Here is a 57,130-nt window from a genome sequence, read left to right on the forward strand (position 1 = left end):
CCTTGCCGCTCGCGAACTGGCGCAGCCCGATGCCGGCGCGTGTCAGCGCACGCTCGACCGCGCGGTCGATGCGGGGCCCGAGCGGACCCAAGATGATGACGCGATGGAGCACCAGGATGATCAAGAGCGTAATGCCCCAGGAAATCATGACATCGGAGGCGAAATGGCCGCCAAAGGCCATGCGGTTGATCGAAAGCGCCAGGATCACGACGCCGAGCGGCACGGCGAAGAAGGGGCGCAGCGTCTTCGGCGCCAGCAGGACCAATGATACCAGCCAGATCGCCGTCGCGGCCTCGCCGGAGATGAACGAGCAATTTTGCACGCATTGGCCGCCGAACTGCCAGGCGCGCATGAACATGTCGGGGCCGCCGAACAGATCGACCTGGATCGGCCGCGGCCGGCCGGAGAAATTCTTGAAGATCGCATTGACCACCAGCCCCGGCCCGAGCGCGAGGCCGGCGACGAGGAAGACGATCGAGCGCGGGCGCACGCCCATCGGCCTGAGCGGCCATAGGATCTTGGCGAGGATGGCCGCGAGCAGCACGATCAGCACGAAGCCGATCGTCTGCTCGCCGAAATGGCGCAGCGCCACCAGCGTGGCAATCCGGCTGGCCGGGAAGCCGGTCTGGTCATGGAAGAGGCCGGCAATGCCGGTATCGATGCCGGGGAAGATGGCGAAGAGGGCCGATACGGCGACGAGATAGACGAGCGTCGCGACGATCGGATCGCGCCAGCCGGGCCAGGCGAGACCGCGCTTCGGCGCCGCCGTCGCGCCGCCCATCGCTTCCTCCGCCGTCTCGTCCTTGCGCCGTTCCGCCATCAAATCCCTTGTCCCGCCCATCCCTGTTCCGCCGTCCGCACCCGGCGCCATCCGGCTGGCCGCGTCCCGCGCCTCGCACATTGTGGGCAAAGCGGGTAGCGGACGCCGCGCCCGCGCGCAACCCGTCGCATTGTCCCGCCCGGACACGCCTTTGCGAGCGGCGCTGCTCGGCACGGGCGGTGGCGCGGTGTGAGGATGATCCGGAGGCGATGGGCGCCGGCTCTGTTCCTGGTGCCGGGTCCGTTCTTCGCGCTGGATGTGGGCAGCATGAGCAGGTCGGCAAGGCCGTGCGTCGCTTGTCGCGCGGGTGCGGTCCCGCATTCCCGCGGCGGAACGCCCGGGTTGTGGCTGGCGTCCCAGAACGCCCGGTTTCCGGGCCGTGCGCCCGGCGATGGCCGGGGGGAGGCGGATGCGCGAGAAGCACCGCTTGGGGATAGTTCCGTATATGGCGCTCGTCGCGCATCCGCCGCGGCGGTTTCTGTCCTCCGATCGGCCCTGGCGGGAGGGAGACGGCTCGACGCGCGCTGCGCGAAGGCAACTCTGGCGCCCGGGCCGGCAGCGATCTTTCGTTTCGCTGCAGATATCCCCGGACTGATCCCTGTCCCTGGTGCGCGGCACGCTTTGCGCCGCTCACGACGGATCATAGTGTCCGCTGGCATGATCGCAGGCCTCGCGGAGACGAAGGACCGGTTTCCCCCGCCTGCACGCGCCGCTCCCTTTGGACGCATCAGGCAAGGACCGGATCCAGGCCCGCCCCCGGCGCGTCACGGGATGAGGGGAGCATGCCGGAAAGGGGAGGGACATGTCAAGGAAATTATTCCTATATCGAGGCCCATGCGCTGGCGGAGGCCAACTGGCTGGAGGTGGCCAATCGAAAGACGCCTCAGCCCTCTCCCGTACCGTCCTCCCCCTCCAGCGCCGTCATCCCCGCGAAAGCGGGGACCCATTCAGCCGGAGCATTGGGCGTGACGGGCAAGGATCGCTCAGGCTGCATGGGTCCCGGGTCTGCGCTTCGCTCCGCCCGGGATGACGGCTCAGATGCTGGATCACAAGCGTCACCCCAAGCTCGGTCCAAACCCTCCCCCTGAGGGAGGGTCAAAACCGCAAAGCGGTTTTGGGGAGGGGGCGCGTTGATCGGGCCGTCCTCTGTTCTTTCCGACATCCGCCGACACCAACCGCCAAGCACGCTTCGGCAAGGGCCGAAGCTACCCCCGCCCCGAAAACGCGATAGCCGCGTTTTCGACCCGCCCTCCAGGGGCGGGTTAAGCGGAGCCATGCTCCTCTGCCCTTTGCTTCACCGCAGGACGACCGGGAGCAAGACGTAGATGCCCGCAATGAATGAGGGCATGACGACCTGTGAGTTCGGAGCGCTGCAGACCGCCATGGGCTCGATCCAAACCCTCCCTCAGGGGGAGGGTCAAAACCGCAAAGCGGTTTTGGGGAGGGGGCACGCTCATCGGGCCGGACACCATCCTTTCCGACATCTGCCGACACCAACCGCCAAGCACGCTTCGGCGAGGGCCGAAGCTACCCCCGCCCCGAAAGTGCTGCGCACTTTCGACCCGCCCTCCAGGGGCGGGTTTGACGGCGCCTCATCCTACAAGAATCGACCGCTGGCTCGTGATCGCGCTTTACGACAACTTGTGCCTGTCGAATGATCGGCGTCAGAGACAGGTATTGGGGTCATCATGCCGCGACGCGAGGTCGAGCCGCGCTTGCGTGGTTTTGCGAAATCGATGCGCAAGGCCATGACGGAGGCGGAACTCCACCTCTGGATGCATCTGCGCCGTCAGAGACTGCGTGGCTTCAAGTTTCGCCGGCAGGTGCCGATCGGCCCTTTCATCGTCGATTTCTTCTGTGCGGAACTGCGATTGATCGTCGAGATCGATGGTGGCCAGCATTTCGACGACGAAGCCGTGGCCGCCGACGCGCGCCGCACGGCCTGGCTGCAGGCGCAAGGCTATCAGGTGCTTCGCTTCACCAATCGCGATGTCGTGCAGAACATGGACGGCGTCTGGGCCGTCCTAGCGGAGTTGGCCCGCCAGCGCCGGCCCAAACCCTCCCCCTGAGGGAGGGTCAAAACCGCGAGGCGGTTTTGGGGAGGGGGCGCGTTGATCGGGCCGTCCCCTGTCCTATCCGACATCCGCCGACACCAACCGCCAAGCACGCTTCGGCAAGGGCCGAAGCTACCCCCGCCCCGAAAGTGCTCTGCACTTTCGACCCGCCCTCCGGGGGCGGGTTTGACGGCGCTTAATTCTGCTGGAGGCCGTCGCGGATCGGCATCGTGTCCTCACTAACCATCCTCGCCTCAAACCCCGAACCGCTTCTCCACATATTCATCCACCAGCTTGCGGAAATCATCCGCAATGCTCGGGCCCTTGAGCGTCACGGCCTTCTTGCCGTCGATGAACACCGGCGCCGATGGCGTCTCGCCGGTTCCGGGCAGCGAGATGCCGATGTCGGCGTGCTTGGATTCGCCGGGGCCGTTGACGATGCAGCCCATGACGGCGACTTTCAGCGCCTCGACGCCGGGATAGCGTTTGCGCCAGAGCGGCATGGCGGTGCGGATATCTTCCTGGATGCGACTCGCCAGTTCCTGGAACACGGTCGAGGTGGTGCGGCCGCAGCCGGGGCAGGCGGCGACGATCGGCAGGAAGGCGCGGAAGCCCATGGTCTGCAACAGTTCCTGCGCCACCTGGACCTCGCGCGTGCGGTCGCCATTCGGCTCGGGCGTCAGCGAGACGCGGATCGTGTCGCCGATGCCTTCCTGCAGCAATATGCCCATGGCGGCGGAAGAGGCGACGATGCCCTTGGTGCCCATGCCGGCCTCGGTCAGGCCCAGATGCAGCGCATGGTTGGAGCGGCGCGAGAGATCGCGATAGACGGCGATCAGGTCCTGCACGCCGGAGACTTTTGCCGAGAGGATGATCTTTTCGCGCGCAAGGCCGATCTTCTCCGCGAGATCGGCGGAGAGCAGCGCCGACTGGCAGATCGCCTCGCGCATCACGGCATTGGCCGAGACGGGATTGGCCGAGACGGCGTTGGCGTCCATCAGCCGGGTCAACAGGTCTTGGTCGAGCGAGCCCCAGTTCACGCCGATGCGCACGGGCTTGTCATATTTGATCGCGAGCTCGATCAGCGTGCCGAACTGGCGGTCGCGCTTCTCGCCGAAGCCGACATTGCCGGGATTGATGCGGTATTTGTCGAGCGCCTCGGCGCAGGCCGGGTGATCGGTCAGAAGCTTGTGGCCGATATAGTGGAAATCGCCGATCAGCGGCACGTCGATGCGGCGGGCGAGCAGCTTTTCCTTGATGAAGGGCACGGCGCTCGCGCTCTCGTCGCGGTCGACGGTGATGCGCACCAGTTCCGAGCCGGCGCGGGCGAGTGCGGCGACCTGCGCGACGGTGCCGTCGATATCGGCCGTGTCGGTATTGGTCATGGATTGCACCACGACGGGCGCGTTGCCGCCGACCAGCACCTTGCCGACGCGCACGGCGACCGCAGAGCGCCGGGGGAGGGGGCCGGCGACGAATTCGGGCAGAGCGGGCACGGTCATTTCATTCATCGGGGATCACGCTGGCTGGGGGCCAAATCCCTCCCGCAGGGGGAGGCTCGGGGACGGAAACAGGCGCAGCAGGGCCATCATGTGGCCTGCTGGCAGCGGGCGCAGAGGCCACGGATCTCGATCACCGGCGCGCGCGGCGCGAAGCCGGCCGCATGCGTCACGGCGGCGAGCGCCTCGGTCAGCGCGGGCGAACTCGCCTCCGCCGCGGCGCCGCAGCGCTCGCAGAGCAGGAAGACGGTCGCCGCGCCATGGCCGGCCTCGCCGCGCGAGCAGGCGACATAGGCGTTGCGGCTCTCGATGCGGTGGGCGAAGCCGTTCTCGACCAGGAATTCGAGCGCGCGATAGACCGAGATCGGCGCCGGGCGCGGGCCCTCGGCGGCGAGGCGGTCGATCACCTCATAGGCGCTGGCGGGCACATGGCTGGTGGCGAGCGCGGTCAGCACCTTGCGGCGCTGGTCGGTGAAGCGCAGGCCCGTCGCGGCGGAGATCGCCTCGGCATGGGCGATCGCGTCGCGCGCGCAATGGTCGTGATCGTGATCGGAATGCTCGATCACGTTCTGCGCCTCGGTGCCGGCTGTCGCCGTGCTCATGCGTTCATTCCTCAACCTTGTCGCGGCCAGGCTTGCCAACCGGTCCGCATCGGGTTCTACCATGGATCGAACCGCCTTTGGACCCTGCGGCACGCCGCCGCCGCCACCTGTTCGTCGTCTTGCGCTGCAATATAATGATCGGGGACGCGCTTCTCACCCCAAAAACCCATATGGAGACGTTTTGATGTCGGCTGACGGTCATTTGAAGGACAAGACGGCGCTGGTCACGGGCTCGACCTCGGGCATCGGCCTCGGCATCGCCAAGGCGCTCGCAAGCGCCGGCGCCAATGTCGTGTTGAACGGCTTCGGCGACGCCACGGAAATCGAGAAGCTGCGCGCCGAGATCGCCGCCGAGCATGGCGTCGCCGTGCGCTATTACGGCGCCGACATGACGAAGGAAGACGAGATCGCCAAGATGATCGGCGATATCGAGAAGGAATTCGGCGCGATCGACATTCTCGTCAACAATGCCGGCGTGCAGTTCGTGGCGCCGATCGACGAATTCCCGGTCGACAAGTGGAACCTGATCATCGCGCTCAATCTCTCCGCCGCCTTCCATGCGATCCGCCTGGCGCTGCCGGCGATGCGGAAGAAGGGCTGGGGCCGCATCATCAATACGGCGTCGGCGCATGCCCTCGTCGCCTCGCCGTTCAAGGTCGCCTATGTCGCGGCCAAGCACGGCATTGCCGGCATCACCAAGACGGTGGCGCTCGAAGTGGCGCAGGAGGGGATCACCGTCAATGCGATCTGCCCGGGCTATGTCTGGACGCCGCTGGTCGAGAAGCAGATCCCCGATACCGCCAAGGCGCGCGGCATCACCGAGGAGCAGGTCAAGAAGGACGTGCTGCTCGCCGCCCAGCCGACCAAGGAATTCGTCACCGTCGAGGAGGTCGCGGGGCTCGCGCTGTTCCTGACGACGGATTCGGCGAAGAACATCACCGGCGCGCTGCAGTCGATCGACGGGGGTTGGACGGCCGAATGAAGATGCCCAACCCCTTCGCCCGGCGTCAGGCGGCGGTTGTCGTCGCGCCGGGGCAGAAGCGGATCAACCTGGCGCTCCAGGGCGGCGGCGCGCATGGCGCCTTCACCTGGGGCGTGGTCGATGAACTCCTCACCGATGGCCGTCTCGCCTTCGAGGGGATTTCGGGCACGAGCGCGGGGGCGATGAACGCCGCCGTGCTCGCCGACGGCTTCGTGCGGGCCGGCGCGCCCGGCGCACGCGAGCGGCTGGCGGAATTCTGGACCGGCGTCAGCCGCGCGTCGAATTCGATCGGCTCGACGCAGGACATGCTGCAGAGCTGGATGGGCTTCTGGAAGGTGCCGGCCTTCAAGCCGACGCAATGGCTCGACGTCGTCTCCAACATGACGTCGCCCTATGGCTTCAATCCGCACAACATCAATCCGCTGCGCGAATTGATCGTCGATCTGGTCGATTTCGAGATGGTGCGGGCCTGCGACAGCCTGAAACTGTTCATTTCCGCCACCAATGTCCGGAACGGCAAGATCAAGGTCTTCACCGATGGCGAGGTGACGGCCGATGCCGTCATGGCGTCGGCCTGCCTGCCCTATCTGTTCCAGACCGTGGTGATCGACGGCGAGCCCTATTGGGATGGCGGCTTCATGGGCAATCCCGCGCTCTATCCCTTCTTCACCGAGACCAAGGCCGAGGACATCCTGCTGGTGCAGATCAACCCGATCGAGCGCAACGAGATCCCCACCGGCACCAAGGAAATCCTCGAGCGGATGAGCGAGATCACCTTCAACGCCTCGCTCCTGCGCGAATTCCGCGCCATCGATTTCGTCAATCGCATGCTCGACGAGGGCCGGCTCGACCCGGCGCGCTACCGGCGCAACCGCGTGCACAGGATCGATGCCGGCAAGGCGCTGGAGCATTTCTCCGCCTCGACCAAGTTCGACACCTCGCTCTCCTTCTTCGGCGAACTGCACAAGGCCGGCCGCGAGGCCGCGCGCACCTGGCTCGACGCGCATTTCGACGATGTCGGCGTGCGCGAGACGGTCGATCTCAGGGCGCAGTTCCAGTGAGGATGGCGGGCATGACATTTTCCGACCTGCGGCAGAGGCCCGATTTCATCGATACGATCGGGGATCGCATGTGGCAGGCCTGGTGGCGCGATGCCGGCCAGCCTGTCGAGGCGGTCACGGGGCATTTGCGCGAATTCCTCGATGCGGCGACATTTCCGCTCGGCATCGTCGCGCATGAGGGTGATCGCTATGTCGGCTCGGTGCTGCTGATCGCGAACGATCTCGACGAGCGCGCGCATCTGACGCCTTGGGTGGCGGCGCTCTGGGTCGAGCCGGACGACCGGGCGCGGGGCGTCGGAGCCGCACTGGTCGAGCGCGCGGTTCAGGCCGCATTCGCGCTCGGCTATCCCAGCGTCCATCTCTGCGCCCAGCCGGCGAAGAGCGATTTCTATGCCCGCCGCGGCTGGAGCGAGATCGAGCGCGGCGTCGGCGCGCACGATCTGACCGTGTTCAGGCGGCACGCCGTGGAAAGCTGAGCGACAATGCCAGGGCGCTTCGGTCTTAAAGGACACGCGGGGGCCGTCGCTCCCTTTCAAGGGTGAGCTCCGTCATGGCCGGGCTTGTCCCGGCCACCCACGCCTTTCTTGTGAGCGCCATAAGCAAGTCGTGGATGGCCGCAACAAGTGCGGCCATGACGGCGCTAGGGATGGCAAGGCCCACTCCGATTCCAACGAAACAAGAAAGCCCTAAAACGCTGCCGCGTGCCCGTCCTTGCGCGGGTCCGATCCGGCGACATAGCCATCCGCAGTCTTGGCGATGATCTGCGCGCCGCCAAAGGCGAAGAACGCATCCGGCGCCTCGACGGTGATGCTGTGGCCCCTGGCGCGCAGGCCCTCGACCAGAGCCGGGTCCATGCTCGCCTCGACGGCGACCTCGCGACCGGCGCCGACGCGCCAGCGCGGGGCATCGGCGGCCGCCTGCGGGTTCTGGCCATAGCGCATGATGCGGAGCGCCATCTGCAGATGGCCCTGCGCCTGCATCGGACCGCCCATGACGCCGAAGGAGAGCAGCGGCTGGCCCGTGCCATCGAGCGCGAAGCCGGGAATGATCGTGTGGAAGGGGCGCTTCCGCGGTCCGACCTCGTTGGCGTGGCCGCGCTCCAGCGTGAAGCCGGTGCCCCGGTTCTGCAGGCTGATGCCCGTGCCCGGCACGACGATGCCCGAGCCGAAGCCCATATAATTGGACTGGATGAACGAGACCATCATGCCGGAGGCGTCGGCGGCGGTGAGATAGACCGTGCCGCCCGGCTTCGGCGCGCCGTGCCGGGGGTCTCTGGCGCGGGCGCGATCGATGAGGCGGGCGCGCTCGGCCGCATAGGCGGGATCGAGCAGGGCGCTCGGATCGATCGCCATGGCGTCGCGATCGGCGATGTAGCGGGCCGTATCGGCGAGCGCCAGCTTGGTCGCCTCGATCGCGAGGTGAACCGTCTCGACATCGTCGACGGGGCGGTCGCCAATGCCGGCCGCTTCCAGCAGGCCGAGCGCGATCAGCGTGGCGATGCCCTGGCCGTTCGGCGGGATCTCGTGCACGCTGCCGCCGGCAAAGGGCGTGGAGAGCGTGCCGACCCAATCGGCCTGGTGGGCCGCGAGATCGTCCTCGGTCATCGTAGCCTCGGGAATGGCGCTATGGGCGCGGGCATGGGCGGCCATCCTGGCCGCGAGATCGCCGCGATAGAAGGCCTCGCCCTCGGTCTCGACGATGCGCTCCAGCGTGGTGGCGTGATCCAGGAGGCGGATGCGCTCGCCGGCCTTTGGCGCGCGACCGCCCGGCAGGAAGGCTTCAGCGAAGCCCGGCTGGTCGCCGAGCAGCGCGCCGCCCTGCGCCCAGAGGCGGGCGATGATCGGCGAGACGGGAAAGCCCTCGCGCGCATAATGAATGGCCGGCGCGGCGATGGTCGCAAGCGGCAGGCTGCCGAAGCGGCGCCAGAGCGCGATCCAGGCCGAGACGGCGCCGGGCACGGTGACGGCATCCCAGCCGCGCTCGGGCATCTTCGTCAATCCGGCGAAGCGCTCCGGCGTCCAGCCGGCGGGCGAGCGGCCGGATGCGTTGAGGCCGTGCAGTTCCTTGCCGTCCCAGAGGATGGCGAAGCCGTCGCTGCCGATGCCGCAGCCGGTCGGCTCGACCACGGTCAGCGTCATGGCGGCGGCGATCGCCGCATCAACGGCATTGCCGCCGGCGAGCAGCATGCGCAGCCCCGCCTGCGCCGCGAGCGGCTGCGAGGTCGCGACGACGTTTTCGCCGAGCACGGGCGAGCGCGCGGCGGCGTAAGGCTGCGAAAAGTCCAAGGCGATCTCCGTTCGTGCGCGGCGCAATCTTCTCCATGCCCATAAAGGACAGGGCACCGCCGCCGATCAAGGGAATTGGGCGCTGGGCCTAGATCACTTCATCGTTTCACCGAAACGCTGAAGTGATCTATCTATTTGATCTGAAACGTTTCCTTCACGCGAACCGGTATCCACTTGCGCTCGGAAACGCTAGCCCTTCTTGCCGTAGGAGCGAGGCGGGGTGCCGCTGAAGAGCGACATATGGGTGTGGTTGGCGACCCAGGGCTCGTCGACGGATTTGCGCTCGAGACCGACGGTCGCGCGGCCGGAGCGCGGATAGGGGGTGCCGTCCTCATGGAAGCCGGTCGAATCGAAGATGCCGAGGCCCATGGCGAACAGCCGGTCGGGCGAGACGAAGGCGCGGACATCGTCGAGGCGGAACTGGAAATCCTCGATGAAGGTCCAGACATGGCGCCACTGGTTGCGCTCGGCCGACTCGCGGCCCGGCTCGAACGCCGCGACCGTGCCGAAGGCGAGGAAATCATCGAGGAAGAGCGGATAGGCGCCCTCGAAATCCTTGGCGCGGACCTGCGCCGTCAGCTTGGCGAACCAGTCGCGTACGGTTTCGAGGTCTGCCGCCTCGGCGCGAAGGCCCGGCTCGGTCGTCATCTTGGTCGGCTCCGTCTCTCTGGATACAGTATGGAATCCCAGCGGATGAATGTGTCCGCTACGGCGCCGATTTTGAAGAATCGGCCTGCACAAAGAATAGCCGCGGGCGAAGAAATTATCAGCATACTGATGGAACTGCGTACCGACGCGCGGAATGGCGATCCGCCCATGGTCCAGCCCCGCCCATCGCGGGGCCGGGGAGGGCGAGCGTGCCTGATCAACCTCAGTCGATCCTGGCTGACCGCAACCGCAGCGCATTGCCGATCACGCTGACCGAGGACAGCGCCATGGCGGCGGCGGCGACCACGGGCGAGAGCAGGACGCCGAAGACGGGATAGAGCAGGCCGGCGGCGAGCGGGATGCCGGCCGCGTTGTAGATGAAGGCGAAAAACAGGTTCTGGCGGATGTTCTTCATCGTCGCCTGCGAGAGATGCCGCGCCCGGACGATGCCGGTGAGATCGCCCTTGAGCAGCGTCACGCCGGCGCTTTCCATCGCGACATCCGTGCCCGTGCCCATGGCGATGCCGATATCGGCGGCCGCGAGCGCGGGGGCGTCGTTGACGCCGTCGCCGGCCATGGCGACGACACGGCCTTCGCGGCGGAGCCTTTCCACCACCGCGCTCTTCTGGTCGGGCAGCACATCGGCCTCGACCTGGTCGATGCCGAGCGCGCGTCCGACCGCCTCGGCGGTGATGCGATTGTCGCCCGTCAGCATGACGATGCGGATGCCGTCGCGCTTCAGGCCGGCGATCGCTTCCGGCGTCGTCGCCTTGACCGGATCGGCGATGGCGAGCAACCCCGCGACGGCGCCATCGATCGCCACGAACACGACGGTGGCGCCGTCGGCACGCCGTGCATTGGCCTTCGCCGCCAGCGCGTCGGTCGCAATGCCGGTTTCGCCGAGGAAGGCCGCATTGCCGATCGCAAGCCTGTGCGCCTCGACCGTGCCGGTGACGCCCTTGCCGATGGGCGAGTCGAAATCCCGGGGTTCGGCGAGGTCGAGATGGCGCGCCTCGGCCGCCTCGACGATGGCATCGGCGAGCGGATGCTCGCTCGCCCGCTCCAGGCTCGCGGCGAGGCGCAGGAGATCGTCCTCGCGCCAGTTGCCTGCCGTTTCGATCGCGGTCAGCCGCGGCCGTCCCTCCGTCAGCGTGCCTGTCTTGTCGACGACGAGGGTATCGACCTTTTCCATGCGCTCGAGCGCTTCGGCATTCTTGATCAGCACGCCCGAACGCGCCCCACGGCCGACGCCGACCATGATCGACATCGGCGTGGCGAGGCCGAGCGCGCAGGGGCAGGCGATGATCAGCACGGAAACCGCCGCGATCAGGCCGAAGGCGAGGCGCGGCTCGGGGCCCCAGATCGCCCAGGCGGCAAAGGCGAGCACGGCGATCGCGATCACCAGCGGCACGAACCAGCCGGCGATCTGGTCGGCGAGGCGCTGGATCGGCGCGCGCGAACGCTGCGCCTCCGCCACCATCTGCACGATCCGGGCGAGCATGGTGTCGCCGCCGACCTTTTCCGCGCGCATGACGAAGCCGCCGCTGCGGTTGAGCGTGCCGGAGATGACAGGCGAACCGGGCTCCTTGGTGACGGGCATGGATTCGCCGGTGACGAGGGATTCGTCGACCGAGCAGCGGCCTTCCAGCACGACGCCATCGACCGGGATCTTCTCGCCGGGGCGGACGCGCAGCCGGTCGCCGACCGCGATGAGTTCGAGGGCGACTTCCTCATCCGTGCCATCGTCGCGCAGCCGGCGGGCGCTCTTGGGCGCCAGCGCCAGCAACGCCTTGATCGCGCCGGAGGTCTGGTCGCGGGCGCGCAGTTCCAGCACCTGGCCGAGCAGGACCAGCACGGTGATGACGGCGGCGGCCTCGAAATAGACCCCGACCGCGCCATCCATGGTGCGGAAATCGTCCGGGAAGATCTGGGGAAAGAGTGTCGCCACGACGCTGAAGACATAGGCGACGCCGGTTCCAAGCGCGATCAGCGTGAACATGTTCAGGCTGCGATGCACCAGCGATTGCCAGCCGCGCACGAAGAACGGCCAGCCGGCCCAGAGCACGACGGGCGTGGCCAGCACCAGCTGGACGCCGTTGAGCAGCCCGCCGCTGATCCAGTGGTGCAGGTCGACGACATGCGAGCCCATCTCCAGCACGAAGACGGGAAGGGTGAGCGCGAGGCCGATCCAGAAGCGCCGGCTCATATCGGCGAGCTCGGGATTGGGGCCGCTTTCCGCCGTGACGGTCAGCGGCTCCAGCGCCATGCCGCAGATCGGGCAATGGCCCGGCCCGGGCATGCGGATCTGCGGATGCATCGGGCAGGTATAGATCGTGCCGGCCGGCGCTGGCGTCCCCGGACGGGCGGCATGGCCGCGATGATCATGAGCGGCATGATCATGCATCATGGCGGTGTGGTCAGCGTGGTCGTGGGCCGTGTGCTCGTGGGGCATGTCCTCGTGCGTCATGTGGTCGTGCGGATGGCCGGCATGCGGCGCGCCATCAGCCGCCTTCGGCGCCGCACCCATCCTCCTGCCGTCGTCATCCATGTCCGCCATGAGATCTCGCCGCCTCCATCCACGCTGCTCGCCATAACTTGCGGGCTTCCCAAGCGGGAAGGTCAAGCCCGGTGAGCGGCGAAGGTCGCTCCAATGCGGGGAATGTCATTCCCGGCAAGCGGGCTGGCCGGATATCGGTTTCTCTGTTCGCCGCGCAAGTTGGAATGGCATCGGGCGGCGGACACACTATTTCGGCTAGACTGGGACAACGGGCGTGGGCCGCGGTTCGCGGCGAAGGAGAAAACGAGTGGCGGACAGGAAGCAGTTGAAGCTCGGGGCCTTCATGCGGCCGATCAGCATCCACACCGGCGCATGGCGCTATCCGGGCGCCTGGCCCGATGCCAATTTCAATTTCGGCCATATCAAGCGGCTGGCCCAGACGCTGGAGCGCGGCAAGTTCGACGCCTTCTTCATGGCCGACCACCTCGCCGTGCTGAACATGCCGGTGCAGGCGCTGAAGCGCAGCCACACGGTGACCTCGTTCGAGCCGTTCACGCTGCTCTCCGCGCTTGCCGGCGCCACCGAGCATATCGGCCTCGTTGCCACGGCCTCGACCACCTATGACGCGCCCTATCACATTGCGCGCCGCTTCGCCTCGCTCGATCATATCTCCGGCGGCCGCGCCGGCTGGAACATCGTCACCACGGCCAACCCGGATTCGGCGTTGAACTTCAATCTCGACGAACATGTCGACTATGCCACCCGCTATCGTCGGGCGCGCGAATTCTACGATGTCGTCACCGGGCTCTGGGACAGCTTCGCCGACGACGCCTTCATCCGCGATGTCGAGAGCGGCATCTATTTCGATCCCGAGAAGATGCATGTGCTCGACCATAAGGGCGAGCAGCTCTCCGTGCGCGGCCCGCTCAACATCGCCCGGCCGGTCCAGGGCTGGCCGGTGATCGTGCAGGCCGGCGCCTCCGAGCCCGGCCGCCAGCTCGCGGCCGAGACGGCGGAGGTGGTCTTCGCCGCCTCCCATACGCTCGCCGACGGCAAGAGCTTCTATGCCGATGTGAAGGGGCGCATGGAAAAGCTCGGCCGCGCGCGGGATGAACTGAAGATCCTGCCCGGCGCCTTCGTCGTGGTCGGCGACACGCTGGAAGAGGCGCGGGCGACGCGCGAGCGGCTCGACAGCCTCGTCCATCCCGATAGCGGCCTCGCCTCGCTCTCGATCGCGCTCGGCACCGACGCGACGCATTTCGACCTCGACGCGCCGCTGCCCGATATTCCCGATACCAATGCCAGCAAGACCGGCCGCGCCAACACGATCGCGCTCGCCAAACGCGAAGGCTTGACCGTGCGCCAGCTCGCGCAGCGGCTCGGCGGCTATTCCGGCCTGCAATTCGTCGGCACGCCGCAGACGATCGCCGACGAGATGGAGCAATGGCTGGTCGAGGAAGGCTCGGACGGCTTCAACATCATGTTCCCCTATCTCCCCGGCGGCCTCGACGATTTCGTCGACAAGGTCATCCCGGAACTGCAACGGCGCGGCATCTTCCGCACCGAATATGAGGGCAAGACGCTGCGGGAAAATCTGGGCCTGAAGCGGCCGGCAAACCGGTTCTTTCCGGGGTGAGGCGCAGGCCGGCGCGCCGCCTATTCGTCGAACAGGTCGGCATGCGTGCCGGCGCGGACGAATATGACCGTGCCGGCCCCGCCGGCCTCGTCGAGGCGGTAGATCAGCAGAAAGTCGCCGCCTATATGGCATTCGCGGTGGCTTTCCCATGGCCCCTTGAGCGGGTGGCCGAGCCATTCCGGACCGAGCGGCGCATCATTGGCGATGAGAAGGAGCATGGCCTGCTTCAACCGGTTCATGTCGAACCGGCCGGAACGCGACAGACGCTCCCAATCCTTCAGGAAGGATCTCGTATAGTCAGACGCACGCGGCGGCGCCGCGCGCTTACTGGCCGCCGGCCTTTTCAAGGTCGTCCAGCAATGCGTCGGCCGTCGTGAAGCGTGCGCGCCGCGATTGGATCATCTCATCGGCTTCCGCCATCGCGTCCCGCGTCTCGCTGTTGGGCACCTTCAACTCCAGCGGAAACGCTTGGTCCGCGACGATACGGTGCAGGAGAATGCGCACCGCATCCGACACGGAGAGGCCCATCGCGTCGAGCGCGGCGGCGGCCTTTTCCTTGATCTCGTCGTTCACGCGGACATGCAGCATCGAGCTATGCGTCGCCATTATGCCGGCCTCCTTCGCAGGCACGTTATGTGTATCTCATATGAGATGCAATCAAGATCGATTTGCGCTCGCGCGCGAGATAGACCGCCACGCGGCGGCGCCGTTCCTGTATGATCTTCAACGACTTCGGATCAAGGTGGACATCGATATGGGCAAGCTTGACGGACGGCGGGCGGTTGTAACGGGCGGGGCGAGCGGGATCGGGCGCGGCATCGCCGAACTGTTCGCGCGCGAGGGCGCGGTCGTCGCGATCCTGGACCGCAACGAGGCGCAGGCCGAAGCGGTGGCGGAGGGTATTCGCGCGGCCGGCGGCGCGGCCTCGGCCTTTGCCTGCGACGTCTCGGACGAGAATGCGGTCGCGACCGCCTTCGCGCTGGTGAAGGCCGAGATCGGCGCGGTCGACATTCTCGTCAACAATGCCGGCATCCTGCGCGACGTGCCGTTCGAGGAGCTCTCGATCACCGAATGGGACCGGATGATCGCGACCAATCTGCGCAGCGTGTTCCTCTGCACGCGGCAGGTGATCGGCGGCATGCGGGCGCGAAAATGGGGCCGCATCATCAACACCGCCTCGCAACTCGGCCATAAGGGCTCGCCCATGCTGGTGCATTACGCCTCGGCCAAGGCCGGCGTCATCGGCTTCACCAAATCGCTTGGCCATGAGGTCGCGCGCGACGGCGTCACGGTCAACGCGATCGCGCCGGGCGTGATCGAAACCCCGATGGGCGCTGACATCACGCCGGCGGGCCGGGCGGCCAAGGAGGCGGAACTGCCGATCGGCCGGTTCGGCCGCGTCGATGAAGTGGTCGAAGCCGCCCTCCTGCTCGCCAGCGACGCCGGCTCCTATTTCATCGGCTCGACCGTCAACATGAATGGCGGCGACTACATGATCTGAGCAGGCCTGCAATGTTGCTCGGGCTGCGCCCTGTGGATGGGCTAGAGAAGGCCCACCCGTTCCAGCACCGCCTGTTGCAGCACGCTTCCCTTGTCCGCGATCGTCTCGATCACGGCGAAATGGTGAAGGCCGGCGACCTTGATTGTGGGGCAAATGCCGCCGGCCCCCTCCAGGGCAGCCGCGAAGGCCGCCTGTTGTCGTTTGAATTCGTCGGATTCCGCGCCGCCGACCACCAGCGTCAGCGGCGGCATTGCGTGTTTCACATGATGGATCGGGCTGTTGCGCCTTGCCATGGCCGCGTCGAGGCCGACCGTCTCGTTGAGATAGGAAAGGCGGATCGGCTCGAGGTCATAGAGGCCCGATATGGCGACGCCACCGGCCACGATCTCGGCCGGGAGTTCCGGGTCGAAGGCCGGCCAGTCCGTCGCGGCCGCGATGCCGGTCAGATGGCCGCCGGCGGAGTGGCCGGAAAGAAAGAGGCGGCTGCGATCGCCCGGTATGAGGCCGCCGGCATTCTTCCAGACGAAGGCGACCGCGGCGCGGACCTGGCGCACGATCTCGTCCATGTCGACATGCGGCGTCAGTGCGTAGTTGATCACGACCAGATTGACGCCTTCGTCGACGACGCCTTCGGCCACAAAGCGGAAATCGACCTTGTCCTTCCAGATCCAGTAGCCGCCATGGATGTAGATCAGGATCGGGCCGTTCGGGTCGCTTGACGGAAACACGTCGAGCTTTTCCGTCTCGGATGGGCCATAGGCGATATCGAGCGTGGCCGGGCGGCGCGCGGCGCTCTCGTCGCTGCGGCTGCGCCAGCGATCGAAGATCGCGTAGGAATCGGGCGCGACCAGCCGCTCATATTGCTGGTCGAGGCCCTGCTGATCGTAATCGCGATAGATCGCGCTCATGCCGCGCTCCGTTCCAGGCCGAAGAAGCCATGCGCCTCGTGCCAGTTCATCAGATGGTCGAAGGCCGCGTCGAGATCATGCGTGCCGGTCGGGCCGAATTCCTCGGTGAAGCGCGCGCCGGAGAGGATGCCGCCATCGCTGTCGCCGTAAAGATCGATCGGGCTGCCTTCGCCTTCACCGACCGAGATCGTGAATTGCGGGAAGTGTCCGGCGAGCCGTTCGCACCAGTCGCCGATCGACCAGACATAGGGCGTGCCGAGATTATAGATGCGGTGCTGGTGGGCGGGCGCGAGCAGCAGGGTCGAGAGGGCGGAGGCCGCGTCGCGCGAGAAATGCCAGTTGCTCCTGCCGGGGCGTGGCAATGTCGCCGCCGCGCCGTCAAAGGCGAGCGTATTGGCCTGGAACACCGGGTTCATCGTGTCGCGCAGGCCGGTGCGATACTCCCACGGGCCGAACACGCCGGCGAGCCGTCCCGCGACCCAGTCGAGCCCGGCCGAGGCGCCGAGCTTTTCCAGGATCATCTCGCCCGTCCATTTGGAGAGCGCATAGATGTTGCCGGGATTCTTCGGATAATCCTCGTGCAGCAGTTCGTAATCCGGCGTGCCGCCGCCGAAGATCGCATTGGACGAGACGAAGACGAAGCGTTCGACGCCGTGCTGCGCCGCGGCGCTCGCCACCGCCGTCAGGCCGCCGAGATTGACGCCGACCGTCTGGCTCGCCTGCGTGCGCTCGCGCGCCGCATTGGAGGTGATGGCCGCCGCATGAATGACGCGCGTGACGTTATGCTCCCCCATGATCCGGCGGATGCTGCTTTCCTGGCGGACATCGGCGACGATGCCGATGTAATGGCCGGGGAGGCCGGCAAATTCGAACCGGGCGATGGCGGGGAGATCGCGGTCGGCTATGCCGACCACGTTGCGTCCCTCTGCCAGGAGATGCTCGACGATGTTGAGGCCGACAAACCCGCTCGACCCCGTCACGAGAATGGTCACGACAGTTCTCCGATCGCCTGAAGGGCCGCGTGTCGTGCGGCTACGATATGGGCTGTGCTGAGCCGGGCGGCCTCGACGCCGTCGCCGGCCTTGAGCGCGGCGAGCAGGGCCTTGAGTTCACGCAGGCTTTCCGCGGGTCGTCCGGGCCGCGACATCGAGGTGGAGCGCAGATAGCTGACGCGACTGTGGAGCGAGCCGAGGATCTGCCCGAGCACGACATTGCCGGCGGCGGCGAAGATCTCGTCGTAGAAGCGGCCATTGCTGGCGCGTTGGGCGTTGCGGTCGCCCGATCGGGCCGAGGCCTCGATCGCCACCATGGATTCGTCGAGCGCGCGCATACGCTCCGCCGTCATGCTGGCGGCGCAAAGCTCGCAGGCGCGCGCTTCGAGCAGGATGCGGACCTCGTAGAGATCGAAGATCTCCCGGCTCGACATCGTCGCAACCACGAAGCCGTGACGGCGATTGCTCTCGATCAGCCGCTCGGCCTCCAGTTCGCGGATGACTTCGCGCGCAATGGTGCGGCTGACGCCATACATTTCGCAGATCTGCCGTTCCGTCAGCCTGTCGCCGGGCGCGAGTTCGCCATCATAGATCGCGACGCGCAGCATCTCGCTCGTCTGCTGGCGGACGGAGAGGAGCATGGGCGGCGAGAGCGGTCCCGTCATCAGCGCAATCCGTCCAGTCCCTCGATCTCGCCGGCAGCGAGTCCGCCGAGGCGATGATTGAGACGGCCGCGATTGGCGAAGCAGCAGATGATGGCGACCTCGTCGGGCAGCGGCGCATCGGGAAGCTGCACCGTCATGCCGTCATAATGCGAACGGACATAGAGCGCGTGCTTGTGGGCGAGCGGCACGTCGATCGGCGTTCCCGGCGCGGCGCGCTTGGAGAAGGACGATATCCACGCCGCGCCGCCGCCGATCGCGGCGCGCAGCGCGTCGCCGAAGGGCGTGGTGATCAGCGCGATGCCGTGTTCCTGCTCGCCGGCAAGCCCGATGATCGCGGCCTTGCCATAGCTCTCTATGTCGTAGGGGCCCATCGCCTCGAGCCCGGCCTTGGCCATCGATGCGCCGAGCGCCGCGCTCTCGCGGATGAAGAAATCGAGATTTTCGGCATAGGTGCCGGCATAGGGGTTCTTGATGACGGCGGCGACGGCGACCTTGCGCAGCGGCAGGTCGCTTTCGACGCCCTGTTCCGCAAGGCTGGTCTCGACCAGCACGAACTGGCGGCGGATCGTGAGGGCATTGTGGGAGAAGGGGGCATTCATCGGGCGGCTCCCATTTCGGTTCGCTTTTTGGTTGTCGCGGCCGCGTCGAGCGCCAGCCCTTCATTGATGATCACGCCATAGGCGGACGCCGCATAGGCGCGGGTGCAGAAGCCGTCGAGCACGTCGTCCAGCACGGTTTCGGCCGGCCGCTCGAGCGGATCGCCGAAGCCGCCGCCGCAGGGCGAATAAAAGGCCATGGTATCGCCCGGCTGCATGACGACTCCGGAGATCTTGGCATATTGCGCCGTCGCATCGTCCGGCGTGGCATGGTTGAAGATGTCGACCCGGCCCGGCGCGCCCTCATGGCCGCCGAACAGGCCCCAGGGCGCATCGGTGTGGCGCTCGGCCTCATGCGTCAGCCAGCCGCCCTCGAGCAGGCGCTGCTCCTTGACCACGCCGATGCCGCCCCGGAACTTGCCGGCGCCGCATTCGACATCGTCGCGCAGCTCATAGCGGTCGCAGATCATCGGCAGATGCATGCCGAGATCCTCGATCGGGTTGTTGCGGGTGTTCGCCATCAGATTATCGATCGAATCCGGTCCGTCCGAGCGTGGCCTGCCGCCATAGGCGCCCTCATTGACCTCGATGAAGACCCAGTAGTCATTGTTCGCCTTGCGCAGGCCCGAATAGGCGACGAAGGAGAGCGAGGCCGAGGAGCCGGCGATGACCGAATCCGGCAGGACCGGCGAGAGCGCGCGGATGATGCAGTCGATCATGCGGTTGCACTGGGAGAAACGCGCCGAGGCGGCGGTCGGGAAGATCGGGTTGAAGATCGTGCCCTTCGGCGCCGTCACCTTGATCGGCCGGAACGAACCTTCATTGGCCGGCACCGGAACCGGCGACGTATAGGCATCGAGCAGCAGGCTGCGGAACGCCACATAGCAGGCGACCTTGGTCGAGCCCTCGAACGGTACGTTGAAGGCGGTCGGAACCTGCGGCGAGGAGCCGGTCAGATCGACTTCGGCTGAATCGCCGCGAATGCGGACGCAGACCTTGATCGGGAGGCGCACATTGCGGTTGCGGCCATCATCGTCGAGCCAGCTCTCGGCGTAATAATCGCCGTCCGGGATCTCGGAAATGCGCCGGCGCAGCATCTGCTCGGTATAGTTCATCAGTTCGGCCGAGGCGTTCTCGACCGTATCGGCGCCATAGGTGGCGTAGAGTTCCTGGAACCGCCTTGCGCCGAGTTGGGCCGAGGCGATCTGCGCGCCGAGATCGTCCTGCAATTGCTTGCCGACGCGGCTATTGTTGCGGAGATAGCGCCAGAGTTCCTCGTTGCGCACGCCGGCGTCATAGAGCTTCGCCGCCTTGAACAGCATGCCCTCGCCGAAAATATCCTGGATGTCGACGATCAGGCCCGGCGTCGCCGAGCCGATATCGACATGGTGCGCGGTGTTGGCGGCGAAGCCGACATGTCGGCCTTCATAGAAGACCGGCACCACGACGGCGATATCGGGCGAATGGCTGGCGCCGAAATAGGGGTGGTTGTGGATGACAACGTCGCCCTCGCGCCAGGGCGTCGTCATGGTCTCGTCAATGCCGCGCAGGTAGCCGGGGATCGAGCCGATATGGAGCGGGGTGTTGTCGCTTTCGCAGAGCGTCGCGAAATTGCGGTCGAACAGGCCGGCGCCCAAATCCTCGCTCTCGCGGATGATCGAGGAAAACGACATCCGGTAGAGAACGTAGGCCATCTCCTTGGCGATGGTATGCAGTGCGCCGCCAATGACCTGGAGCGTGACGGGATCGATGGTCATGCCGATGCTCCAAGTTCAAGAGTTTGGGAACAGGCTGGGGTACTCACACTCAGCCCGCCAGACCCCCTCCGCCCGTCATCCCGGGCGAAGCGCAGCGAAGACCCGGGATCCATGCAGCCGTGAGCTTCACCGTCGATCCGCAACCCGGCTGAATGGATCCCCGCTTTCGCGGGGATGACGGAGAGGGTGGGGAGGTGAGGAGCGATAAGTTCGAGGGCGCCAAGCATTCTCAACCCTCCCGCGCGATGATGATGTTCGACGATTTCGTCACGCGGGCGGTGTAGCCGGGCGGGACGAGCGTGGTCGAATTGTGCTGGATGATGATCGCGGGGCCGGGCACGACATGGCCGGCGAAGAGCTTGTCGCGGTCATAGCGGGGCGTGGTGACCGTCTTGCCGTCGTCGAAGGTGGTCGGCCGCGTATAGAGCAGCGCGCCGGAGATATCGGCGGACGCTGCATCGGCCAGTTCCGGCCATTGCAGCGGCGCCACTTCGGCGAAGCCGATGACGCGGAGCGTCACGATCTCGACGATGGCGTCATCGAAGCGATAGCCATAATCGCGCTCATGCACGCCATGGAAGGTCGCGACCACGTCGTCGGCAATCTCGGCCGAGAGCGTGCCGTCCAGCGGGGCGCGGAGTTCGAAACCCTGGCCCTGATAGCGGCATTCGGCGACGCGCTCGAACTGATGCTGCGCGGGATCGATGCCGTCGGCGCTCAGGCGTTCGGCGGCGAGCGCGGTCAGCTCGGCCAGTGTCGCATTGGCGAGGGCGAAATCGCTCGGCGCGGGGCCGTTCAACAGCGTTGGCGTCGAGCGGGTGAACTCATAGGCCATGCGGGTCGCGAGCAGGCCCATCGCCGCCGTGATGCCGGGGGCAGGGGGCACGATCACATCCTTGGCCGAAACGGCCTCGGCGAGCGCCACGCCATGCAGCGGGCCGGCACCGCCGAAGGGCATCAGCGAGAAGCGGCGCGGATCGAAGCCGCGCGCCACCGAATTGGAGCGGATCGCCAGAGCCATGTTGGAATTGACGATGGTGACGATGCCCAGCGCCGCCTGTTCCAGCGTCATGCCGAACGGCGTCGCGATCTTCTCCTGCACGGCTTTTCGCGCCAGCTCAGGATCGATCGACATGTCGCCGCCGAGGAAGCGCTCGGGATCGAGCCGGCCGAGCACGACGTGCGCGTCGGTGACGGTCGGCTCCGTGCCGCCATTGCCATAGCAGGCCGGTCCCGGCGAGGCGCCGGCCGAGCGCGGGCCGACGCGGAACAGCCCGCCATCGTCCCGGAAGGCAATGGAGCCGCCGCCGGCGCCGATCGTATCGAGATCGAGCATCGGCGCGAGCACCGGATGGCTCGCCACCACGGTATCGCGCGGGTTCATGATGCGGATCTGGCCGTCGGCGATAACGCCGATATCGGCCGAGGTGCCGCCAATATCGATGGTGATGACATTGTCGACATCCGACATGGCGCCGGCCCAGCGGCCGCCAATGACGCCGCCGGCGGGTCCCGACATCAGGATCGTCACCGGGCGTTCCGAGCAGGTCGCGACCGTGCCGATGCCGCCATTCGACTGCATGATGCGTAATTCCGCATCCATGCCCTCGCGCTTCAGCCGGCTTTCGAGATTGTTCAGATAACGCGCCGTGCGTGGGCCGACATAGGCGTTCATCGCCGTCGTCGAGAAGCGCTCGAACTCGCGGATGACGTTGGCGACTTCAGACGAGCCCGAGACGAAGGCGTCGGGCATTTCCTCGCGCACGATTTCGAGCGCCGCCTTCTCATGCGCGTCATTCAGGAACGAGAACAGGAAGCAGACGATCACCGCCTCGACGCCGTTCGCCTTCAATTGTCGGGCGCTCGCGCGGACCTCGTCGAGATCGATCGGCGTCTCGACCCTGCCATCCGGCGGCATGATGCGCTCGGTGATGGGCAGCCGGTTGCGGCGCTTCACCAGCGGGTTCGACTGCCACGGCACGTCGAAATGCAGCGAGAAATTATGCGGGCGCTTGTGGCGGGCGATGTGGAGCAGGTCGCGGAAGCCCCTTGTCGTGAGCATGCCGACTTCGGCGCCGTTCTGCTCGATCGTGATGTTGGTCGCGACCGTGGTGCCGTGCACGACCAGATCGACATCGGCCGGATCGACGCCGGCATGGGCGCAGATGGCGAGGATGCCGTTGACGACGCCGATCGACTGGTCCGCCGGGGTCGAAGGGACCTTGTGGACGAAGACGGTGCGGCCATCGGCGCCGGCTGCGCTCTTCTCCAGCACGAGGTCGGTGAAGGTGCCGCCGACATCGACGCCGATCTTGACGCTGGCCATCAGTGCACCGCCGTCGTCGAGAGGGAGGCGGGCGCTCGGTAGACCACTGCCGTCATCCCTGCGAAAGCGGGGATCCATTCAGCCGCGATCAGTCCTCCGCTGAATGGATCCCGGGTCAAGCCCGGGATGACGGAGGGTGTTGCAATGGCGGCGAAAGCCTGGACGGTCATGGCGGGATCAGACATTCGGACCCGCCAATCCATCGAGATAGGCGAGCACGGTTTCGAGCGGCTCGACATCGCCGAACTTCGCGTCGATGTCGAACAGGTTCCATTCGACCGCGCCGGCGATGCGGTCGCCGACGCATTCGCGCACGACGATCGGCCGGAAGCCGGCCCAGAGCGCATCCTCGCAGGAGATACGGACGCAGGAGGAGAGTGTCACGCCGGTCAGGATCACCGTGTCGATGCCGAGGCTGGTGAGATAGCCGGCGAGATCGGTGCCCTCGAAGGCGGAGGCGCGCTTCTTGACGATCAGGCGTTCGTCGGCGCGGCGTTCGAGCCGGTCGTCGATCTCGCAGAGCGGGCTGCCGGCCTTCAGATGTTCGAGCGGGATCTTCCTGCCCCAGAGGCCCGTATCGGCCAAGGGGCCTTCGACGATGTCATAGGCGCAGGTGGTGAAGACGATCGGGATGCCGAGCGCGCGGCCGGCTTCATTCAGCTTCTGCGTCGCCGGAATGATCGTCTCCATGCCGTCGCAGGCAAAGGCGCTGCCCTTCTCGGTCCAGGCCTTGGCGAGATCGACATTGACGATCGCAGGCCGCGACCCGAAGCCGAGCCGCCGCATGAATCCGCGCCCCTTGTAGAACGCCGAATATTCGCGAAACGCGGTCTGGAGCGCCGCCTCGAAATCCTGATCCATCGTCAATCCTCAGTCGAGAATGAGGCGAGGTTCGTATGATTGTATGACAAAGTCAAAGCCCAAATTGACTTAATTTCAGGCTTGGTCATTTATTGCGCTTTGACTGAACAATCCGGCTTGGCCGATGGCGCGCCATCGTCGATCCCGTGCCTGGCACGGGTGGCCACGCAGATACGCCGAGGCGATATTCGCCAGCGTTTTGCCGGGCCATAGCCCTGTTCAATCTCGTCTGGTGACGATAGTTTCTTTTGTGATGATTGGTGAAACCATAGTTCCAGATGTGCCGCCTTGTCACGCGAAATGTCGGCTTGGCCTGCGGGACATCGCGTCCATCGCCTCGGCTCGATGGGCCGGCGATGCCCCCGCGATTGACGACGGGTCGGAATCTTGGGAAGCCGGGCCGGCGCTGACAACAGGCACGGGCATGGCGCCTGGATGAGAAGGGACGATGCGATGACGGATGCGGCGGCGCTGACACGGATGATCAAGGCCGGCGCGGGCGAAATCCCGGCTGATCTGGTCATCCGCGACGTTCGGCTGCTCGATGTCATCACCGGCGCGATCGTCGATACGGATATCGCGATCGTCGCGGACCGGATTGTCGGCACGCATGGCCGTTACCAGGGCGCGCGCGTCATCGAGGGGGCCGGGCGCTTCTGCGTCCCGGGCTTCATCGATACGCATCTCCATGTCGAATCCTCGCTGGCGACGCCGTTCGAGTTCGATCGCTGCGTGCTGCCGCATGGCGTGACCACGGCCGTCTGCGATCCGCACGAGATCGCCAATGTGCTGGGCGCGACCGGCATCCGCTATTTCCTCGATTGCGCCGAGCGGACGGCGATGGACCTCAGGATCAACCTCTCCTCCTGCGTGCCCGCGACGGAGTTCGAGACGGCCGGTGCGCGGCTGGAGATCGAGGACCTGCTGCCCTTCGCCGATCATCCCAAGGTGATCGGCCTTGCCGAATTCATGAATTTCCCCGGCGTGCTTGGCACAGATCCGGGCGTCATCGCCAAGCTGGTGGCGTTCCAGGGTAAGCACATTGACGGCCACGCGCCGCTTCTGCGCGGTCTCGGCCTCAATGGCTATCTCGCCGCCGGCATCCGCACCGACCACGAGGCGACGAGCGCGGCCGAGGCGCGCGAAAAGCTCGCCAAGGGCATGGCGGTTTTCATTCGCGAGGGCTCGGTCTCGAAGGACCTGAACGCGCTCGCGGAAGTGCTCGACGAGCAGACCTCGGCCTTCATGGCGCTCTGCACCGACGACCGCAACCCGCTCGATATCGCCGAGGAAGGCCATATCGATGGCTTGGTCCGCATGCTGATCGCCAAGGGACGGCCGCTGCATCACGTCTATCGCGCCGCGAGCTGGTCGGCGGCGCGCGCCTTCGGCCTCAGGGATCGCGGCCTTGTCGCGCCGGGCTGGCGCGCCGATATCGTGCTGCTCGACGATCTCGAACGCTGCACCGTCTCGGATGTCTTCACCGCCGGCCGGCTGGTCGATGAAGCGCTGTTCGCGTCGCGCGGCAGCGTGCCGGCAGTCGGCTACCATTCGGTCAAGTCGCGCGTTGTGACGGCGGAGGATTTCCGCGTCTCGGGCCGGCGCGGCAATCAGGAAAGCCCCGTCATCGGCGTCAAGGCCGGGCTGATCATCACCAGCCATGAAAAGGCGGTCCTGCCGGTGGAGGATGGCGTCACCGTGCCGGATCTCGCCCGCGATATCGTCAAGGTCGTCGTCATCGAGCGCCACGGCAAGAACGGCAATATCGGCCGCGGCTTCGTTACCGGCTTCGGGCTGAAGCGCGGCGCGATCGCTTCCTCGGTCGGCCATGACAGCCACAATGTGACGGTCATCGGCGCCAATGACGCCGACATGGCCGTCGCCGCCAACCGTCTGCGCGAGACCGGCGGCGGTTTTGTCGTGGCGGAGAACGGCGCCGTCGTGGCCGAACTGGCGCTGCCGGTCGCGGGCCTGATGTCGGAACTCGCCTTCGACGATGTCCGCCACGAGCTGCATCATCTGCGCGAGGCGGCCTATGATCTCGGCTGTACGCTGCCGGAACCCTTCCTGCAGATCGCCTTCCTGCCGCTGCCGGTGATCCCGCACCTGAAGATCACCGACAAGGGCATGTTCGATGTCGATCGCTTCGAGCTGATCCCTGAATGAGATACATCTTCTTTCTGCGACCGGGCGTAGGCGCCATCTCATCACGCACCGCCGTCATCCCCGCGAAAGCGGGGATCCATCGGGACCTGATGCGCCGCCGGCTGAATGGATCCCGGGTCTTCGCCCGGGATGACGGCAGCTCGGGCACCCAAATGCAAACTGTCAGATACCACGACCTTGCGACCCCAGCCGAAAGCCCCCTCCCATGAGCCGCATTTACTGCCTGAGCACCGTGGATCTCGACCGGGTGTTCCAGGTCGACCACCTGCCGGCGCATGACGAAAAGCTGTTTGCGACCGCCTATAGCGAGGGCGCGGGCGGGCAGGGCGTCTATGTCGCCCGCGCGCTCGCCGGCCTCGGCGCGCCTGTCACCTTCGTCGGCACGGTCGGCGACGACATGACCGGCGCGGCGCTGGTCGCAGCCATGGAGGCGATTCCCGGTCTCGACGTCCAGATCACCCGCCTGCCGGGCGAGGCATCCGGCTCCTGCGTGATCCTCGTCGATGGAACCGGCGAGAAGGCGCTGGTGCTCGCGCCGATATCGAATGCGCTGGTCGAAAAACTCGGCGCCGACCTGACCGTAGAGCCCGGCGATATCGTTACGGCGAATTTCTTCCACCCGCTCTCGATCCAGGCTCTCTTCAAGCGGCTGCGGAACGCGGGCGCGCTGACCATGATCGACATCGAGAAGACGGGCGTCGCGGTCTGGGGCTGGCCGGCCGCGCTTGATACGGCGGCGAGCGCCGATGTCATCTGCGCCAATCAGGTGACGCTCGACGACTGGTGCGCGCGCGAAGGTGTCACGGGCGGCCAGATCGAACGGGCCGAAGCCTTTGCCCGTGCGCTCGCGGGCGAAAGCCGCCGCGTCTGCGTCACGCTCGGCGCCGATGGCGTGCTGGCTTTTGCCAACGGGGACGCCGTTCATATTCCCGCCCTGCCGATCAAGCCGGCCAACACCACCGGCGCTGGCGACAGTTTCCTCGGCGGCCTCGCCTTCGCGCTGCGCAGGGGGGATGATTTCACCGCCGCCGCGCGCTTCGCCTGCGCTGTCGCGGCTGATTTTCTCGTCCATGGGGCAGTGGACCCGCGCCGTCTCGGCGTGTAGTCCGATGCCAATCTGATTTTTGAAGAGGTTGATCGCGTGAGCTTTGATCCGTCGCAGGCGCTTGCCAAGCGCATCTACAATGTCATTCTTTCCGCCTGCCTCGGCGATGCCCTCGGTGCGCCGACCGAATCCATGTATCCCGACGAAATTCTCGATGTGTTCGGCGGCCGCGTGACGGCCTTCGTGCCCGCGCCGCCGCGCGCGCCCTTCTCCATGGGCTCGGCGCCGGGCTCGCTGACGGACGACGCCACGCAGATGCTGGAAATGGCGCGCACGCTGATCGCCGCCAAAGGCACGCCCACTGTGGATGACGCCGCGCGCGGCCTGATCGCCTGGTTCGACGATCCGCGCGGCTTTGGTCGTTTTGCCGGTCCGACCACGCGCGTCGCGATCGAGCGGCTCAAGGCCGGTGAAGACCCGAGCGTCGTGGCGACGCCGGTGCTCTATTCCGCCACCATGGGCACCACCAATGGCGCCGCCATGCGCGCGCCGGTCGCGGGCTGCGTTCGTCCGGGTGATATCGAGGGCGCGGTCGCGGTTGCGGCGATCCTCTCGACGCCGACGCACAACACCCAGATCGCCTATGCCGGCGCAGGCGCCGTCGCGGCTGCGGTCGCGATCGGCCTCGGCGGCCCCTGCGGCCTGTCGCTCTCTGATGCCGCCTTCCGTGGCGCCGACGAGGGCGAACGGATCGCGGCGAAGAGCGGTCGCTTTGCCTCGGGCGCCAGTGTCCGCCGCCGGCTCGAACTCGCCGTCGCGATCGGCGATCGTTATCGCGGTGACGCCGAAGGCTGCATCGCCGAACTCGAAGCCGTCATCGGCGCCGGCCTGCCGATGAACGAGGCGGTTCCCACCGCCGTCGGCCTCGCCATCGCGGTCGGCCCCAATCCGTGGGAGGCGATCGTCGCCGCCGCCAATATCGGCAATGATTGCGACACCGTAGCGCTGATCGCCGGCAGCATCGCCGCCGCCTGGTCGGAGGATGTCGGCGCGCCGGCCGAGATCGTGGCGGAGCTCGAAAAGGTCAACGGCCTCGATCTGAAGACGGTCGCGCACCAACTCGCGGAATCCGTTCCGGCCTGATGCGCGACAGCCAAGCCGGCCTCCGCGGGGCCGGCTTCCCGCTCAATCGTGATAGAGCACGGAGCGCCCGCCATCGATGACGATGCAGGCCGCGTTGATGAAGGGCGCCTCGTCGGAGGCGAGGAACACCACCGTCATCGCGACCTCTTCCGGCCGGCCGATCCGTTTCGGCGGGTGGAGATCGTAGGTCTGTTGCCGCGCGGCCGCCGGGTCGGCGAAGCTGTTCCAGTAATCGACGGCGATCTGCGTCTCGATATAGCCGGGCGCGATCGCGTTCACGCGGATGCCTTCCGCCGCATAATCGATGCCGAGCGCCCGTGTCAGCCCGAGCAGGCCATGCTTCGCCACCGGATAGGGGAAGCAGCCGGGAATGATCGAGAAGGCGTGCGAGGAGGCGATGTTGACGATCGCGCCGGATTTCTGCGCGCGCAGATAGGGCAGCACCGCCTTCGACATGCGCCACGCGCCATCGAGGTCGACGGCGAAGCAGCGGCGCCATTCCTCTTCGGTGGTATCGTGCGGCGCGTGGAAGACGTTGATGCCGGCATTGTTGACGAGGATGTCGATCGTGCCGAAGCGGGCAACGGCCGCTTCCGCCGCCGCCAGGACCGAGGCATCGGAGGTCACGTCGGTCGGCACGAAGAGCACGTCGCCGCCGGCCGCGCCCAGTTGATCGGCCATGGCCGCGCCGGTCGTCTCGTCCTTCTCGGCGATGATCACCGAGGCGCCTTCGCGCAGAAAGGCGTGCGCCGTCGCCGCACCGATGCCGCGCCCGGCTCCGGTGATGATCGCAACCTTGTCCTGAAGCCGTCCGCTCATGCTGATTACCAATCGACGATCGTGCCGTCGGGCATGACGGCATCGCGTGTGGGAAAGGGTTCCTGCTTCCATGGATGCTTCGCCGCAACGGCGAGGTCAACCTCCACGCCGAGCCCGGGAGCCTCCGGGATCTGCCAGGCGCCCTCGACCCGCTCGATCGGCCCGCGCACGACGTCGAAATACCAGGGCACCGCGCCGGTCATTTCCTCCTGGATGATGAAGTTCGGCGTGGCGATATCGAAATGCAGAGCGGCGACGCCGGCGATGGGACCGAGTGGATTATGCGGCGCGATGCCGATGCCGGCGACTTCGGCGAGCGCCGCAATGCGTCGCGCCTCGGTGAAGCCGCCGCAATGGCAGAGATCGGGCTGCGCCACCGTCATCGTCCGCGCCTCGATATAGGGCGCGAATTCCGCCGCGCTGGTCAGCCTCTCGCCATGGGCGATCGGGACATTGGAGGCCGAGGCGATCGCCTTCATCGAGACGACGTCGCCGGGCGGGATCGGCTCCTCCGCGAACATGACGCGGAAGGGTTCGAGCGCGCGCAGATAGGAGAGCGCCGCACCGGCCGAGGCGCAGCGGCCATGGAAATCGACCATCAGTTCGATCTCGGGCCCGACCGCCGCGCGCAGTGCCGCCATGCTGTTTACGAAATCGTCGATCGCTGCCGGCGTCGCCGTATAGTGCGTATAGGGCACGTTGACGATCTTCATCGCCCGGTAGCCCTGCTCCTTCACCTTGAGGCCGCGCTCGACCAGCGAGGATGCGTCCATCGAATGATAGACCGCATCCATCTGGCCGAGGCCGAGATGGGTGTAGATCGGCACGCGGTCGCGCACCTTGCCGCCGAGCAGCCGCCAGACCGGCACGCCGAGCGACTTGCCGAGAATGTCCCAGAGCGCCATCTCGATGCCGGAGAGCGCCGTCATGCCGATGACGCCGAGCGGCTGCCAGAAGCCGTGCTTCTTCATCGCCCGCACGGCATGCTCGATGTCGCGCGGGTCGAGGCCGATCAGGATCGGTTCAAGGTCCTGTACCGCGCCGACGACGGCGCGGGCCTTCCATTCCAGCGTCGCCTCGCCCCAGCCATAGAGGCCGGGCTGGTCGGTCAGGACGCGGACGAAGATCCAGTTGCGCATTTCGGCGTTGACGACATGGGTCTCAATCCCGGTGATCTTCATGTCGATGGTCCGCCCCGCCGTCCCAGCGCGCGCATATTGGCGCCATGCCGATGCGCCCGCCCGTGCCTGTAGCGGAATAATCAGATGTTTGAGAGGGGTGTCAATCCGCATTGGCGCGGCGCGCTTGGATCGGGCAGAGTCGTGCCGGTATCGACCGAGAATCGGCCAGATTTGATCCGATGATCGTGTGCCCCGGATCGGGCGATGGCGGGCGGCCGACAGTCTTGACGGAGTTGTTGCGATGGCGGCGAAGGAGAGAGCGACCCTGCCGAAGGCCAAGCCGCGCGTGCATCACCACGTCGTCAGGACGCTGGCACTACGGCTCCTGCGCGGCGAATGGGCCGAGGGATCGGCGCTCCCGCCCGAAATGGAGCTTTGCCGCGAGCTCGAGATCAGCCGCAGCGCCCTGCGCGAGGCGATCAAGGTGCTCGGCGGCAAGGGGTTGGTGAGCGTGCGCCCGCGCACGGGCACGGCGGTGCGGCCGCGCGACGAATGGAACCGGCTCGACCCCGATCTGCTCCGATGGTCGATGGATCTCGAACCGGATCTCGATCTGGTCTTCAGCCTGATCGAGGCACGGCAGTCGATCGAGCCGGCCGCAGCACGGCTGGCGGCGGCGCGCGCCACCGAGGAGGATATTGCGCGGCTGGACGACGCCTATCGCCGCATGGTCGAGGCGTTGGCGGATTCCGATTTCCAGCGCTTCAACGAGGCCGATACCGAGTTTCACCGGCATTTGCTGCGCGCCAGCCACAATGTGGTCTTCCACCAGATGGCGACCACGATCGATGCCGCGCTCGCCTATTCGTTCCGCATGACGATCCAGCGCGCCCGCGAGCCGGGTGGCTCGCTCGCGCTCCATGGTGATGTCGTCGAGCGGATTCGCGCTCGCGACACGGACGGCGCGCAGGACGTGATGATCCGCCTGCTCAACCTCGCCGTCGTCGACCTCGGCCTTGCCAATCGGCCATAGCGGCCGAGAGGCGGCGTGCGATGCCGCCGCCCCTCGCCGGATCGGTCAGGCCGTGACGCCGCCGAGCGCGAGCAGCTTGCGCAGGCGGTCCGTTGCGAGGTCGGGATCGCGCAGGCAGCGTGCCGCATCGGCGAGGCGGTAGAGTTCGGCGAAATGGACCAGCGAGCGCGCGCTCTGCTGGCCGCCCGCCATCAGGAAATGATCCTGCAGGCCGTTCAGATAGGCGAGGAACACCACGCCGGTCTTGTAGAACCGGGTCGGCGCTTTGAAGATATGGCGCGAGAGCGGCACGGTGGGGGTCAGGATTTCGTTGAAGGCGGCGAGATCGCCGGCCGCGAGCCGGGAAAGACTCAGCGACGCCGCGGGCGCGATGGCGTCGAAAATGCCGAGCAGCGCGTGGGAATAGCCGGTCTCGTCGCCGGCGATCAACTCCGCATAGTTGAAGTCGTCGCCCGTATACATGCGCACGCCGGTCGGCAGGCGATTGCGCAGCGCGATTTCCTTTTCCTTCGACAGCAGCGAAATCTTGATGCCGTCGACCTTGTCGGCATGGGCGCCGATGATCGCGACGACCGTGTCCATCGCCGCCATATGGTCGGACGTGCCCCAATAATTCTGCAACGCCGGATCGAACATTTCGCCCAGCCAGTGCAGGACGACCGGCTCCTTGACCCCCGACAGGATGCGGTCATAGACGCGAATATAGTCGTCCGGTCCTTTGGCCGCGCGGGCGAGCGCCCGGCTCGCCATCAGGATGATCCGCCCGCCGGCGGCCTCGATCGCCTCGACCTGCATTTCATAGGCGCCGATCACGTCGTCGATCGTGACGTCGGGGCCGGCTTCCAGATGATCGGTGCCGGCGCCGCAGGCGATGACGGCGCCCGGCCTGCTCCTGGCCTCCGCAATGGCGCGCCTGGAAAGCTCCAGCGCGTCCTTCCAGGAAAGGCCCATGCCGCGCTGCGCCGTATCCATCGCCTCGGCGACGCCGAAGCCGAGATCCCAGAGATAATGGCGGAAGGCCAGCGTCTTGTCCCAGTCGAAGGCGACATCGAGCCAGGGATCATTATCCGCAAGCGGGTTCACCACGACATGGGCGGCCGCATAGGCGACGCGATTGAAGACCGGCGGCGCACCCTTCTCCGGCGCCGGCAGCGGCGCATTGCGGATCGTGTAGCTCTCCAGAGCTCCGCCCGAAGTCGGAAGCTTTATCGTGGCCATGGTCAAGTATCCTCCCTCGCGGCCCATTTTGTAACCGTTCAGTTACAAGCGGTGCCGTGGCCTGTCAAGGGAGGCGATCGGCCTTGGCGCGGGCTCCTTCACGAGCCCGCACCTCGGCCGGGAATGGACATGTCGTCGTTGGCGCTCAGGCCTCCCAGCAGGCGAGATCCGCGCCGGCGACGACCGGGCCGCCCAGCTTGAACCGCTTGGTGGCCGCGTCGGGAACGGTCCAGCTCTCCGGTCCATAATTGAACGCGAAGACCAGATTGCCGCGGCGACGAATGCGGACATGGTCGGGCACGGCGATGGGCTCGAGGCCCGCCGCCGGCAGGATCGTGTTCGCCAGCAGATCGCCGAGCAGGTCGGCTTCGGCCCAGCCGGTGAGATAGGTGAAGCGGCCATGCTGCAGGATCGCCGCCGCGCCGTCGGCATAGGTGGCGAGCGCCGGCAGGTCGGTCTCGATCCATTCCCGCCAGCGGCTGACATGGCCGCTCACCGCGCCCGAAACTACCTGCGCGCCCGGACGAAGCGAGGCGACCTGCGTGACCTTCAGCGGCAGGAATGCCTGCAGCGGACCGGGCGCAAGCTCCGCCGGGAACGCGAAGTCGCGCGTCTTCGAGCCGGCGCGCGGACCGACGAGAATCTGCGCATCGGTCTTGCGCAGGGCTTCGAGCGCCTCGAGCGAGACATGCGGCAGACTCGGCACCAGCACGAGCTTGTAGGCGGAGAGATCGGCGCCCGGGCGGACCATGTCGACGTCGAAGCCCAGCCGGCGGATCGCCTCGTACCAGCGGAAGGTCAACTCCTCGTGGAGGAAGTCCTTGCCCTGCGGCTGCAGCCGCGTGATCCAGGACGCCTCGTAATCGAAAACCAGCGCGACCGGCGCGGTGCCGTTTTCCGGCAGCGGGCCGAAGGCGGCGAGCTCCTTGCCGACGCGCGCCGCCTCATGTCCGCCGACTGACCGCGTGCGGTCCGGCCGATTCAGCCCGGCATGCATCTGCTCCTGGCCGAACGGCGCCTGACGCCAGCGGAAATAGGAGACGACCTCGGCGCCATGGGCGAGCGCCTCCCAGGCCCAGAGCCGGACCATGCCCGGCGTCGGCACGGCATTCCATGGCGCCCAGTTCACCGGGCCCGGCTGCTGCTCCATGACCCAGAACTTGTTGCCGGCCATGGGGCGATAGAGATCATGGTGGAAGCCGGGAATATCGGGATGCGAGGTCGAGGCCCAGCGGCCGCGCTCGTCCTCGGAGAAGGGGAATTTCTCGACGAAGCCGAGCGGATAGGAATCCCAGCTGGCGAAATCGAGGACTTCGCTCACCGCGTGATGATCGAAATCATGGAAGAAGCCCATATAGTTATGGGTAACGAAGCGACCGGGCGAATGCTTGCGGATGATCGCCGTCTGCATCTCGTTGTAGCGCACGACCTGTTCGGAGCTGAAGCGCCAGTAATCGAGCCGCGCCGCCGGCGCCGTCTCGGTGACGGTGCGGACGGGCAGTTCGACGTCGTCGAAGGAGTTGACGTCCATCGACCAGAACACGTTGCCCCAGGCCTCGTTGATGGCCTCCGGCGTCTGGTAGCGGCGACGAAGCCAGCCGCGAAACGCCTTCAGATCCTCCGGGCCATAGGAGAGGATCGTGTCGTGGCAGCCATATTCATTGTCGGTCTGCCAGCCGGCGACGGCGGGATTGTCGCCATAGCGGCTCGCATAGGCTTCCACGATGCGGGCGCTCTCGCGGAACCAGGTCTCGCTCGAAAAGGTATAGTGGCGGCGCGAGCCGAAGCCCCTGACGGTGCCGTCCGCGCCATAGGGCAGGATATCGGGATAAAGGTCGATCAGCCATTTCGGCGGGGTCGCCGTCGGCGTGCCGAGCACGACCTTGAGGCCGGCCTTGCCTAGCGTGTCGATGGCGCGATCGAGCCAACCCCAGTCGAAACGGCCGGGTTCCGGCTCGATCCGGCTCCAGGCGAATTCGCCGATCCGGACGAATTTGATGCCGAGTTCGGCCATCTCGGCCGCGTCACGCGCCCACCAGTCTTCGGGCCAATGTTCCGGATAGTAGCAGACGCCGAGCATGATCTTTACCGACTGAAGGGCGGGAACCCGCGAGGTGGGACGTGACGGCGGTCGCCGTCTGAGGATGCCGGAGTTTCAATCGATCAATATCGATGAACGTCCGGCATCTCCCTCATATCGCGTCGGCATGGTTCGGCAAAGGTTTTTGCGCGGGGGACCGGGATTTGGGTGGAACGAGGCAGGCCCCTTCTTCTCCCTCTCCCGCTTGCGGGGGAGGGTCGGGGAGGGGGCCCGCAGGCAGGGCCTCTCACGGCTTTCCGTGTTCGCCCTGCGTCACGGCGGCAGGCCCCCTCTCCAGCTCTCCCCCGCTTCGCGGGAGAGAGGGCGGATCGCGGGCTTCATGTGGGCCGGCGCGCGATGGTGGGCCGGGGAATCACGGACGGCGGAATTCTCTTTCGGCGACGCATGGCGGGCCGAGCACCCTTCTTCTCCCTCTCCCGCAAAGCGGGGGAGGGTCGGGGAGGGGGCCCGCAGGCAGGGCCTCTCATGGTTTTCTGTGTTCGCCCTGTGTCACGGCGGCAGGCCCCCTCTCCAACTCTCCCCCGCTTCGCGGGAGAGAGGGCGGGTTGTGGGTTTCATATGGGCCGGCGCGCGATAATGGGCCGGGAATCACGGACGGCGGAGTTCTCTTTCGGCGACGCATGGCGGGCCAAGCGCCCTTCTTCTCCCTCTCCCGCAGAGCGGGGGAGGGTCGGGGAGGGGGCCCGCAGGCAGGGCCTTTCACGGCTTTCTGTGTTCGCCCCGTGTCACGGCGGCAGGCCCCCTCTCCAACTCTCCCCCGCTGCGCGGGAGAGAGGGCGGGCCGTGCGGCTCAGGGCGCAGTCGCCGCTGCGAACGCGATATTACTGCGGGATCTCGACATGGCCACCGAAGCCGAAGCGCATCGCGGAGAGCATGCGGTCGGCATAGGTGTGTTCCTCGCGCGAGCGGAAGCGGGCGAAGAGGGCGGTGGCGAGCACCGGGATCGGCACGGCTTCCTCGATCGCCGCCTGCACGGTCCAGCGGCCTTCGCCGCTATCGGCGACCGAGCCGGAGAAGTGCGAGAGCTCGGGATCGCCCACCAGCGCCTGCGCCGTCAGGTCGAGCAGCCAGGAGGAGACCACGCTGCCGCGGCGCCAGACTTCGGCGATATCGGCCATGTTGAGATCGAAGCGCTCGTCTTCCGGCAATGCGTCCGAAGCCTTCATCTTCAGGATGTCGAAGCCTTCGGCATAGGCCTGCATCAGCCCGTATTCGATGCCGTTATGGACCATCTTGACGAAATGGCCGGAGCCGGCCGGGCCGCTATGGATATAGCCGCGCTCGGCGCGGTCGTCCGTGCTGTTGCGGCCGCGGGTGCGGTCGATCGTGCCGATGCCGGGCGCCAGCGTCGCGAAGATCGGATCGAGCCGGCGCACGACGGCGGCGTCACCGCCGATCATCATGCAATAGCCGCGCTCCAGGCCCCAGACGCCGCCGGAGGTGCCGACATCGATATAGTTCAGGCCCTTGGTCGCCAGATCCTTGGCGCGGCGTATATCGTCCTTGTAGAACGAGTTGCCACCATCGATGATCGTGTCGTCGGGGTCGAGCAGACCGGCGAGGGTCGCGATCGTGCCTTCCGTCGGAGCGCCGGCCGGGAGCATGACCCAGATGGCGCGGGGCTTGGCGAGTTTGGCCACGACCTCTTCGAGGCTGGCGGCGCCGATGGCGCCGTCGGAGGCGAGCGCGGTGACTGCGTCCGTGCTGCGATCGAAGACGACGGTCTCGTGCCCGTCCTTCATCAGCCGGCGCGCGATATTTCCGCCCATTCGGCCAAGGCCGATGATCCCAAGCTGCATTCGCGAAGCTCCTTCTTGATCAGATGACATGACCGGTTACCCGGCGAGCGGCGCCATCTTGAAGGCGAGGGCGGCTCTTGTCTTGTTCTATCCGAACGACGTCGACGGAATGTGAATGTCGGATCGGCCACGTCTCCACCGTCCTTGATCGGCAAGGCGATTGCGCCGGATGGCTCGCGCATAGCGGGCGACTTGAACGATCGCAGGCGAGCGCCGTTAATGAGCCATCATCGAAGGGAGGTTCCGATGTCGCAAAATCTCGTTCCCGCCGCCGAACTGGCGCGGATCAGTCCCGTGCGCTTTCCCAATGAGAGCGCCGAATATCGTGCCGCGCGGACGGCGCTGCTCGCGGAGGAAATCGAGTTGCGCCGCCATATCGAGCGCGTGGCGGCCATGCGCCGGGCCCTGCCGCCGGGCGGCGTGGTCGCCGGCGATTATCGTTTCGAGGGCGAGAACGGGCCGGTGAGCCTGTCGGACCTCTTTGGCGACAAGGATACGCTGGCGATCTACAGCTACATGTTCGGTCCGACCCGCGCGCGTCCCTGCCCGATGTGCACCAATCTGCTCGGGGCGCTCGAGGGCAATGCCAACGACGTCATGCAGCGCATGGCGCTCGCCGTGGTGGCGCGCTCGCCGATCGAGCGGTTGACGGCTTGGAAGACGGAGCGAGGTTGGCGCTACCTGCCGCTCTATAGCGACGTGAACGATCAGTATTCGCGCGATTATTTCGGTGTCGCCCCCGATGGCGGCGACATTCCATCCCTCAACGTGTTCACGCGGCGCGACGGCACGATCCGTCATTTCTGGGGCGGCGAAATGACGGGCAGTTCCGCCGATCCCGGCCAGGATCCGCGTGGCGCGCCGGAACTCGGGCCGCTCTGGCACATGCTCGACCTGACGCCGGAAGGCCGCGCCCCGGACTGGTATCCGGAGCTCGACTATCCGCGCTGAGCGGCCGCGCCGGACGGCTCAGACCTCGAGGATCGCCTTGATCACGCCGCTCTCCGGCTTTGACCAGCCGGGGATCAGGCCGGGCGCATCGACGAGTGCGCCGGCATGGGTGGCGAGAGCTTCCGTCGGCACCTTGCCGGTACGCATGGCGTCGAGGACCGTTTCGAAATCCGCCCGCGTCGCGTTGCGACTGCCGAGCAGGGTCGTCTCGCGCTTGTGAAATTCCGGATCGTTGAAGGTGATGTCGGCGCGGACGATCGAAAGCAGCACATAGCTGCCGCCATGGCCGACATAGGCGAAGCCGGCCTGCATGGCGGCCGGGCTGCCGGTGGCATCGATGACGATGTCGTAGAACTCGCCATCGGTGGCCTTCGCGAGCCGCTCGCGTATGTCGTCGGAGCCTTCGAAGACGCGGTCGACGCCGAGTTCGCTCTCGCAGAAGGCTAGGCGGCGTGTATTGCGGTCGATGACGGAGACGTCGGCGCCGCGCGCCTTGCAGAAGACGGCGGCCGAGATGCCGATCGGTCCGGCGCCGACAATGGCGACGCGGCTCTGCGCCGTCGCCCCGGAGCGGCGCACACCATGGGCGCCAATCGCCAGGAATTCGACCATGGCCGCCTCGCGGGTCGAAAGCCCGTCGGCGGGCACGACGTTGCGCTCCGGCACGACGACATAGTCGCAGGCGCCGCCATCCTTGTGGACGCCGAGCACGGCGAGGTTCTGGCAGCAATTGGTGCGGCCGAGCCGGCAGGCGCGGCAATGGCCGCAATAGATATAGGGCTCGATGCTGACGGTCTGGCCGATGTGAAGCGTGCTGCCGGCCGGTGCGGAGACGACCTCGCCGCCCAGTTCATGGCCGATCACGCGCGGATAATCGAGATAGGGCTGGTTGCCGTGGAAGATGTGATAATCGGTGCCGCATATGCCGACATTGCGGATGCGCACAAGGACCTCACCGGTTCCTGCAACGGGCTTGTCGCGGTCGATGATCGAGAGCTTGCCCGGCTCGTCGCAGCGAAGCGCTTTCATGAGAGGATATCCCTGGTTTCGGATCGTCAGGCGGCGATATGGGCGTCGAGCGTGCGGGAGACGGCCCGCATGACACCGCGCAGTTCCGCCAGGCCCTTCAGCCGGCCGATGAGCGAATAGCCCGGATTGACCTTCTTGCCGATATCGTCGGCGAGCAGATGGCCATGATCGGGCCGCATGGGTATTTCGCGCGTTTCGCCCGCGTCCCGCCGCCGCTTTTCCTCCCTGAGCAGGGCGGTGACAACGCTGACCATGTCGGTATCGCCGTCGAGATGCTCGGCCTCGTAGAACGAGCCGTCAGGCTCGCGGGTGACGTTGCGCAGATGGGCGAAATGGATGTGCGGCGCGAATTCCTGGGCCATGGCGACGAGGTCGTTGTCGGGCCGCGCGCCGTAGGAGCCGGTGCAGAAGGTGAGGCCGTTGGCGGAGCTTGGCGCCGCCGCGATCACGGCGCGCGCGTCGTCGGCCGTCGAGACGATGCGCGGCAGGCCGAAGAGCGAGAAGGGCGGATCATCGGGGTGGATCGCGAGCCGCACGCCGACCTCTTCCGCCACCGGCACGACCTCGCGCAGGAACTCGACCAGATGGGCGCGTAGCGCCGTTGCGTCGAGCCCGGCATAGTCGGCGATCAGCGCTGCGATCGTCTCGCGCGAATAGGAGCCGTCGCCACCGGGCAGGCCGCAGATGATATTGGTCTCGAGCTGCGCCATATCGCTCTCCGACATCGCCTGATGACGCGCCTGCGCCTCGCGCACCAGATCGGATGCATAATCCGCCTCGGCGTTCGGGCGCCGCAGGATGAAGACGTCATAGGCGACGAAATCGACCATGTCGAAGCGCAGCGCATAGCCCGTCGTCGGCAGGCGATAGAGGAGGTCGGTGCGGGTCCAGTCGACCACGGGCATGAAATTATAGCAGACGGTGGTGACGCCGGCCCGGCCGAGATTGGCGAGCGAATCCTTCCAGGCATCGACCGCGCGGCGCCGATCGGGACCGGCGAGCTTGATCGCATTCGGCACCGGGATGGATTCGCAGACGCTCCAGCGCAGGCCGGCCTGCTCGATCGTCGCGATTCGCACCGCGATCTCGTCCACCGTCCAGGCGCGCCCGCCGGTGACCTGATGCAGGGCGGTCACGATGCCGGTGGCGCCCGCCTGCTTCACGTGATCCAGCGGTACCGGATCGCCATCGCCGAACCAACGCCACGTCTGCTCCATTGCCGCCTCCCGAGCCTTCTTGTTTTGTGCTGCGCTTGTGCAACCGGATGGGAAGATGCGCCAGCCGGAGCGGATCGTGAAGGGCCGATCAATCCGCCAGATACGGCCGGTAGGCTTCCGGCATCGGATCGAACGTCTCGAAGATCTTGTCGAGGTGATATTCGAGCCTCTGATGGGCCAGCGCCGCATCGCCCGCATCAAGGGCGTCCAGCACGGAGAGATGCTCCTCGACGACCACCGGCAATCGCTCGGGCGGTCCGAAGAGGCGGTGCAGCCGCGACATTCTCGCCTTGGCCATCTGGATCGTCGGCCAGATTCCTTCGCGCTCGGCAAAGACCGCGAATGCGGCGTGCAGCGCCTCGTCGCGCTCATGGAAGAGGGCGGGATCGCCGACCTCGATGGCCGCCACCTGGGTGGCTACGATGGCGCGAGCCTCCGCGCTCTTTGCCGCGGTCCAGCGCTTGGCCACCTCGGCGAGCACCGCCAGTTCCAGATGCTTGCGGATGAAATGCCGGTCATAGACGTCGGCGAGGCGAATGGGCGCGACGAAGCTGCCCTGCTGGGGATAGACGTCGATCAGCCCTTCATCGGCAAGCCGCACGATCGCCGAGCGCACCGGCGTTCGCGACACGCCGAAATGGCGGCACATGCGATTCTCGCTGATCGACGTGCCCGGCAGCAGGCGGACACTCACGATCGCCGCCTTCAATGCCTCGTACACCTGGTCGGCGACGGGGCGCTTGCGGTCGAGATGAAATTCGATCTCGAGGCTGTCCGTCTCTGTATCACCGGAGGATGCAAGGGGGGCGGGAAGCGACAATTCTCGATTCCTGTTTCTTCCGTCTGCCGATCGCGATCTCGTCGCGTTGCGCTTTTGCGAGGGAAGGCCGTTGCGCTCTGTACCCTTGTATACTAGGGTCCTATCGTTCAACGCAAGTCGGGATTGAGGATAAGCCCGGCGGCGCCTTCGAATGGAAAACTCGGGAGGAGTGCATCCAATGTCGCGCTATCGCGAAATCGTAGCGGCCCTTGCAGGTGCCGTACTCATGGCCGGCGTCGCCCACGCCGCCGAAGATACCAAGGTCGCCCTCGTGCCGGGCGGACCGCACCCCTATTTCAGCGCCTGGGAGCAAGCTGGCAAGGATGCCATGCGCGACTTCAAGCTCGGCGCCGCCGACTACAAGGTTCCGCAGAAGTGGGAGCTGAGCCAGCAGAACGAGTTGCTCGAGAGCCTCGTGACGCAGGGCTACAACGCCTTCCTGATCTTCCCGGGCGATCCCGTCGGTTCCGTCAGCACGGCGGGCGAACTCGCCGATACCGGCGCGCCGGTGATCGCGCTCGCGGGCTGCCTCAAGGATCCGTCGGCGGCCGCCTTCTGCTTCGGCACCGATACGGGCAACTCGGCCTATCTCGGCACGAAGGAACTGATCAAGGCGCTCGGCGGCAAGAAGCGCATCGCGCATTTCACCGGCTTCCTGGTTGATCCGAACACCCAGCTCCGTATCGACGCTGTCGAGAAGGCTGCGAAGGAAGAAGGCGCCGAAGTCGTTCAGGTCATCGCCGATATCGATGCGCCGGAGCCGGCCGAAGAGAAGATCAACGCCTATCTCGCCGCACATGCGGGCGAAGTCGACGGCATCATCACTACCGCCTGGGTCCCGGCGGTCGTCTCTGCCAACGCGCTCCGCAAGATCGGCGACAAGCGCATCAAGATGGTCGGCATCGACCATGACGAAGTCGTGCTGAAGGGCATCAAGGACGGCTTCGTTGCCGGCACCATGCTGCAGAACCCCTATGGCCAGGCCTATATCGGCTCCTTCGCTGCCGACAAGCTGCGCAGCGGCTGCACCGTCAAGGCCGACGCGCCGTTCAAGTCGAACGCGCTGACCAACAAGTTCATCGACTCCGGCACGGTGTTCGTCGATGCGAGCTCGGTCGACAACTACGTCGCCTCGATGCAGGGCATCACCAAGGACATCATGGCGACGTTCGCCGACACCTACCTGGCCTGCAAGTAGGACCCAGCAAGTAGGACAAGGACGAGCCCGGCGTTCCGTTGGGACGACGAGCTGCGAAACAACCCGACCAGCGTCATCCCGGGCCCAGGCCCGGGGTGACGCTCAACCGGCGGGTCGTGGGCTTGTCTCGACCATTCGCCGGGTCTCGACCGTCTTCCCCATGCTCACCGCGGATTGAGAGATGCAAGCCGAAGAAACATCCGTGACCGCGCCCAATGCGGCGACGAGGGCCGAGGGTCGCGTGGGATCGCCGCGCTTCTACCTGACCAATGAATTCGGGCTCCTGGTCCTGATCCTGCTGTTCGCCACCATTTTCGGACTGGCGACGTCGGGCTTCCTGTCGAAATTCAACCTCTTCACGCTCGGCCGCGTCGCTGCGATCAACGTCATGATCGGCTTCTCGATGATGGTCGTCATCGTGACGGGCGGGCTGAACCTCGCCGTCGGCGCCATCGGCGTCTGTGCGGCGATGATGTGCGGTTGGCTGATCGAGGATATTGGCATCGTCTGGCCGGTCGCGATTGTCGGCGGGCTGGCGCTCGGCGCGGTCCTCGGCTTCATCAACGGCTTTGCCGTCGTCCGTTCCGGTCTGCACTCTTTCATCATCACGCTCGCCAGCATGAGCATCTTCTTCGGCGGCATGATCTTCCTGACGCGGGCCGAATCCTTCCGCGAGCTGCCGCCCTTCTTCTCCGCCTTCGGCCGGCTGAAGATCTATGGCGTGGTCTCGCCGCTGCTGCTCGTCGCCATCGTCGTCGGGCTGCTGCTGATCGTCATGTATCGCTATACGGCGCTTGGACGCGAAATGCTGGCGGCGGGCGCGAAGCCCGAGGCGGCGGCGTTGTCAGGCGTGCGCGTCGATCGCATCATCATCATCTGCCACATGCTCTCGGGCGTGCTCGCCGGCCTGACCGCGCTGCTGCTCGTCGCCCGCAACGGCGCCGCCATCCCCTCCATGGCGGGACAGCTCGGGCAGGATTGGCTGCTGCCGGCCTTTCTCGGCCCCGTCCTCGGCGGAACCCTGCTCACCGGCGGCCGCGTTTCCGTCCTCGGTACCTTTCTCGGCGCCGTGCTCGTCACCATGCTGACCAACGGGCTGCTGCTGCTCCAGGTCGGCGAATTCTGGGTTCAGGCCTGCCTCGGTGTGCTGCTGCTGATCGCCGTGCTGATCGACAAGGCCCGCCGCACCTTCCTGGCTCGCCGGAGGATCGTCTGATGCAGTCTCTCTGGCGCGCCGACTGGTTCGGCCCCCTCGTCGTCACCGTCGTGGCGATCATCTTCATCGCGGCGTTCAATCCATCCTTCCTGTCGCCGCTCAACATCCAGGTTCTGCTGCTGGCCATTTCGGTCAACATGCTGATCGCCTTCTCGCAGATGATCATCATCGCGATCGGCCAGATGAACCTCTCGGTCGGCGCGATCGGCGGTCTGGCCGCCATCAGCTTCGCCGGCATGATGGAAGTCTGGGGCCTGCCCGGTCCCGTCGCCGCCGTGCTCGCCCTGCTGATCGGCGTCGTTGCCGGGTTCTTCAACGGCTTCTTCATCGCCTGGACGGGCATATCCGCCTTCGTCATCACGCTGGCGAGCCTCTCGATCTTCAAGGGGCTGAACCTCGCGGTCACCAGGGCGCAGCCTTTCTACGGCGTGCTGGAAAGCGTCAAGGCCTTCGGCGCGACGACCTTTCTCGGCCCGCTGCCCTGGCTGCTGATCCCTGCCGCCATTGCCTTCGTGCTCACCTGGTACCTGCTCAATCGCCTGCCGCTCGGCCGGCACATATTGGCGGTTGGCGGCAACGCCCATGCGGCCGAACTCTCCGGCATTTCGGTGCCGCGCACGATCATGGCGGCCCATGCGATTTCCGGCCTGCTCGCCGCGCTCGCCGGCATCTGCCTGGTCGCGCGGTTGCAGATCGGCCAGCCGACTATCGGCGATGACTGGCTGATCCTGTCCTTCGCCGCACCCGTCATTGGCGGTGCCGTGCTCGCCGGCGGCCATGTCAGCACGGTCGCGACCGTACTCGGCGTCGCCATCGTCGCCATCATCACGCAGGCCCTCGTGCTGTTCCACATCGATCCGTTCCTGGTCCAGGTCGTGCTCGGCGCGCTGATCCTGTGGGCGGTCGGCGTCAATCGCTGGCGCGAGGTCCGCGTGGCCCGTTCGCTGAAGAGGATCTGAGCATGGGCGAGATTGTTTTCGAGGCGCGCGGCGTCAGCAAGTTCTTCCCCGGCGTGAAGGCGCTGGAGAATGTCTCGATCAAGCTGACCAAGGGCTCGATCCATGCCCTGCTCGGCGAGAACGGCGCCGGAAAATCGACGCTGATCAAGCTCATCACCGGCGTCTACCGGCCCGACGAAGGCGAATTGCTGCTTGATGGCAAGCCGACCAATTTCTTCGGTCCGCGCGACGCCATGGCTGCCGGCATCGGCGTGGTGCATCAGGAGCGAAACCTGATCCCGCGCTTCTCGGTCGGCGAGAACATCATGCTTGAGCAATCGGCCGGCAGCCTGTTCAAGCCGATCGACTACAGGCAGATCAACGCCGACGCCAAAAAGTGGCTCGACATGCTTGGGCTCGATGTCGATCCGTCCATGCGGGTCTCGCAGTTGAGCGTCGCCAAGATGCAACTGGTCGAGATCGCCAAGGCGCTGTCGCTGCGCTCGCGCGTGCTGCTCCTCGACGAGCCGACGGCCTCGCTCTCGCCGCATGAGACGATCGCGCTGTTCGCCCTTCTGAAGAAGCTGCGCGACGAGGGCGTCAGCATGCTCTTCGTCAGCCACAAGCTCGAGGAAGTGCAGTCGATCTGCGACAGTGTCACGGTGCTGCGCGATGGCCACAATGCCTGCGAGAGCCGCTCCATGGCCGGCCTCGGGCGTCAAGATCTCGTCAAGCTGATGATCGGCCGCAGCGAGCAGATTCCCGATTGGGCCGCGCGCGATTTTGCCGCCGCGCCGCCCGTGCTGGAACTCAAGGATGTCGCCACACCGCTCGGCCACCAGAATATCGACCTGACCGTTCGCAAGGGCGAGATCGTCGGTCTCTATGGCCTGATAGGTGCGGGGCGGACCGAACTCGCCAAGTCGATCATGGGGCTGTTTCCCGTCAATGGGGGCAGCGTCAAGCTCGACGGCCAGGCGGTCACGATCGGCAATGTCGCCGATGCGATCCACACGCATCGCATCGGCTATGTCAGCGAGGACCGGAAGCAGGAGGGTCTCATCCTCATGCATACGGTGCTCGACAATGCCGGCATTGCCATCTGGCGTCGCGTGGCGCGGAAATTCGGACTGCTGACGGATCAATCGGTGCGCGTGACGGCCGAGCCTTTCATCAGGAAGCTCGAGGTCCGCACGCCGTCGCTGAACCAGATCGTCGGCAATCTCTCGGGCGGCAACCAGCAGAAGATCAGCGTCGCCAAATGGCTCGCCGCCGGCGTGAGGCTGCTCATCGTCGACGAGCCCACGGTCGGCATCGACATCAAGACCAAGGCCTATCTGCACGAATTGCTGCGCGATCTCTCCAATAGCGGCACGGCCATCCTGCTGATCACCTCCGACATGCCGGAAATGATCACGCTCGCCGATCGGATCGTCGTCATGAACGACTATCGCCTCGCCGGAGAGCTGCACAACACCCGTGACTATGCCGCCATGAGCGAAGGGATCATGCACCTGATCCACCGCGTCGCGGCCGCCTGAACCCTGCATGGCCTGATCGAGCGAAGCCGTCATATCGGCTTCGCGTCGGATTGTCGGGGCGCTTTACGATGCGTTCGCGTGGACGGCCCTGCCTGCAATTGAGGCGGAGAGGATAGTTTCTACGACTTGATCATCTGGCGACAATCGTAACAATCGTCGAAAATTGTTGTGCGGGTACCATCATGATCAAGCCGAACGCCACCGTCATCGAGGTGGGCGCCATCCTTGCGGCGCCCGGACGCCTGCCGGCGGCTGGTCCGGCGCTGATCCGCATCAAGGCAGGACGGATCGCCGCCATCGAGCCGCTGGCGGGCCCCGGCACCGGCACGATCGCGATCGCCGCGCCGGTGAATGCGCACGATCATGGCCGCGGGCTTCGCACGCTGGCGTTCGGGGCCGTCGATGATGGGCTCGAAGCCTGGATCCCGACGCTCGGCCGCGAGCCCAGGCTCTCCGCCTATCATCGCGCCGTCGTGGCCTTCGCCCGGATGGCCGAGGGCGGCATTGCCGCGACCAATCACAGCCATGGTCCGCAGGATGAAGGCAAGATCCTCGAAGAGGCGGCGGCCGTCTCGAAAGCCGCCCGCGATGTCGGCATCCATGTCGCCTTTGCCACGCCGTTCACGGATCGCAATCCGCTGGTCTATGGCGACCAGCAGACTTTCCTCGCTGCCGCCGACGCACCGCTGCGCGGCCGGCTCCAGGCGCGGCTCGATCAGCCGAAGAGCGTGCAGGACTATCTCCGTTCGGTCGAGGCGATGGCGGCGCTGGAGCATGAGAGCTTCCGCATTCAATATTGCCCGGTCGGTGCGCAATGGGTGTCGGATGCGTCGCTCGCCGCCATCGCCGAAGCCTCGGCTGGCAATGGTCGCCGCATCCATATGCATCTGCTCGAAACACGCTATCAGCGTGAATGGGCGGATCATGAGTATCCGGACGGGATCGTGCGCCGGCTCGACGAGATCGGGCTGCTGTCGCCGCGCCTGTCCGTGGCGCATGGCGTCTATCTCCGCGAAGAGGAATGCGCGCTCATGGCCGAGCGCGGCGTCATCGTCTCGGTGAACACCTCGTCCAATTTCCGCCTGCGGTCCGGCATCGCGCCGGTCGCCGATTTCGTGAAGACCGGGCTCGGCTTCGGCATCGGCCTCGACGCGCAGCCGCTCGATGATGACGACGACATATTGCGCGAGATGCGCCTCGTCTGGCTCAATCATCGCGGCTTCGGCCTCGATGACGTGCTGACGGCCGAGCGGCTGTTCCATGCGGCCACGATCGACGGAAGGCGGGCGGTGATCGGAGAGGATGGCGGCGGACACATCGAGGTCGGCGCGCCGGCTGACCTGATGCTGCTCGACTATGCCGCCATGACGCCGGACGTGCTGTCGGCCACGCAGGATCCGACCATCGTGTTGCTGACGCGGGCCACGCGCAAGCATATCAGGCGGCTGATCGTCGCCGGGCGTACGATCGTCGAGGACGGGCGCTGCGTGACGGTCGACAGGCCAGCGCTGGAGGCGGAACTGATCGCCGAGGCCAAGGCAGCCGGGGCCGCCTCACCACCCGACGATGCGGTGACTGCCAATATGAAGCGCGCCGTCCGCCGTTATTATGGCTGTGGCTGCCATTTCGGCGGACAGCTAGTGGAGGCCTAACTCAGTCCCTCGGGGCCGGCGCCGCAGACGAGCGCGCAGACCTTTTCGCCGGGCGTGACGGAGACGAGTCCGTCGCGGAGCGCCGACACGGCGGCGGCGCCCGAGAGATCGGCGGCGAGGCCGAGTTCAAACCAGAGCCAGCGCGCCGCCTCGATCATCGCCTGGTCTTCGACGAGGACGACATCGTCGACCACGGCGCGCACGCGCTCGAACACGCGCTCGTCGGTGCGGGCGCAGGACATGGTCGCGACCGCGGATGTGATCTTGGGGATGGTCACGACATGGCCGGCATCGAGGCTCGCCTTCAATGTCGGGCAACCAACCGGCTCGATGCCGATGATGCGCGCTTGCGGACGAAGGGCGCGGATCGCCGTCCCCATGCCGCCGATGAGGCCGCCGCCGCCAATCGCGATCAGGAACGTATCGACGTCGGGCAGTTCGTCCAGGATCTCGAGCGCAAGCGTGCCCTGGCCGGCCATGACGAGCGGGTCGGCGAAGGGGTGGAAGTAGACTGCCCCGATCTCGCGTGCATAGGCCCGCGCCGCCTTGTCGGCGTCATCGAAGACGTTGCCGATGATCTCGACGGTCGCGCCCCATTGCTTGAGCTTGGCGACCTTGGAGGGGGAGACGTTGGTGGGCACGAAGACAGTGGCCGCAACGCCGGCGAGCTTGCCGGTGCGGGCGACCGCAACGCCGTGATTGCCGCCTGATGCGGTGACGATGCCGTTGGCGAGGTCGCGCTCTGGCGTCGCGAGCAGGCGATTGGTCGCGCCGCGCGCCTTGAACGAACCCGTCACCTGCAGGCATTCGAGCTTCAGGTAGAGTTCGGCCGTGGTGATCGGCGTCGAGAGATTGTCGGCCTTGATCAGCGGTGTGCGTCGAATGCGGCCGTCGAGGCGGGCCTGTGCGGCCTCTATGTCGGATAGCGTGATCATCAAAGCGCCGCCCAGCCGCCATCGACCGGCAGGTCGACACCCGTGATCTGGCGCGCGGCGTCGCTCGCCAGGAACAGGCAAGCATTGGCGACATCGGCATCGGTCGAGATGCGCTTCAGCGCGTAATCCTCGGCATGGCGCAATGCGGCCTCTTCCTCGGTGATGCCGAGCCTCTCGGCCATGTTGCGGCAGACCTTCTCGCGGAAGCGCGGTCCATCCACCATGCCGGGCGCGACGCAATTGACGTTGATGTTGGATGCGCCGAGTTCGAGCGCGAAGCTCTTGGTCAGGCCGCGCAGGCCCCATTTCGACGAGGAATAGGCCACGCGGCCGGCGCGTCCGCGCATGCCGAACGTGCCGCCGACATTGACGATCTTGCCATAGGCCTGCGCGATCATTACGGGCGCCGTGGCGCGGATCATGTTGAAACAGCCCGTCATGTTGACGTCGATGATGTCGCGGAATTCCTCGGTCGTGGTCTCGGCGCCGCTCTTTCCGATCGGGCCCGTGCCCCCGGCGACATTGAGCAGGATGTCGACGCGGCCGTCATAATGGGCGAGCGTCTGGCGTATGGCCTCCTCGCAATCCTGCCCGTTCGTCACGTCGCAGGCAAAGACCAGGGCCTGGCCGCCCTTGGCTATGATCGCGTCGTGCACCGGGGCGATGGCGGCGAGATCACGGCCGAGCAGGGCGACGCGGCAGCCCTCGGCGGCAAACGCCATGCTGATCGCCGCGCCCATGCCTTTGGCTGGCCCCGTGATCACGGCGACCTTGCCCTTCAGCGACAAATCCATCCTGGCTCCTTACGCGCAAAGACCAAATCGCCGCCATTCCAGCTGTGCGCGGAGATGGCGGCTGATCGGATATCCCAAAGTCGAGTGCGGGAAAACCGCCTCAATAGGGGCCCTTCTCGCCGTTCTTCATCAGATAGGCCATCCCCATCTTGTAGAAGTCGGCCATATACGAGCCGTTCTCGAACGCCTCGAATTGTGGCGTCTCGCCCGGCTTCATGATCTCGGGGATTGGCGCGATCGTGACGTCGTAATCGGGATTGGCGAAGAACGGGATGGAATAGCGCGGCCGGAGCGCGCGGTTGACCACGCGGTGGGGCGTCGAGACGAAGCGGCCATTGGTCCACTTCATCATGACATTGCCGATATTGATGACATAGGCGCCCTTGACCGGCGGTGCGCCGATCCAGACACCGTCCTTGCGCTCGACCTCGAGGCCGCCCGTATCGTCCTGCATCAGCAGCGTGAAGGCGCCCGTATCGCGATGCTCGCCGGCGCCGATTTCCAGATCCTCCTCGCGCAGCGAGACCGGCGGGCGGTAATGGAGCAGCGAGAGCTGCACCACCGGCTTCTGGTAGAAGGGCTCGAAATAGTCCTCTGGCAGGCCGAGCGCCATGGCGAAGGCGGCGCGCAAATGGCCCGACAGTGTCATCACGGCATCGAAATAGGCTTCGACGGTCGGCTTGAACGCGGCCTGGCCCTCGGGCCAGCGGTTCGGCAGATGCAGCGGCTTGCCGGCGAGGACATCGGGATCGTCGGGCGGAAGGTCGAGCATGAAGCGATAGGTTTCGATCGCGCCGCCGACCGTTCCGCCCTCGGCCTCCAGCTTGGACGGCACATAGCCGCGCCAATGCTCCAGCGTCGCGGCGGATTTCATCCGCTCCGGGAAGGGCTGGGCGTAATAGCCCGCCGAGACGGCGAAGGTCCTGTCGATCAAATCCTGCGGCACGCCGTGATTGGCGAGATAGAAGAAGCCAACCTCCTCGCAGGCCTGGCCGATCGCGGCGGCAACCGCCGCACGCTCCTCGGGGCCGCCGGTCAGGAAGGGCTCGAAATCGATGATCGGGATGTCGGACACATCGACGGTCTGGGCCTTCTCATAGGCCCTGGGCAGATTGGCGACCTTCATCAGGGATGTTCCTCCGGAACGAGAGGTGGTGAAGCGGCGAGAGGTGGGCGAGCGAGCGCCTGGCGTGCCATGGCGCCGAGTGCGGCCTTGACCGCGCGCACCTGCGTCTCCAGCGCCATGGATGGCAGATCGAGCGGCGAGCCGGGCGCCGTCTCGGGTGCCCCGCCACGTTGACGCATCATCCACACGATCTGTTCGGGCAGATAGGGCAGGTGCAGGAAGCCGCAGGGGCTGGTCATGCCGCGCCCTTCGAGCGCGCCGAGATAGGTGTAGAGCGTCACGTTGCAGAGATGCGTGCCGGCATGGAACGAAGTCCGGGCCGGAATGCCCTCCTCGACGATCGCGGCGGCCACCGCTTCGGCGTCCCATGTGGCGAAACGCGCCGGCGGGCCGTCGGCATCGATCGGCACGCCGCCGAGCGGGCGCACGCCCTCATTGTCGGGAATGGCGAAATGGCAGGCATTGACGCCGATCTTCTCGATGCGGACGACCGGCGCGCCGAGCGCAAGGCCGAGCGCCAGCACGAAGACGGGGCGGACTTCGTCGATCAGGGCCGGCAGCAGGGTCGGCAGACGGTCGCGGCTGACGGGGGTCGCACGGGTCCGGATCGTGACGCCCTCGATCACCAGACCATCGATGAAGGGCAGGACCAGTTCGGCTGGATTGGTGGGCAGGCCGGCAAAGGGCTCCGAGCCGGTGACGAGCCCGATTGGGCCGCTCATCGCCTCATTCTCCATCCCGGCGATCGCCGATACGGCTCCATCATCGCGCCTCCTCGTGCCTCTCCGACGGAACGGGCAGGCCCGTGCCGGCGGATGCTTGGAAGATTACAGCGATTGCCGCGGCATGGCTGCGCAAATTCAAGCCATGCTGCGTAAATTGTCAACAATCAATCATATTGTCGCCAATCCAGATTTTATCGACAATATGGCAGGCTGCGAGATGGCTGCAAGCTGGCCCGGCTGCCTGCCGCGTCAGGCCATGCGTTCCAGTCGTTCCAGCACGGCGGTGGCCGTCAGCTCGATATGCGCGGCGAGCACTTTGCCGGCGCGGACTGCATCGCGCCCGATCGCCGCATCGAGCAGTTCCTCATGCTGTTGGGCAAGTCGAACCTGGACAACAGGGTCGCGGCCGGCGAGGCGGCGGTAGCGATCGAACTGGTCGTGCAGGACGGCGCAGAAATGCAATGTCCAGGGCGAGCCGCAGGCGGCGATCAGTGCATTGTGGAAGGCGCGGTGTCGCGTCTCCCATTCTTCCGGCACGGTGTCGCCCTCCGGCTCGGCTTCGACGCGGCCCAGCCGCCGCAGCCTGTGATGGGCGAGGACGACGCCTTCCTCCCAGCTTTCATCGCCATGGGCGACCGAGGATTCGATCGCCTTGCTTTCGAGATCCACGCGCAGCGCTGCAATATCAGAGAAGTCCTTGAGCGAGATCGGTGGCACGCGGAAGCCGCGATTGACCTCCTGCAGCACCAATCGGTCGGCCGCAAGCCGCGACAGCGCCTCGCGGAGCGGGCTCGTGCCGATGCCATAGCGCGCCTGCAACTCGATGAAGCGGAGGCGTGATCCTGCCTGCAGCGCGCCGGAAATGATGTCCGCCCGCAACAGCCGGAAAGCGTCGGCGGATACGGCCTCCTCCGTCACCGGTGCTGATGCAGCGTCTGCCATGGTTCCAGTCCCTTCCATTGCACCACCACGCATGATGATGTGATTCTGTGGAAAATCCGTGTTATCCAGATTCTTTGTCGAGTTGTCGACAATGTCGACGCATAACAGAAGCCAGCCTTCAGAACGATCGAGACGCCTTCATGCCCATAATGCCCGGTCACGACGCAACGCAACCTGAGCCTGTAGATATCGTGCTGGCGGATGGCCGTATCGTCAATGAGAACGGTACGATCGCGGCGTCGATTGCGATTTCCGGCGGGAAGATCGTGGCGATCGGCGAGGATCGGCTGATGCCGCCGGCGCGCGAGCGGATCTCGGTCGCCGGCAAGCACATCCTGCCCGGCGCGATCGACGTCCATGTCCATTTCCGCGATCCCGGCATGCCGCATAAGGAAGATTGGGCAACCGGCAGCGCCGCGGCGGCGGTCGGCGGCGTCACCACCGTCTTCGACATGCCCAACACACTGCCGCCGACCGATACGCTGGAGAGCTTCCAGCTGAAGCTCGCCGCGGCCAAGTCGAAGTCGATCGTCGATTTCGGGCTCTATGGCCTTCTCGGCGAGCATAATCTCGGGCAATTGCCGGAACTGGCCGAGGCCGGGGCGATGGGCTTCAAGCTCTTCCTCGGCAACACGACCGGCGACTTGCCCTGCCCGAGCGATGGCGCGGTGCTGGAGGGGTTCGAGATCCTGGCGGAACTCGGCCTGCGCTGCTCGATCCATGCGGAGAACTCGCCGATCCTGTTCTGGCGCCAGAACAAGTTGAAGGCCGCCGGGCGGGACGACGTGCTCGCCCATCTCGCGGCACGCACCGACGTCGTCGCCGTCGAGGCGTTGAACCGGGCTTGCACCCTCGCCGAATGGACCGGCGCGCGCATCCATATCGTGCATGAGAGCAGCGCGCGCAGCATCCCCTTCATCCGCTTCTGGAAGGAGCGCGGCGTCGACCTGACCGTCGAGACCTTGCCGCAATATCTCTATCTTTCGGCCGAAGAGATGCTGGAGCCGGGTGGCGAGGTGTTGCGCATGAACCCGCCCATCCGCGAGAAGGCGCAACAGGAGCCGCTGTGGCAGGCGCTTGTCGACGGGACGATCGACATGATTTCGACCGATCACGCGCCGCACGCCATCGACGAGAAATATGGCCCGCGCGTCTGGGACCTCGCCTGCGGCTTTCCCGGCGTCGAGACCTCGATGGCGCTGATGCTGACGGCGGTCGCCAAGGGGCGGATGTCGCTCGAGCGCTATGTCGCGATTGCGAGCAGCGCGCCGGCACGGGCCTTCGGTCTCTATGGCCGGAAGGGCGTGATCCGCCCGGGAGCCGATGCCGATCTCGCCATCGTCGATCTCGACAAGAGAGCGACGCTCTCGGCGGCGGCGCTGCATTCGCGCGGCAAGGTCTCGGCCTATGAGGGCATGGCGGTCAAAGGCGTGCCGGTGATGACCTTCGTGCGCGGCAGGCTGGTGGCGCAGGACGGCGAGGTTGTCGCCGCGCCCGGCTGGGGCGAACTGGTCCGCCCGCAGATGGCGGCACCAGCCCCGCGCAATCTCAACACCACCATGAAGGCCATCCTGAAGCCCGGCCAGCAGCCATGGGGCTGAGCCCTCGATCCCTCCGCGTCGGGCTGATCGGTGCCGGCGCAATCGGCTCCTGGCATGCGCGGATCGTGAGCGAGCGGCCCGATGCCGATCTCGTCGCGATCTGCGACCTGGATGCCGTTCGCGCGGAGGCGCTCGCGGCGCGCTTTGGCGGCGACGCCTATACTGACGCGGCGGCGCTCTTTGCCAGTGCCGCGCTCGACGCCGTGATCCTGGCGAGCCCGGAAAGCGTCCATGTCGAGCAGGCGCTGCTTGCGGCCGCGGCCGGCGTGCCGATGCTGATCGAGAAGCCCGTGGCAGCCGATCTCGCCGGGATTGCGGCCATTCGCGCAGCGGCGCAGGCGGCCGGTGTCGCCGTCATGGCCGGCCATGTCGAGCGCTTCGAGATCGGCTCGGCGCAATTGAAGACGGCGGTGGACGAGGGCGTTTGCGGACGCCTGGTCTCGATCGCCGCGCGGCGCCAGTTCGTCGCGCTCGAGATGCCGCGCTTCAAAGGGATTTCGACCACCTTGCGCATCCTCGGTGTGCATGATTTCGATCTCATCACCTGGATTCATCCCGTTCAGATTGCGGAAGTCTATGCAGCGGCCGGGCGCGGGCGTATCTTCGAGGAAACGGGCCTCGATGATCATGTCATGACGACGATCCGATTTGCCGATGGAGCGGTTGCGCTGGTTGAGAGCGCCTGGACGCTGCCGGCGCCCTATGGTGCCTTCCAGACGCCTGACGGATGGTCGCCGGCGGGCAATAACCGGCTCGACGTCTTCGGCGCGACGGGCATGGTTTCGAACGATATGAGCCTGCGCGGACAGCAATTGATCGCCTTCGACGAACAGTCCGGCTTTCGCGCCGCCGGCATTCGTCATCAGCCACTGCTTCATGGTCGCGTCGTCGGCGCCCTGGCCGAGGAGGTCTCCGCCTTCCTGCGCATGGTTGCGGAGAAGAGCGCGCCCATTGTGGGTCTCGACGATGCCGAGCGGGCCGTGGCGCTGACGTCCGCCGCCGAGGCGTCGCTGGCGAGTGGCCTGCCGGTTCGGCCGACGGGCTGAACGCCATGGCGCTCTATGATGGCCCGATCATCGACGCCCACCACCATCTCTGGACCTTCGACGCCGCCGAACTGCCATGGCTCGCCGCTGAGGCCAATGCGCCGCTCGCTCGTGATTTTGGCGCCGAGGATTATGGTACCGCCGCCGGTGACCTGCCGATCGTCGCGACGGTCTGGATCGAGGCGCTGGCTCGATCGTCCGAGCGTGAGGCGCTGGCGGCCTGTGCGGTCCGTCGCCGGACGCTCTGGCTCTGCAACGCGCTGGTCGCCCATGCGCCGCTCGATGCGCCCGATATTGCCGATCGGCTCGACGCGCTCCGGGCGGCCTTGCCGAGGCTTCGCGGCATTCGCGATATCGTCGCGGTCAGGCGGGGGGCGAACTCCTTCGCGCGCCGGCCCGATCTGCTGGAAAGGCCGGAATTTCTCGAAGGATTACGCGCGCTTGCCGAGCGCAATCTCGCCTTCGACCTCATGCTCGAACCCTGGCAGATGAAGGATGCGCTGCGGCTGGTGAAGCGCCTGCCGGGGCTGCAATTCATCATCGAGCATGCGGGCAGCCCGGATTTTTCGAGCGATGAGGGGGCGGCGCTCTGGCAGGGCGCCATGAAGGCGGCGGCCGCCTATCCCAATGTCGCAGTCAAGATATCGGCGCTCCATTGCCGGATGCCTGGCTGGACCGACGAGCGGCTGGCCGGGCCGATCCGGGCGCTGGTCGACTGGTTCGGCGTTGATCGCCTTGCCTTCGCCAGCGATTTCCCGGTGCATGACCTTTCATGTCCGTTCAGGCGGGCGTTCGAAACGCTCGGCAGGGCGGTCGCAGTCCTTTCGCCTGCGGCGCAGCGGGCTCTGTTTCACGATACGGCACAGGCGCTCTACCGGATCTGAATCGGCGCCAAGCGTTTGATAGAGTTTACCAATCAGACGATCGTGCCGCCATCGACGAGCAAGTCCTGGCCGGTGATGTTGCGCGCGGCGTCGGAGAGCAGGAAGACGACGGAATTGGCGATGTCCTCCGCCGTGCTCATGCGACCGAGCGCCGACGTCGCCGCGAAACGGGCGAAGCGCTCGTCGAGCGAAATGCCTTCGCGATCAGCCTCTTCGCCCAATTGTCGGGTCAGCCGCGGGCCTTCGACGCCGCCGGGCGAGACCATGTTGACGCGCACGCCGGCGCTTCCGGCTTCGAGCGCGGCGGATTTCGTCATGCCGCGCAACGTCCATTTCGTGGCGCCATAGAGCGAGGATTTGCGCACGCCCTTGAAGCCGAACGTGCCGCCAATATTGACCAGGCTGCCGCCGCCGCGCGCGATCAACTCGGGCAATATCGCCTTCATGACGAGGAAGGTTCCGAGCACGTTCACGTCGAAAAGCTCGCGGAAATCAGCGACGGAATGCTCCCAGAGGGTCTTGCCGGACGGCCCGGTGACGCCGGCGACATTAACGGCGCCATAGAGCGTCTGCGGGAAGGTCTCGGATGCCGCGCGGATGGCGGCCTGGACTTCGTCTTCATCGGTCACGTCCGCGCGCTGGACGAGGACGGCGCGGCCCAATTGGCGCATTTCCTCGGCCGTCCTTTCGATCGCGGCCATGTCGCGACCGATCAGGATCAGGTCACCGCCGGCTTCGGCAATGGCGCGGGTGATGGCACCGCCCATGCCCTTGGCGGGGCCGGTGACGAGGAAGGCGCGGTTCTTGAGCGACAGGTCGGGCATGTGATTTCTTCAGTTCCGCCAGGCGGTCAGCCGTTTTTCGACGGCGGTGGTGAGCCAGTAGATGGTGTAGGCCATGATCATGCTGACGATCACGGCGGCCCAGAGCAGGCCGGTCTTGCGATAGGAGGAGGCGTCGAGGATCAGCGTGCCGAGCCCGGGCGCGCCAGAGAGCCATTCGGCGAGCATGGCGGAAAGGATGGCGCTGGTCGCGGCACTCCTGAGGCCCGCGAAAATGAAGGGCAGCGCGAAGGGCAGGCGGACCTTGATGAAGGTCTTGAACCATCCGGCACCCAGCACATGCATGAGTTCGAGCGCGTTTTTCCGCGTCGAGGAGAAGCCCTTCATGGCGTTCACCATGATCGGAAAAAAGGAGACGATCACCACGACGGCGATGGCCGTGCCGATGCCGCGGCCGAAAATCATGATCAATATCGGGGCGATAGCGAGAACCGGCGCCGTGCGGAGCCCGATCACGATCGGCAGCACCGCATGGGTCACCTTCCGCGACGAGACGAAGATCGCGGCGAGTACGATCGCCAGCACGAAGGCGACGAGGAGGCCGGCGGCGGCGTTGCGGAGCGTGAAGAAGAGGGCATAGCCGATCTTGTCGGCCTCCTTCAGGAAGGCGGTCCAGGCCGCCTCGGGTGGCGGCATGATGTAGGGCGGGACGGCGAAGGCGGTGACAGCGAGCTTCCACAGCGCGAGCAGGACGACGACGAACACCACCGGCCCGACCATCCCGCGCAACCTTGCGGCTGCCGAAGGGCCGACAACAGGGGCGGCAATATCAGCCATTGGCGTTGCCTTTCATGGCCCCAATCGCATCGATCGGTTGCCCCACGACGATCCGCTCAGCGATCGCAACTAGTCCATAGGCCGATGTGGCGAGACAGCAGACGGCGACGATGGTCAGCCAGGCGAGCGGCACATCGAAGGAGAATAGCGCATAGGTCATCATGATGCCGAGCCCGCGATCGGCGCTGACCCATTCGGCGATGAGGGCGCCGAGCACGGAGAGGGGAGCGGCGATCTTGAGCGCGGAGAAGAGATAGGGGAGGGCGGAGGGGAAGGCGAGCTTGACGAGCCGCTGCCAGCGCGAGGCGGCGAGGATATGGAAGAGATCGGAGACGTTGCGGTCGACCGCCTTGAAGCCTTGCACAACCCCGACGAGCAATGGAAACAGCGCGGCGATGGTGGCGATGACGATCCGGGCCGGGAGGCCATTGCCGACCCAGACCATCAGGATCGGCGTCAGGGCGATCAGCGGGATCGAATCGACGACGATGCCGAGCTTCAGGATGGTCGGCTCGGATTTCCGATAGCTGACGGCGATGGCGCCGAGCATGAGCGCGATCAGCGTCGCGAGCACGAAGCCCGAGAGCGCGGAGAGGACGGTCGGCCCCATATGGTAGAAGAGGTCGGCATAGGAACGGCCGAAGGCGCCGCCAATCTCGCTCGGCGCCGGCACGGTGATCGGCAGGAAGCCCAGATCCTTGATCGCCTCCCAGAGACCGACCAGCACCAGCACGATCAGCGCGGGAACGCCGACCGCGCCG

At 66.3% G+C, this 57,130-nt stretch carries 50 protein-coding genes (2 of these 50 only partly in view); 19 read left to right on the forward strand and 31 right to left on the reverse strand.

The window, feature by feature from the left end:
- A protein-coding gene (locus QO014_RS15425; RefSeq protein WP_266349608.1) for a phosphatase PAP2 family protein crosses the window boundary here: on the reverse strand, positions 1-820 show its 5' portion. It extends 35 nt beyond the left edge of the window; the window shows 820 of its 855 coding nt (coding positions 1-820); it begins with the start codon at positions 818-820; its stop codon lies off the left edge, out of view.
- A 1,688-nt stretch (positions 821-2,508) separates the two neighbouring features.
- Between QO014_RS15425 and QO014_RS15430 the strand changes: the two genes are divergently transcribed.
- The gene (locus tag QO014_RS15430) at positions 2,509-2,889 is read left to right on the forward strand and encodes an endonuclease domain-containing protein (RefSeq protein ID WP_266349609.1); all 381 of its coding nucleotides are present in this window, start codon (positions 2,509-2,511) and stop codon (positions 2,887-2,889) included.
- A 239-nt stretch (positions 2,890-3,128) separates the two neighbouring features.
- Here the strand turns inward: QO014_RS15430 and ispG are convergent, their stop codons facing one another.
- The gene (ispG, locus tag QO014_RS15435; protein ID WP_266349610.1) at positions 3,129-4,376 is read right to left on the reverse strand and encodes a flavodoxin-dependent (E)-4-hydroxy-3-methylbut-2-enyl-diphosphate synthase; all 1,248 of its coding nucleotides are present in this window, start codon (positions 4,374-4,376) and stop codon (positions 3,129-3,131) included.
- Positions 4,377-4,462: 86 nt separating this feature from the next.
- Entirely contained in the window at positions 4,463-4,975 is a 513-nt protein-coding gene (locus tag QO014_RS15440) for a Fur family transcriptional regulator (RefSeq protein ID WP_266349611.1), read from the reverse strand.
- A gap of 184 nt (positions 4,976-5,159) precedes the next feature.
- Here QO014_RS15440 and QO014_RS15445 point away from each other — a divergent pair, with 184 nt between their 5' ends.
- The 3 genes from QO014_RS15445 to QO014_RS15455 are packed head-to-tail and all read left to right on the forward strand — an operon-like array spanning position 5,160 to position 7,494.
- Complete coding sequence (locus tag QO014_RS15445) at positions 5,160-5,957, forward strand: 3-hydroxybutyrate dehydrogenase (RefSeq protein WP_266349612.1); 798 nt, start codon at positions 5,160-5,162, stop codon at positions 5,955-5,957.
- On the forward strand, positions 5,954-7,018 hold the full coding sequence (locus QO014_RS15450) for a patatin-like phospholipase family protein (RefSeq protein ID WP_266349613.1): 1,065 nt from the start codon (positions 5,954-5,956) through the stop codon (positions 7,016-7,018). The genes QO014_RS15445 and QO014_RS15450 overlap by 4 nt, the downstream gene beginning before the upstream one ends.
- Positions 7,019-7,029: 11 nt before the next feature.
- The gene (locus QO014_RS15455) at positions 7,030-7,494 is read left to right on the forward strand and encodes a GNAT family N-acetyltransferase (RefSeq protein ID WP_266349614.1); all 465 of its coding nucleotides are present in this window, start codon (positions 7,030-7,032) and stop codon (positions 7,492-7,494) included.
- Positions 7,495-7,704: 210 nt separating this feature from the next.
- Here QO014_RS15455 and QO014_RS15460 read toward each other — a convergent pair whose 3' ends face one another.
- The 3 genes from QO014_RS15460 to QO014_RS15470 form a co-directional block, all read right to left on the reverse strand.
- The gene (locus QO014_RS15460; protein WP_266349936.1) at positions 7,705-9,309 is read right to left on the reverse strand and encodes a gamma-glutamyltransferase family protein; all 1,605 of its coding nucleotides are present in this window, start codon (positions 9,307-9,309) and stop codon (positions 7,705-7,707) included.
- A gap of 183 nt (positions 9,310-9,492) precedes the next feature.
- A complete protein-coding gene (locus QO014_RS15465; protein ID WP_266349615.1) occupies positions 9,493-9,951 on the reverse strand; it encodes a YybH family protein in 459 nt (152 codons plus the stop codon).
- A gap of 223 nt (positions 9,952-10,174) precedes the next feature.
- Positions 10,175-12,499: a copper-transporting P-type ATPase gene (locus tag QO014_RS15470; RefSeq protein WP_370877162.1), complete on the reverse strand. Its 2,325-nt coding sequence runs from the start codon at positions 12,497-12,499 to the stop codon at positions 10,175-10,177.
- A gap of 292 nt (positions 12,500-12,791) precedes the next feature.
- Between QO014_RS15470 and QO014_RS15475 the strand changes: the two genes are divergently transcribed.
- Positions 12,792-14,084, forward strand: coding sequence for an LLM class flavin-dependent oxidoreductase (locus QO014_RS15475; protein WP_370877163.1), 1,293 nt, complete (start codon positions 12,792-12,794; stop codon positions 14,082-14,084).
- Positions 14,085-14,104: 20 nt separating this feature from the next.
- Here the strand turns inward: QO014_RS15475 and QO014_RS15480 are convergent, their stop codons facing one another.
- Both QO014_RS15480 and QO014_RS15485 read right to left on the reverse strand, forming a co-directional pair.
- The gene (locus QO014_RS15480; protein WP_266349617.1) at positions 14,105-14,431 is read right to left on the reverse strand and encodes a type II toxin-antitoxin system YafQ family toxin; all 327 of its coding nucleotides are present in this window, start codon (positions 14,429-14,431) and stop codon (positions 14,105-14,107) included.
- A complete protein-coding gene (locus QO014_RS15485) occupies positions 14,409-14,690 on the reverse strand; it encodes a type II toxin-antitoxin system RelB/DinJ family antitoxin (RefSeq protein ID WP_266349618.1) in 282 nt (93 codons plus the stop codon). Before QO014_RS15485 ends, QO014_RS15480 begins: the two co-directional genes overlap by 23 nt.
- 148 nt (positions 14,691-14,838) lie before the next feature.
- Here QO014_RS15485 and QO014_RS15490 point away from each other — a divergent pair, with 148 nt between their 5' ends.
- The gene (locus tag QO014_RS15490; RefSeq protein WP_266349619.1) at positions 14,839-15,585 is read left to right on the forward strand and encodes an SDR family NAD(P)-dependent oxidoreductase; all 747 of its coding nucleotides are present in this window, start codon (positions 14,839-14,841) and stop codon (positions 15,583-15,585) included.
- Positions 15,586-15,626: 41 nt separating this feature from the next.
- Here QO014_RS15490 and QO014_RS15495 read toward each other — a convergent pair whose 3' ends face one another.
- From QO014_RS15495 to QO014_RS15525, 7 genes are all read right to left on the reverse strand, one after another.
- The gene (locus QO014_RS15495) at positions 15,627-16,493 is read right to left on the reverse strand and encodes an alpha/beta hydrolase (protein ID WP_266349620.1); all 867 of its coding nucleotides are present in this window, start codon (positions 16,491-16,493) and stop codon (positions 15,627-15,629) included.
- On the reverse strand, positions 16,490-17,485 hold the full coding sequence (locus QO014_RS15500) for an NAD-dependent epimerase/dehydratase family protein (RefSeq protein ID WP_266349621.1): 996 nt from the start codon (positions 17,483-17,485) through the stop codon (positions 16,490-16,492). Before QO014_RS15500 ends, QO014_RS15495 begins: the two co-directional genes overlap by 4 nt.
- Positions 17,482-18,150 carry a GntR family transcriptional regulator gene (locus QO014_RS15505; protein ID WP_266349622.1) on the reverse strand — a complete coding sequence of 223 codons (669 nt, stop codon included), beginning with the start codon at positions 18,148-18,150 and terminating at the stop codon, positions 17,482-17,484. Before QO014_RS15505 ends, QO014_RS15500 begins: the two co-directional genes overlap by 4 nt.
- Entirely contained in the window at positions 18,150-18,749 is a 600-nt protein-coding gene (locus QO014_RS15510; RefSeq protein ID WP_266349623.1) for an amino acid synthesis family protein, read from the reverse strand. Before QO014_RS15510 ends, QO014_RS15505 begins: the two co-directional genes overlap by 1 nt.
- Positions 18,746-20,503 carry a hydantoinase B/oxoprolinase family protein gene (locus QO014_RS15515; RefSeq protein WP_266349624.1) on the reverse strand — a complete coding sequence of 586 codons (1,758 nt, stop codon included), beginning with the start codon at positions 20,501-20,503 and terminating at the stop codon, positions 18,746-18,748. The genes QO014_RS15510 and QO014_RS15515 overlap by 4 nt, the downstream gene beginning before the upstream one ends.
- Before the next feature lie 229 nt (positions 20,504-20,732).
- The gene (locus QO014_RS15520; RefSeq protein ID WP_266349625.1) at positions 20,733-22,829 is read right to left on the reverse strand and encodes a hydantoinase/oxoprolinase family protein; all 2,097 of its coding nucleotides are present in this window, start codon (positions 22,827-22,829) and stop codon (positions 20,733-20,735) included.
- Between the two features lie 177 nt (positions 22,830-23,006).
- A complete protein-coding gene (locus QO014_RS15525) occupies positions 23,007-23,690 on the reverse strand; it encodes an isochorismatase family protein (protein ID WP_266349626.1) in 684 nt (227 codons plus the stop codon).
- A 453-nt stretch (positions 23,691-24,143) separates the two neighbouring features.
- Between QO014_RS15525 and ade the strand changes: the two genes are divergently transcribed.
- The 3 genes from ade to QO014_RS15540 all read left to right on the forward strand — a co-directional run bounded on the left by ade (position 24,144) and on the right by QO014_RS15540 (position 28,044).
- The gene (ade, locus tag QO014_RS15530; protein WP_266349627.1) at positions 24,144-25,856 is read left to right on the forward strand and encodes an adenine deaminase; all 1,713 of its coding nucleotides are present in this window, start codon (positions 24,144-24,146) and stop codon (positions 25,854-25,856) included.
- Positions 25,857-26,061: 205 nt separating this feature from the next.
- Positions 26,062-26,961: a carbohydrate kinase family protein gene (locus tag QO014_RS15535; RefSeq protein ID WP_266349628.1), complete on the forward strand. Its 900-nt coding sequence runs from the start codon at positions 26,062-26,064 to the stop codon at positions 26,959-26,961.
- 36 nt (positions 26,962-26,997) lie between these two features.
- A complete protein-coding gene (locus tag QO014_RS15540; RefSeq protein ID WP_266349629.1) occupies positions 26,998-28,044 on the forward strand; it encodes an ADP-ribosylglycohydrolase family protein in 1,047 nt (348 codons plus the stop codon).
- Between the two features lie 42 nt (positions 28,045-28,086).
- Here QO014_RS15540 and QO014_RS15545 read toward each other — a convergent pair whose 3' ends face one another.
- Positions 28,087-28,863 (reverse strand): SDR family oxidoreductase, encoded by a 777-nt coding sequence (locus QO014_RS15545; RefSeq protein WP_266349630.1) that lies wholly within the window; start codon positions 28,861-28,863, stop codon positions 28,087-28,089.
- A gap of 5 nt (positions 28,864-28,868) precedes the next feature.
- Complete coding sequence (gene dgoD, locus QO014_RS15550) at positions 28,869-30,044, reverse strand: galactonate dehydratase (protein ID WP_266349631.1); 1,176 nt, start codon at positions 30,042-30,044, stop codon at positions 28,869-28,871.
- Between the two features lie 241 nt (positions 30,045-30,285).
- Here dgoD and QO014_RS15555 point away from each other — a divergent pair, with 241 nt between their 5' ends.
- Positions 30,286-31,017: a FadR/GntR family transcriptional regulator gene (locus QO014_RS15555; protein ID WP_266349632.1), complete on the forward strand. Its 732-nt coding sequence runs from the start codon at positions 30,286-30,288 to the stop codon at positions 31,015-31,017.
- 45 nt (positions 31,018-31,062) lie between these two features.
- Here the strand turns inward: QO014_RS15555 and QO014_RS15560 are convergent, their stop codons facing one another.
- From QO014_RS15560 to gnd, 3 genes are all read right to left on the reverse strand, one after another.
- Positions 31,063-32,235: a dihydrodipicolinate synthase family protein gene (locus tag QO014_RS15560; RefSeq protein ID WP_266349633.1), complete on the reverse strand. Its 1,173-nt coding sequence runs from the start codon at positions 32,233-32,235 to the stop codon at positions 31,063-31,065.
- Between the two features lie 145 nt (positions 32,236-32,380).
- On the reverse strand, positions 32,381-34,315 hold the full coding sequence (locus QO014_RS15565) for a beta-galactosidase (RefSeq protein WP_266349634.1): 1,935 nt from the start codon (positions 34,313-34,315) through the stop codon (positions 32,381-32,383).
- An 842-nt stretch (positions 34,316-35,157) separates the two neighbouring features.
- The gene (gene gnd / locus QO014_RS15570; protein ID WP_266349635.1) at positions 35,158-36,135 is read right to left on the reverse strand and encodes a phosphogluconate dehydrogenase (NAD(+)-dependent, decarboxylating); all 978 of its coding nucleotides are present in this window, start codon (positions 36,133-36,135) and stop codon (positions 35,158-35,160) included.
- Between the two features lie 246 nt (positions 36,136-36,381).
- Here gnd and QO014_RS15575 point away from each other — a divergent pair, with 246 nt between their 5' ends.
- Complete coding sequence (locus QO014_RS15575) at positions 36,382-37,086, forward strand: DUF899 family protein (RefSeq protein ID WP_266349636.1); 705 nt, start codon at positions 36,382-36,384, stop codon at positions 37,084-37,086.
- Positions 37,087-37,104: 18 nt separating this feature from the next.
- Here QO014_RS15575 and QO014_RS15580 read toward each other — a convergent pair whose 3' ends face one another.
- From QO014_RS15580 to QO014_RS15590, 3 genes are all read right to left on the reverse strand, one after another.
- Entirely contained in the window at positions 37,105-38,115 is a 1,011-nt protein-coding gene (locus QO014_RS15580; protein ID WP_266349637.1) for a zinc-binding alcohol dehydrogenase family protein, read from the reverse strand.
- A 26-nt stretch (positions 38,116-38,141) separates the two neighbouring features.
- A complete protein-coding gene (gene uxuA / locus QO014_RS15585) occupies positions 38,142-39,332 on the reverse strand; it encodes a mannonate dehydratase (protein ID WP_266349638.1) in 1,191 nt (396 codons plus the stop codon).
- An 88-nt stretch (positions 39,333-39,420) separates the two neighbouring features.
- Positions 39,421-40,152: a GntR family transcriptional regulator gene (locus tag QO014_RS15590; RefSeq protein ID WP_266349639.1), complete on the reverse strand. Its 732-nt coding sequence runs from the start codon at positions 40,150-40,152 to the stop codon at positions 39,421-39,423.
- A gap of 178 nt (positions 40,153-40,330) precedes the next feature.
- On the opposite strand from QO014_RS15590, the gene QO014_RS15595 reads away from it, so the two are divergent.
- The 5 genes from QO014_RS15595 (at position 40,331) to QO014_RS15615 (ending at position 46,697) form a co-directional block, all read left to right on the forward strand.
- Entirely contained in the window at positions 40,331-41,350 is a 1,020-nt protein-coding gene (locus tag QO014_RS15595; RefSeq protein ID WP_266349640.1) for a sugar ABC transporter substrate-binding protein, read from the forward strand.
- Between the two features lie 202 nt (positions 41,351-41,552).
- Positions 41,553-42,566, forward strand: a complete 1,014-nt coding sequence (locus tag QO014_RS15600; protein ID WP_266349641.1) for an ABC transporter permease — start codon at positions 41,553-41,555, stop codon at positions 42,564-42,566.
- Positions 42,566-43,525 (forward strand): ABC transporter permease, encoded by a 960-nt coding sequence (locus QO014_RS15605; protein ID WP_266349642.1) that lies wholly within the window; start codon positions 42,566-42,568, stop codon positions 43,523-43,525. The genes QO014_RS15600 and QO014_RS15605 overlap by 1 nt, the downstream gene beginning before the upstream one ends.
- 2 nt (positions 43,526-43,527) lie before the next feature.
- Positions 43,528-45,045 (forward strand): sugar ABC transporter ATP-binding protein, encoded by a 1,518-nt coding sequence (locus QO014_RS15610; protein ID WP_266349643.1) that lies wholly within the window; start codon positions 43,528-43,530, stop codon positions 45,043-45,045.
- Positions 45,046-45,227: 182 nt separating this feature from the next.
- Positions 45,228-46,697 carry an amidohydrolase family protein gene (locus QO014_RS15615; protein WP_266349644.1) on the forward strand — a complete coding sequence of 490 codons (1,470 nt, stop codon included), beginning with the start codon at positions 45,228-45,230 and terminating at the stop codon, positions 46,695-46,697.
- Here the strand turns inward: QO014_RS15615 and QO014_RS15620 are convergent.
- From QO014_RS15620 to QO014_RS15640, 5 genes are all read right to left on the reverse strand, one after another.
- The gene (locus tag QO014_RS15620; RefSeq protein WP_266349645.1) at positions 46,694-47,632 is read right to left on the reverse strand and encodes a threonine ammonia-lyase; all 939 of its coding nucleotides are present in this window, start codon (positions 47,630-47,632) and stop codon (positions 46,694-46,696) included. The genes QO014_RS15615 and QO014_RS15620 overlap by 4 nt on opposite strands.
- Positions 47,632-48,426 (reverse strand): SDR family NAD(P)-dependent oxidoreductase, encoded by a 795-nt coding sequence (locus QO014_RS15625; protein WP_266349646.1) that lies wholly within the window; start codon positions 48,424-48,426, stop codon positions 47,632-47,634. The genes QO014_RS15620 and QO014_RS15625 overlap by 1 nt, the downstream gene beginning before the upstream one ends.
- A gap of 100 nt (positions 48,427-48,526) precedes the next feature.
- Positions 48,527-49,552 (reverse strand): isopenicillin N synthase family dioxygenase, encoded by a 1,026-nt coding sequence (locus QO014_RS15630; RefSeq protein ID WP_266349647.1) that lies wholly within the window; start codon positions 49,550-49,552, stop codon positions 48,527-48,529.
- Positions 49,552-50,274, reverse strand: coding sequence for a pyroglutamyl-peptidase I (locus tag QO014_RS15635; protein WP_266349648.1), 723 nt, complete (start codon positions 50,272-50,274; stop codon positions 49,552-49,554). Before QO014_RS15635 ends, QO014_RS15630 begins: the two co-directional genes overlap by 1 nt.
- 252 nt (positions 50,275-50,526) lie before the next feature.
- Positions 50,527-51,219: a GntR family transcriptional regulator gene (locus QO014_RS15640; RefSeq protein ID WP_266349649.1), complete on the reverse strand. Its 693-nt coding sequence runs from the start codon at positions 51,217-51,219 to the stop codon at positions 50,527-50,529.
- 140 nt (positions 51,220-51,359) lie between these two features.
- Here QO014_RS15640 and allB point away from each other — a divergent pair, with 140 nt between their 5' ends.
- Genes allB through QO014_RS15655 form a run of 3 tightly spaced genes read left to right on the forward strand, consistent with a single transcriptional unit; the run spans position 51,360 to position 54,750 of the window.
- Positions 51,360-52,820 carry an allantoinase AllB gene (allB, locus tag QO014_RS15645; protein WP_266349650.1) on the forward strand — a complete coding sequence of 487 codons (1,461 nt, stop codon included), beginning with the start codon at positions 51,360-51,362 and terminating at the stop codon, positions 52,818-52,820.
- On the forward strand, positions 52,811-53,866 hold the full coding sequence (locus QO014_RS15650; protein ID WP_266349651.1) for a Gfo/Idh/MocA family protein: 1,056 nt from the start codon (positions 52,811-52,813) through the stop codon (positions 53,864-53,866). Before allB ends, QO014_RS15650 begins: the two co-directional genes overlap by 10 nt.
- A 5-nt stretch (positions 53,867-53,871) precedes the next feature.
- Complete coding sequence (locus QO014_RS15655; RefSeq protein ID WP_266349652.1) at positions 53,872-54,750, forward strand: amidohydrolase family protein; 879 nt, start codon at positions 53,872-53,874, stop codon at positions 54,748-54,750.
- 32 nt (positions 54,751-54,782) lie between these two features.
- On the opposite strand, the gene QO014_RS15660 is transcribed toward QO014_RS15655, so the two are convergent.
- The 3 genes in view from QO014_RS15660 to QO014_RS15670 are tightly spaced (at most 9 nt apart) and all read right to left on the reverse strand, a layout consistent with a single transcriptional unit that may run on beyond the window.
- Entirely contained in the window at positions 54,783-55,574 is a 792-nt protein-coding gene (locus QO014_RS15660) for an SDR family NAD(P)-dependent oxidoreductase (RefSeq protein WP_266349653.1), read from the reverse strand.
- 9 nt (positions 55,575-55,583) lie between these two features.
- Entirely contained in the window at positions 55,584-56,369 is a 786-nt protein-coding gene (locus QO014_RS15665) for an ABC transporter permease (protein WP_266349654.1), read from the reverse strand.
- On the reverse strand, positions 56,362-57,130 hold the 3' portion of the coding sequence (locus tag QO014_RS15670; RefSeq protein WP_266349655.1) for an ABC transporter permease. It continues 68 nt past the right edge of the window; the window shows 769 of its 837 coding nt (coding positions 69-837); its start codon lies off the right edge, out of view; it ends in the stop codon at positions 56,362-56,364. Before QO014_RS15670 ends, QO014_RS15665 begins: the two co-directional genes overlap by 8 nt.

Source organism: Kaistia dalseonensis (assembly GCF_030814715.1).
In the GTDB taxonomy this organism is placed as follows: Bacteria; Pseudomonadota; Alphaproteobacteria; order Rhizobiales; family Kaistiaceae; genus Kaistia; species Kaistia dalseonensis.

Excerpts from the sequence above, each read along its gene's own strand:
- QO014_RS15430 (WP_266349609.1), top strand. The coding sequence starts at position 2,509 with ATGCCGCGACGCGAGGTCGAGCCGCGCTTGCGTGGTTTTGCGAAATCG.
- ispG (WP_266349610.1), bottom strand. The coding sequence starts at position 4,376 with ATGACCGTGCCCGCTCTGCCCGAATTCGTCGCCGGCCCCCTCCCCCGG.
- QO014_RS15440 (WP_266349611.1), bottom strand. The coding sequence starts at position 4,975 with ATGAGCACGGCGACAGCCGGCACCGAGGCGCAGAACGTGATCGAGCAT.
- QO014_RS15445 (WP_266349612.1), top strand. The coding sequence starts at position 5,160 with ATGTCGGCTGACGGTCATTTGAAGGACAAGACGGCGCTGGTCACGGGC.
- QO014_RS15450 (WP_266349613.1), top strand. The coding sequence starts at position 5,954 with ATGAAGATGCCCAACCCCTTCGCCCGGCGTCAGGCGGCGGTTGTCGTC.
- QO014_RS15455 (WP_266349614.1), top strand. The coding sequence starts at position 7,030 with ATGACATTTTCCGACCTGCGGCAGAGGCCCGATTTCATCGATACGATC.
- QO014_RS15465 (WP_266349615.1), bottom strand. The coding sequence starts at position 9,951 with ATGACGACCGAGCCGGGCCTTCGCGCCGAGGCGGCAGACCTCGAAACC.
- QO014_RS15470 (WP_370877162.1), bottom strand. The coding sequence starts at position 12,499 with ATGGATGACGACGGCAGGAGGATGGGTGCGGCGCCGAAGGCGGCTGAT.
- QO014_RS15475 (WP_370877163.1), top strand. The coding sequence starts at position 12,792 with ATGCGGCCGATCAGCATCCACACCGGCGCATGGCGCTATCCGGGCGCC.
- QO014_RS15485 (WP_266349618.1), bottom strand. The coding sequence starts at position 14,690 with ATGGCGACGCATAGCTCGATGCTGCATGTCCGCGTGAACGACGAGATC.
- QO014_RS15490 (WP_266349619.1), top strand. The coding sequence starts at position 14,839 with ATGGGCAAGCTTGACGGACGGCGGGCGGTTGTAACGGGCGGGGCGAGC.
- QO014_RS15495 (WP_266349620.1), bottom strand. The coding sequence starts at position 16,493 with ATGAGCGCGATCTATCGCGATTACGATCAGCAGGGCCTCGACCAGCAA.
- QO014_RS15505 (WP_266349622.1), bottom strand. The coding sequence starts at position 18,150 with ATGACGGGACCGCTCTCGCCGCCCATGCTCCTCTCCGTCCGCCAGCAG.
- QO014_RS15510 (WP_266349623.1), bottom strand. The coding sequence starts at position 18,749 with ATGAATGCCCCCTTCTCCCACAATGCCCTCACGATCCGCCGCCAGTTC.
- QO014_RS15515 (WP_266349624.1), bottom strand. The coding sequence starts at position 20,503 with ATGACCATCGATCCCGTCACGCTCCAGGTCATTGGCGGCGCACTGCAT.
- QO014_RS15520 (WP_266349625.1), bottom strand. The coding sequence starts at position 22,829 with ATGGCCAGCGTCAAGATCGGCGTCGATGTCGGCGGCACCTTCACCGAC.
- QO014_RS15525 (WP_266349626.1), bottom strand. The coding sequence starts at position 23,690 with ATGGATCAGGATTTCGAGGCGGCGCTCCAGACCGCGTTTCGCGAATAT.
- ade (WP_266349627.1), top strand. The coding sequence starts at position 24,144 with ATGACGGATGCGGCGGCGCTGACACGGATGATCAAGGCCGGCGCGGGC.
- QO014_RS15535 (WP_266349628.1), top strand. The coding sequence starts at position 26,062 with ATGAGCCGCATTTACTGCCTGAGCACCGTGGATCTCGACCGGGTGTTC.
- QO014_RS15545 (WP_266349630.1), bottom strand. The coding sequence starts at position 28,863 with ATGAGCGGACGGCTTCAGGACAAGGTTGCGATCATCACCGGAGCCGGG.
- dgoD (WP_266349631.1), bottom strand. The coding sequence starts at position 30,044 with ATGAAGATCACCGGGATTGAGACCCATGTCGTCAACGCCGAAATGCGC.
- QO014_RS15555 (WP_266349632.1), top strand. The coding sequence starts at position 30,286 with ATGGCGGCGAAGGAGAGAGCGACCCTGCCGAAGGCCAAGCCGCGCGTG.
- QO014_RS15560 (WP_266349633.1), bottom strand. The coding sequence starts at position 32,235 with ATGGCCACGATAAAGCTTCCGACTTCGGGCGGAGCTCTGGAGAGCTAC.
- QO014_RS15565 (WP_266349634.1), bottom strand. The coding sequence starts at position 34,315 with ATGCTCGGCGTCTGCTACTATCCGGAACATTGGCCCGAAGACTGGTGG.
- gnd (WP_266349635.1), bottom strand. The coding sequence starts at position 36,135 with ATGCAGCTTGGGATCATCGGCCTTGGCCGAATGGGCGGAAATATCGCG.
- QO014_RS15575 (WP_266349636.1), top strand. The coding sequence starts at position 36,382 with ATGTCGCAAAATCTCGTTCCCGCCGCCGAACTGGCGCGGATCAGTCCC.
- QO014_RS15580 (WP_266349637.1), bottom strand. The coding sequence starts at position 38,115 with ATGAAAGCGCTTCGCTGCGACGAGCCGGGCAAGCTCTCGATCATCGAC.
- uxuA (WP_266349638.1), bottom strand. The coding sequence starts at position 39,332 with ATGGAGCAGACGTGGCGTTGGTTCGGCGATGGCGATCCGGTACCGCTG.
- QO014_RS15595 (WP_266349640.1), top strand. The coding sequence starts at position 40,331 with ATGTCGCGCTATCGCGAAATCGTAGCGGCCCTTGCAGGTGCCGTACTC.
- QO014_RS15605 (WP_266349642.1), top strand. The coding sequence starts at position 42,566 with ATGCAGTCTCTCTGGCGCGCCGACTGGTTCGGCCCCCTCGTCGTCACC.
- QO014_RS15610 (WP_266349643.1), top strand. The coding sequence starts at position 43,528 with ATGGGCGAGATTGTTTTCGAGGCGCGCGGCGTCAGCAAGTTCTTCCCC.
- QO014_RS15615 (WP_266349644.1), top strand. The coding sequence starts at position 45,228 with ATGATCAAGCCGAACGCCACCGTCATCGAGGTGGGCGCCATCCTTGCG.
- QO014_RS15620 (WP_266349645.1), bottom strand. The coding sequence starts at position 47,632 with ATGATCACGCTATCCGACATAGAGGCCGCACAGGCCCGCCTCGACGGC.
- QO014_RS15625 (WP_266349646.1), bottom strand. The coding sequence starts at position 48,426 with ATGGATTTGTCGCTGAAGGGCAAGGTCGCCGTGATCACGGGGCCAGCC.
- QO014_RS15630 (WP_266349647.1), bottom strand. The coding sequence starts at position 49,552 with ATGAAGGTCGCCAATCTGCCCAGGGCCTATGAGAAGGCCCAGACCGTC.
- QO014_RS15635 (WP_266349648.1), bottom strand. The coding sequence starts at position 50,274 with ATGAGCGGCCCAATCGGGCTCGTCACCGGCTCGGAGCCCTTTGCCGGC.
- QO014_RS15640 (WP_266349649.1), bottom strand. The coding sequence starts at position 51,219 with ATGGCAGACGCTGCATCAGCACCGGTGACGGAGGAGGCCGTATCCGCC.
- allB (WP_266349650.1), top strand. The coding sequence starts at position 51,360 with ATGCCCATAATGCCCGGTCACGACGCAACGCAACCTGAGCCTGTAGAT.
- QO014_RS15650 (WP_266349651.1), top strand. The coding sequence starts at position 52,811 with ATGGGGCTGAGCCCTCGATCCCTCCGCGTCGGGCTGATCGGTGCCGGC.
- QO014_RS15655 (WP_266349652.1), top strand. The coding sequence starts at position 53,872 with ATGGCGCTCTATGATGGCCCGATCATCGACGCCCACCACCATCTCTGG.
- QO014_RS15660 (WP_266349653.1), bottom strand. The coding sequence starts at position 55,574 with ATGCCCGACCTGTCGCTCAAGAACCGCGCCTTCCTCGTCACCGGCCCC.
- QO014_RS15665 (WP_266349654.1), bottom strand. The coding sequence starts at position 56,369 with ATGGCTGATATTGCCGCCCCTGTTGTCGGCCCTTCGGCAGCCGCAAGG.